Raw genomic sequence first — 57,671 nt, forward strand, 5'->3', positions numbered from 1 at the left:
ATCGGACTGGTGACGATCGTTTCGCGCTCCATCTCTTCGGCATCGGGGAGATAGAAGCGCCCCTGATCGACGTCGCGCAGGAAGTTCGGCTGATCCCAGATCGGATACCGGCTGTCGATCTCCGGAATCGTACGGATGCCCCATGCCTCCGGCGGCATCTTCGGCACCCATTCCAGCGTGCCCGCGTTCCACGGATTTCGTTCGGACATCGGATCGTTTTTCTTCGGCCGCACGACGTCCCAGACGATGATCGCGATCCCGATGCCGAGTATGAATGCGCCGATGGTCGAGACGAGGTTGAGCGTGTCCCACCCGAGATTCGACGGATACGTGAATACGCGGCGCGGCATCCCTCGCAGACCGGTGAAGTGCATCGGCAGGAAGGCGATGTTGAATCCGATGAACATGAACCAGAAGGCGATCTTGCCGAGCTTGTCTGAAAGCTTTTTGCCCTTGAGAAGCGGGAACCAGTAATAAAGCCCGGCGATGATCGGAAAGACGGCTCCGCCGATCAGCACGTAGTGCAGGTGCCCGACGACGAAAAACGTGTCGTGCGCCTGAAAGTCGAATGATGCCAGCGCGATCATTACGCCGGTCAAACCACCGAGAACGAAGATGGCCAGCGTACCGAACACGTAGAGTATCGGGACCGAACGTGCGACACGTCCCGCGGCCATTGTGGCGATGAAACAGAAGATCTGCACACCTGTCGGGATGGCAACGGCCTCCGACGCGGCGGAGAAGAGTCCCAGCGACACTCCGGGCAAACCGGTCGTGTACATGTGGTGGACCCACAGACCGAAGCTGATGAAACCCGTGCCGACCGCGGCGAGAACGATCCAGCTGTAGCCAACGATGGGACGGCGGGCAAACGTCGGAATGACCATCGCCAGGATGGCAATGGAAGGAAGAAAGATGATGTACACCTCCGGATGGCCGAACAGCCAGAAGAGGTGCTGCCACAGCACCGGATCGCCGCCTCCGGCGGGGTCGAAAAACGGCCACTTGAACGCCCGCTCGACTTCGAGCAGCATGCTGCCGGCGATCAGCGGCGGAAAGGCGAACAGCACCATCGCCGCCGCGACGAGCACGTACCAGCAGTAGAGCGGAATGAGATTGATGCGCATCCCGGGGGGACGGCACTTGAGCGTTCCCACGATCAGCTCGACGGCGGCGGCGATCGCGGCGATCTCGATGAACGAGAAGCCGAGAAGCCACATGTCGGCGCCGACCCCCGGCTGGTACTTCGATGTCAGCGGCGGATACATGAACCAGCCGCCGCGCGGAGCGGCGTCGAAGAGCAACGATCCGGAAAGGAATACGCCGCCGATCAGGAAGCACCAGAAGCCGAAAGCCGAAAGGCGGGGAAACGGCAGATCGCGAGCGCCCAGCATCTGCGGCATGAAGATGACGGCGATCGACTCGAAGACCGGGATCGCGAAGAGGAACATCATCACCGACCCGTGGACGGTGAAGATCTGGTTGTAGGTTTCGGCGGAGACCAGGTCGTTTCCCGGCCGGGCGAGCTGCAGCCGCATGATCAGCGCGAGCAGGCCGCCGTACAGAAAGAACAGAAACGCGGCTCCCGTGTACCACACCCCCACCTCGGTGTTGTTGACGGCCGACCAGTACTTCCATCCTTTCGGCGCCGCCCACACTTCGCGCAGCCGCTCTTCCTGTGCCCGCTGCAGCTCCTGCGGGGGCTCGTACGGAAGCGGTTCGGGATCAGCGGCTGGGGTTTTCGGCTTCATTCCAGAGATTCCAGATATGCCGCCACCGCGGCGAGCTCCTCGCGAGGGAGCATCCCGAACGAGGGCATGTGCACGCCCGGTTTGACGGCGTCGGTACGCTCGATCCAGCGCGCGAACTCTGACGAACGGTTCGGGATGATGCCGGCGCCGAGCGTCAGCCGGCTGCCGACGTGCGTCAGGTCAGGTCCGACCAGGCCATCAGCGCTCGTTCCCCGGATCGTGTGACACGCCGGGCAGCCGTTGGCAAAGAACAACTCCCGCCCCTTCGACGGATCGTCGCGGGCCGGCGCGCGCTGCTCTTCGAGCCAGCGCGCGAAGTCCTCCTTCTCCATGACCACGACAGGAAAAGCCATGAGCGCATGCGAGGTTCCGCAGTATTCAGCGCACTGGCCCCGATACGTTCCGGTGGCCGTCGGATGGAGGACGAGACGGGTGCGGCGGCCGGGAATCATGTCCATCTTTCCGCCGATGTTCGGAATCCAGAAGGAATGGATGACATCGGAGCTTTCGAGATGGAACTCGACCGGCTCATCCACCGGCAGGCGGATCTCGTTCGCCAGATCGACCGGAGCTCCACCGGCAGGAAAATAGCGGACGCGCCACCACCACTGCTCTCCCGTCACGAAAACGCGCAATGTGCCGTCAGGTGCGGATGCCAGAAGAGGCGGCATCATGCTGAGACCATAGAAGAGGAGAGCGGCGAGAACAACCGTCGGGAAAACCGCGCCGCCGCCGACGATCATCATGGCCGTGCGTCGTCCGCCCGTGTCGGGGTGGACTTTGTAGGCCCAGAACGCCAGCGCCAGCACTCCGGTCCAGATGACGACGGCGCCGGCAGTCATCCACCAGAACAGCGCCGCCAGATCGTCGGCGCCGCGCCCCCGCGGCATCAGCGCGGACTGCGGCCCGGAGCATCCGGCGAGCAGAAGGATGCCTGCGAGACCAATCGCCGATCGAACCATGACCGGGAGTGCGTTCATGTCGAATGCCATCCGGACTTGCGGCTAGACTGTGCGGCGTGCAGGAGACTCACTCGAGGATCGAAGACTACGCGCTCATCGGAGATCTGCAGACTTGTGCGCTCGTCAGCCGCAGCGGATCGATCGACTGGCTCTGCGTCCCCCGGTTCGATTCCCCCGCCTGCTTCGCCGCGCTGGTCGGGAGTTCCGAAAACGGCCTATGGGAGATTGCTCCGCGGGACGAAATCCGCAGCGTGAAGCGTCGATATCGCGGCGATACGCTGATTCTCGAGACCGAATTCGAGACTGCCACCGGTCGCGTGCGGGTGATCGACTTCATGCCGATCCGCACCAGCGAAGTTGATCTCCTGCGCATCGTCGAGGGACTGGAAGGGCGGGTTCCGATGCGCATGGAGATGAAGATCCGCTTCGACTACGGATCGATCGTGCCGTGGGTACAGGCGATCGACGGCGGCATCCGCGCCGTCGCTGGTCCGGACACCATCTACGTGCGGGGCGAAGCGCCGATGCGCGGCGAAGGTCTCACCACCATCGCCGAGTTCGAAGTGGCGAAGGGGGAAAGTGTTTCCTTCGACATGACGTGGATGAAGACGTACGACGGCGACCCGAAGTTGCCGCAGGCTCATGAACGGCTGCGCCGCACCGAGGAGTTCTGGCGCGAGTGGTCGGGTCGCTGCACGTACGACGGGCGATGGCGCGATTCCGTGATGCGCTCCCTCATCACGCTCAAAGCGCTGACGTACAAGCCGACGGGCGGCCTCGTCGCGGCCGCGACGACGTCGCTTCCCGAACACATCGGCGGTGTCCGTAACTGGGATTACCGCTACTGCTGGTTGCGCGACGCCACGTTTGCGCTGTACGCGCTGACGGTCGGCGGCTATACGGACGAAGCGCTGGCATGGCGCGAATGGCTCGTCCACGCCGTCGCCGGCCGGCCGGAGGAGTTGCAGATCATGTACGGGATCTCCGGCGAGCGGCGGCTGACCGAGCTCGAACTGGATTGGCTCGATGGTTACGAAGATTCACGGCCGGTCCGAATCGGCAACGCTGCCTATCAGCAGCATCAGCTCGACGTCTACGGCGAAGTCATGGATGTGCTGCACTTGACGCGGAAGCTCGACCTTCCGCAGGACGACAACACCTGGCGTGTGCAGTCTGGTCTGCTCGACTATCTCGAAAAAGGATGGAAAGATCCCGATGAGGGAATCTGGGAAGTACGCGGCCCGCGCCGCCACTTCACGCACTCCAAAGTGATGGCGTGGGTGGCGTTCGATCGCGCGATTGCCGACGTGGAACGATTCGAATTCGAAGGACCACTGGAGAAGTGGCGCGCGACCCGGGAGGAGATCCGCACCGAGGTGATGGAGCGCGGCTTCAATCGCGAGCTGAATGCTTTCGTGCAGTCGTACGGTTCGAGGGAAGCCGATGCCAGTCTGTTAATGCTCCCCTCACTCGGGTTCATCGACGCGAACGATCCGCGGATGATCGGAACCGTGGCGTTGATCCGGAAGCAGCTGCAGAAGGACGGCCTCATCAGCCGCTACCGCCCCAACCCGGAGATCGATGGCCTGCCTCCCGGTGAAGGGGCATTCCTTCTCTGCACATTCTGGCTGGCCGACGTTCTGGCGCTGCAGGGACATTATGACGAGGCGACGGAGATCTTCGAGCGGCTCGTCGCGCTGCAGAATGACGTCGGCCTCCTCTCCGAACAGTACTCTCCCTCGACCCGCCGCCACCTCGGCAACTTTCCGCAGTTGTATTCGCACGTGGGCCTGATCAACACCGCGCGCAATCTGCAGCGCCGCGGCGGACCGGCCGAAGATCGCCAGAAGCACTGAGACCTCGAACCGCCTGCGCCTCCGCGATGCGGAGTCGGCGGCTCACGAGCCGGGTTTTCCTGGTGACCAGGACCGAGACGATGACTGGGTCGTCGAAGTCAACCACGTATCATTGGAGGTCCTGTTCCGGGTTCTCCCTCGCATCGGCGAAAAGTGAGTCGCCGTAGATCTCGGCATAACGCTGGTAGCTGTTGAGGACCTTTCTCACGTAGTGTTTGGTCTCGTCGAAGTAGATCGTCGCGAGAAAGTAGTCGTCGCCGTCGCCGGGTGCCAGGCGAGACCAGAGCTTCGACTGTGCGGGACCGGCGTTGTACGCCGCTGCGGCCTTGTAGCGGTTGCCATCGAACTCTTTCATCAGGTCACCGACATAGCGTGCCCCGAGCCTGATGATCGTCTCGGGCTCGTAGAGATCTTCGGAGCGGAGACCTTCGAGTCCCAGCTTCTCTCCGATCTGGCGGGCGGTGAGGAAAATGAACTGGAGCAGTCCACGCGCGGCCGCGGGGGACTTCGCATTCGGGTCGAACCGCGATTCTTCCCGCATGATCGAGATCAGCAGCCTCGGATCGGCACCATGTTCCTGCGACTCCTGCCAGATCAGATCCGAGAAATAGTCGGGGTAGAGAAGCTTCCGGATCTCGATTGGCAACAGATGAGGAGAGAAATCGTCGGGTACGCGATTCATCAGGATCTCGGCGGCGCGAACCGAAGGGCGCGTCCGGCCGCCGAGCCGGTCGACGATCGCCCGCGTGAGCGCAGACTCCAGGGAGTTGAGTGGGTAGAGGTCGTCGACGTAGCTGGCGGCTTCGTCGTACAGACCCATGGCGATCAGCCGCTCCCCTTTCGATCCTCCCTCCAGTGGCAAGCTCGGCAGCTCCGCGGGTGTGGCGCGGAGAACCGCCGAGTATTGGGGAAAGAGCGCGTAGATCTGGCCCAGACGGAGAAGCTCGGGTACGGAATGGTCGGACAGAAGGACGATCTCTCGCTGGATGTCCCGCGCATCTCCCAACAGGCCGTCCTCGCGAGCCGTGGTGAGCGCGGTGCGGCGTCGCTCGATCGCAGCGTCCACCTGCTCGCGGATCTCCGGGACCTCGAAGCGTTCGTAGATGAAATGCTTGTAATGAGTGGCGACCGGCATTCTTAGAACGTCGAGATATTCGTCGAGTGCGCCGAGGGGATTTTCCGATTCGAGGGCGCGACCTCTCCAGTAGAGAATCTCGGCTCGCTCGTACGGATCGAGCCGTCTTCGATCGATTCTTCCGAGCACTTCGAGTGCCTCGGTATTGCGGCCCGCAGCCACGCAGGCGACACCGTATGCGAGCGAGGCGTCGATGATCGTCTCGCCACGCGGGAAGATCTTGCGGAGGTATTCGAGATCCGCGCGTGCGTCCGACCAGCGACCTCCCTTCGCGCGTGTCCGCATGCGCTGGGCGAGGGATGCGGCGGTCGAGTCGTAGCTCCCACGCACACGGATCGAGTCGGCCATCAGACTTTCGGCGACATCGTCGTTGCCCTGGAGCTGCGCGGCGCGGGAGGCGTGGTAGAAGAATCGCGACTGCCAGGCTCGCGAGCGCGCCACCCGGGCGGCGTACCGATAGGCTTCCTCGGCGCTTGCGAAGTCCTCGTTGAAGAAGTGCGCGCGGCCGAGCGCGAAGTTGATGTCGTCGAGCCTCCCCGGAATCGCCTGACGGAGGGGTCGCAGCAGCTCGATGGCGTGCCCGAAGTGGCGGTGGCTCGATGCGGTTCGAGCGATGAGGTACCGCTGCTCGGCGTTGAGCGAAGCGGCGACGTTCTCCCGCTCGAACAGCTCCAGAATGCGCTCCGCGGCATCGTCGGTATGGCGCCGGGCAAGAAGCGCGAGACCCGCACCGATTGCGGTGCTGCGATCCTCCTCGAAGAGTGCCACGATCGCCATGGCTTCGCTTTCCCGGCGGGTCGATTCCGGAATGGCCGAAGGGAGCGATCGCACCCAGGAGAGTGCTGCGGAAGGGTCGGCGTGCTCGACGAGATAGGCGAGCTCTTCCTGGACGGCAGGAATGGCGTAAATGGATCCGGCGTGTCCCTCGATGAGACGCCGCCGGTAGCGCGAGGCGTTCTCCTCGTCTCCGGTGCCATCGAGCGCTCGGGCGGCGTGGTAGAGGGCGAGCTGCGGATAGTCACCCTCCTCGATCTCCGGGTCGAGCAGATCGAGCGCTTCATCCCATTCCTCCGCCGCGGTCAGCGCCCGAGCGTGCAGGTAGCGCAGCTCGTGCTTCTCGTACGCCGTGGGATCGTTCGCGGCGAGCCATTCGAGCTCGTATGCGAGATCCGCCCAGGCGTCGCCCCGCGTCATCGCCGAGATCAGCTTCGTCCATTCTTCGGGTGGCGCCTCGAAAAGTCTCGGCTCCCGCTCGACCCCGACCGCATCGGCGATGCCGGTCAGCACATCCCCGCCGATGCGCCCCCGGCGGTAGGCGACGAACAGAGCAACGATCAGAATGATCGGGATGAGAATGCCTGCGGTTGTGAGAATCCAGGTTCTTCGGTTCAAGGCCGATCTTTCCGGTCCAGGGTGCCGGAAATCAACGCATGCGGCGTTCGGCGGAGGATTTCACGCCTCGCGATCGGATAGCCCATCACCGTATCCACCACCATTCTTCGCCCCTCCTGATCGACGAGGATCAGAATCTTTCGGCGAATCTCGTGGACTTCGACGACGTCGCGCCACGACAGCCACCCGTCCGGCCGGCCGAACAGAGAGAGAAATCTGTTTCGGTACAGGAGTCCGTGGGGGCTGACATAGATGCGATCGCCGTAGTGCACGAGGGCTGATGCAATCGTTCCGAGCACCAGCAGGGTGAACCCGAGAAAAGGCAGGAATCCGATGTTCCCCGGACCTCTCGAGAGATAGTCGAACAGCAGAGCCGCGGACGCGAATACTGCAGCGCAGGAGATGATCCTGGCCACGGGTGTCCTGTCGAACACCAGGGTCGTTTTCGCCATATCGAGCTCGGCCACGGGGTCGTTCAGTTCAAAATCAGTTCCCGCTTTCTTTTCCACGATTACTGCAACGACTGAGTGGCCGGACACATTCGCCAGAATGACTGGCAGTGCGGAAGGGTTAGAGAGCCAAACCTTCGTGGCGGGGGCCGCGTGACCCCCAACCGAGACCGGGAGATTCGATCAGATGCGCTGGACTCAGACATTCATCAACACGCTGCGGGAAGAGCCCTCGGACGCCGACGTCGTCAGCCAGAAACTGATGATGCGCGCCGGCATGATCCGGAAGGTGGCCGCCGGGATCTACTCCTACCTGCCGCTCGGACTCCGCTCGATCCACAAGCTCGAGCGGATCGTGCGCGAGGAGATGGATCGCGCAGGCTCGATCGAGCTCTCGATGCCCGCCATTCAGCCCGCCGAGCTGTGGCAGGAGTCCGGGCGATGGCAGCAGTACGGCCGGGAACTCCTGCGGCTCAAGGATCGCCACGATCGCGATTTCGTCTTCGGACCCACCCATGAAGAGGTCATCACCGACATCGTCCGGGACGCCGTCTCTTCATGGAGGCAGCTGCCGAAGAACCTCTATCAGATTCAGACCAAGTTTCGGGACGAGGTCAGGCCGCGGTTCGGACTGATGCGAGGCCGCGAGTTCATCATGAAAGACGCCTACTCCTTTCACTCGAGCTGGGAGTCTCTGAATGAAACGTACGAAAAGATGCATGAAGCGTACACCAGGATCTTTGAACGGTGCGGTTTGGATCATGTCGTGGTGGAAGCGGATACGGGAAACATCGGCGGCTCCGCCTCGCACGAGTTCATGGTTCTCGCGCAGAGCGGGGAGGACGCGGTGGTGCGCTGCCCTTCATGCGGATATGGGGCGAACATCGAGAAGGCGGAGGCTGCGCGCCGCGAGGTCGAGCAGAGCGAACCCGTCGACCTCGACAGACTGGAAGAAGTCGAGACGCCGGGGAAGAAGACCATCGAGGAGGTCGCCGGATTTCTCGATCTCCCGGCCGGCAGGATCGTGAAGAGTCTTCTGATCGAGACCGCCGACGAAGTCGTCATGATTCTCCTTCCCGGGGACAGATCGGCGAACGAGATCAAGATCCGGAACTTCCTCGACGTGAACTGGATTCAGATGGCGACACCTGAAACCATCGAGCGCGTCACCGGCGGTCCCGAGGGGTTCAGCGGACCTCTCGGTGTGGAGAACATTCGTGTGTACGCCGACGTCGCCCTCGAGGGGATGTCGAACTTCGTCGTCGGCGCGAACAAGGCCGACCACCATCTGACCGGTGTCAACATCGGTCGCGATTTCAGTCCCGCCGGGTTCGCCGATTTCACGGTAGTCACGGCGGGAGATCCGTGTCACCGCTGTGGAACGGCGCTCGAGATGTTCCGCGGAATCGAAGTGGGCCACATCTTCAAGCTCGGAACGAAGTACTCCTCGGCAATGCACTGCGAGTACCTCGACGAAGCTGGTGAACGACAGCCGATGGTCATGGGGTGTTACGGCCTCGGGATTGGCCGCACGGTCGCCGCCGCCATCGAACAGGGCAACGACGAGAACGGGATCATCTGGCCGGTCCCGCTCGCTCCCTATGAGGCCGTGGTGACCGCGATCGGTCGCGAGGAGGAGGTACGGGATGCCGCCGGGAAGGTTTACGAAGATCTTCGCGAAGCCGGCGTGGACGTAATTCTCGACGATCGGGACGAGCGCCCCGGTGTGAAGTTCAAGGACGCGGATCTGATCGGCTTTCCGCTTCGGGTGACTGTCGGAAAAAAGAGCCTCGCCGACGGCAACGTCGAGCTCTCGCTGCGCCGGGATGGAGAGCGTCAGAATGTCGCGCTCGACTCGATCGTGCAAACGGTTCTGGAGGCGAGGGAGTAGGGAGAGACGAGCGGCGAGCGACGAGTGGCGAGTGACGAGTGGTGAGTGGCGAGTGCGAGAGAGACCAGAGGCGAGGGAAGGATGGCTCACTCCTTCCGCCGTGGTTGAAGAGATCGCGAGCGAAGCGAGCGCACCATCCGTTCGTCCCTCGTCCCTCGTCGTACATTCCATTTACCACCCATCCGGTCGCTTTCTCCGTTCTTCTCTCTTCTCTCTCGCAATGGGACCGGTTAGCATTACCGGCCAGGAGGATCGGATGAAAAAGTACGGGGTGATTGTCTGCGCGGTTGCGCTGGTTTGTGGAGGGGCTTTTGCTCAGAACTCGGACATCGAGGCACTGTCGGGTGTGCAGTTCGACTTCGGGAATCCGGGTGCTCGAGCGATGGGAATGGGGGGAGCTTTTCTGGGGCTGGCTGACGACGCGTCTGCCGCGGAGGCCAATCCGGCCGGATTGACCATTCTGAGAACTCCGGAGATCTCGCTCGAAGTCAGGCATTTTCTGATGCAGCAGGATCTTCCCGTGACCGGCACAGTTCCGGACATCATGGACGCTCCCTTCAAGGAGTGGAGCCGAACCGCCGAGATTCAGTTTGCGAGCATCGTCCTTCCCCTCGGTAACTGGGCGATCGCGGGCTACTACCATCACCCCGTCAACTACACCAATCAGGGAGCGGTTCTGCCCGAGTTCGACGCGCTGGGTCAGGTGACCAGACCGCTTCCGAACTTCTTTTTCAGCAGCGGTGATCCGATCGGCAGCGTCGGCCCCATCTCGGAGGACGAATGCTTCCGGCGCCAGGACGAAATGGGTGAGATCTGCTTCGAAGGAACGGTCTTTCCGTTCGTCACGGCGGTCGAGATCGATCTGAAGACAATGGGTCTTTCGCTCGCGTGGGAGTCCGGACCACTTTCGCTCGGCGCTACGGCGCGATACCAGAGATTGCGCGAAGCAGCATTCACGACTCGGGCGGATCCGGTCTTTTTCGAGCCGACGTCAGTGCTCGTCCAGGCGACCTTCAACGAAGAGTTCGAACCGGACTGGGAGGACGACCTCACCTTTGCGGCCGGATTCAAATGGGTTCTGCGCGACGGGCTCAGTTTCGGCGGGGTCTACAAGCAGGGGCCGGAGTTCCCGGCGCCGGTATTTCTCGGAGTGGCTGGACAGGTGGATTTCGACGAGTTCGCGGATGTGATGTTCAACGTGCCCGATTCCTACGGTGTCGGTCTCTCCTGGCGCCCGACGCCGGTCCTGACCATCAACCTCGATGCGATCGAAGTTAAGTACTCCGATCTCTCCTCTGACCTGATCGCGACGACCGCGTACACGACGGCGAATGACTTCCGGGCGGAGGACGCGACCGAACTGCGAATCGGTGGCGAGTACTTTTTCACCACAAGAATCCCGGTTGCGATCCGGGCAGGATACTGGAAGGAGCCGGGACACACGCTCGAGTACGTTGGCCCCAACACCTGTACTGATGCGGCCGTCCCCGACAACGAGCGGATCAATTGCGTTGCGCAGCGGATCACCGCGGGGATCCTCTTCCCCGAGCCGGTAGACCAGGATCACAGATCCATCGGAATCGGGCTCGCATGGCCGAGCTTTCAGATCGACGCGGCGTACGACACGTCGGACAAATTCAAGGTCGGGTCGATCACCGCGGTTTATCGGTTCTGACGCCTGCAGAAACGACGATCGAAAGGCGGCCTGTTCGGGCCGCCTTTTTTCTTCCCCGTTAGAATGCGGCAATGCAGTTCGATATCTTCTTCTCCATCTCTCAAACCGAGGTCGACGGAATCATTCCGGGCGAGCGCGAGATGCTCACGAATTTCTTCGACCAGGTCCGGCTTGCGGACGAGCTCGGATTCGGCACGGCCTGGATTGCAGAGAGTCATCTCTCGACCGAAGTACAGAAGCGGAACCCGGGAGCCGTGATCCCCCACTTCCAGGGAGAGATCGGGCTCAACACCGACATTCTGCAGTTTGCACATCGAATCTTCGCCACGACGAAACGGATTCACGTGGGCTCCGCGATCCTCAACATCCTGGCCAACGGCGGACCGATCGCGGCGGCCGAGCGGATCAGGACTTTTCTCGCACTGCACGGGCTCGAAGCGGACGAGTCGAGACTTCTGAACATCGGGTTCGCATCGGGCCGCTTTCCATTCATCAACGTCCCCTATGGAGTGGTTCCCCGCTCGCCGGTCGAGCTCGCGGCCTGGCCCGTGATGAAAAACAAGATCTTCCGGCAGGCTGCGGAGATCTTTCTCCGGTTGCTGCGCGGCGATGTGCTGAGCTCGGACGAGATCGAACCGAGCGTCCTGGAACGGGTCGACTTCCGCTCCGATGAGGAGTGGCAGAGAACTCTGGACGCATGGGGTCACGCGACCGGCCGGATCGAGCTGCCGCCGTGGTGGCGCTTTCCGTGGCTCGAGATCGTTCCACGGGACGTCCGCCTCGATCTTCTGCGCCTTCTGATCGGTTCGCACGACCCTTCCGTTCAGGTTTTCGCCAACCGTTTTCTGCCCGTGGGCGTGTTCAATCTCTCGATCACTCCCGGAAAGGAGATCGAGGAGACAAACGAGCGGATGGCGACCGCCTATCACCCGAAGGGAGGTGGCTGGAAGCGGGGTTACATGCCGCGGACGGTTCTCGTCTTCATCAACGAGGAGAAGGGACTGTCGAAAGAGGAGAAGCTCGTTGCGGCGGCTGATGAAGCGAAATCGGCGCTGTCGAACTACTGGAAGGCTCTGCAGGGCACTCTCGATCCCGAACGTGTGGCAAAGGCGACGGACAATGCGCTCGTCGGAGATGCCGCGACGATCGTCGAGCAGGCGAGCGAGCGCTTCGATCCGGAGGACCGCCTCATGCTCTGGTTCGACTTCAACAACCACGACAACGAGCGGGTGAAACGCAACATGAAAGCTTTCATGGAGAAGGTGGCTCCGGAGATCTGACCCGCTGTGCCGTGATCATTCAGGATCGACGACGTTGGCGCGAAGCCACGTGACGAGCTCGCGGAGAAAGTCGGAGTTGATGCCTGTCCACACGGTCTCCGGATCATCATCGACGTTCAGCGGGCCCTCCAGCGTGTGACTCGCGTCGGGATACACCCTGAGCACGCTCGCGTCCGCGGCCGCTTCGCTCATCAGCCACTCGAACAGCGGACGGTTCATCGATGCGGGCGTGGTCCGGTCCTCTGATCCCCAGGCGAGAAACATCGGCGCGTCGATCCGCGAGATCAGCTCGAGCGGATCGAAGCCGAGCTGCGCGCGGAACCAGTCGAGATCCTCGGGAACTTCCGGGATTCGAACGCGCTCACCCCACGGGGAATCGGCAGCCTCTCTGCTCGCGGCTTCCAGCCGGGGCCAGTCGGCCGGATGTCTGGCGGCGTGAAAGTAGATGCGCATGTAGGCGAGGGCGGCCTGGATGTCCTCCTCGGGTTCCCCGGAGGCCCGCATTCTCGCCTCGAGCGCCTGCAGGTCCTGCTGCGCGACATCGACGGTGGCAGTGCCGATACCGACGATGAACGCGATTCTCGGATCTCGAGCTGCCGCCTCCAGCGCGATCCACCCTCCCCGCGATTTGGAGAGCACCCCGATGCGGTGGGCGTCGATCCGGTCATCGAGAACGAGTTGATCGACCGCCGCAAGTACGTCGGCCGCGTGGTCGGGAATCGTGAAGAGGGTCCCATGCGCGGTGAGCTCGTCGTCGGCTCTGCGATCGTAGGCGAGCGAAGCGATGCCGATGCGGGCGAGATGATCCGACCAGGAGGTGTAGGAGAGATTGTCGCGCGTCGGGTTGGTCGAGCCCGCCAGCAGAATGGCAACCGGGAACGGACCTTCGCCGGGTGGCAGCGTTAGGGTTCCACCGATCGGAGGACTGAACGCGCCGAGCTCGATCTCCCGGGTCACGACGCGAAACGGAAGAGCCGGGTGGAGAGCGATGGTGATCTCGGCACCGGAGCTCGTGGTGCGGGTTGCCCCCATCTTCCCATCGTTCAACCGGAGCTTGTAGGTTCCGAGTCCGAGCGGCATCTCGACCTTCAGCGCGTCTCCTTCGACTTCGGCCGCCGCGGGCTGGTTGGCGAAGACGAACTGCGGATAATCGACCGTCACGACCGGGTCGGCGCCGGGATCGATCGTCATCCGTACGTCGAGCGGCTCGTCCGCATAGTGAAGCTGCCCCTCCCAGCTTCCGGCGAAGTCGGCGAGCTCCTCCCCCTGTGCACCGAAGGAAAGCAGGACGAGTAGAAGCAGCAGAGGTCGCATTGGAATCTCCTTCATTCCAGTTACGCATCAGAGCTCGAAACGTTGCGATCGATCCGAATTCTCTCCGACATTCATCGTTGTAAGCTTATGGCCGGAATGACCGGGCGGCCCTTTCTCGAGATGACGTCGAAGATGATCAGCGGCGAGATTCCTCCGCCTCCGGTCGCTTCGCTGATCGGATTCGGGATGGAATCGGTCGGCGACGGTAAGGCGGTCGCCGTCCTCGATGCCAGCGAACGTCACGCGAACCCGATGGGGACTCTTCACGGGGGGATTCTGTGCGACCTCGCCGATGCGGCGATGGGGATGGCATGGGCGAGCGAGCTCGAAGAGGGGGAGTCGTTCACCACCCTGGAGGTGAGAGAAGAAGAGTGAAGGGTGAAGAGTGAAGAGTGAAGAGAGAAGAGAGAGAAGAGTGAAGAGCGAAGGGTGAGACTGTCGAGGTCTTTTCCTTCACTCTTCACTCGTCAACAACGCGCCGGGCTCAGAATGACGAGTTTTGCCTTTGTGTGGAAGCGACGATCATGGACGAATGTTTAACTCTCGCGAAACGAACCCCTCGTCATCCTGAGCCGCCGAAGGACGGCGAAGGATCTGGGGGCAGGCTCGTGACTGAAGGTGAGAGTATCGAGAGGTTACCTTCACGGTGTCTCTTTTTCACTCTTCACTCTTCACTCTTCACTCTTCACTCTTCACTCTTCACTACGGATGCTGGTAGCCGCGGACCGTGGCGGTCAGCCGACCTTTTCGCGGATCGTTCCGAAAGCCGACCGTTCCGTGACGCACCGAATGATAGGGGATGTAGGCCACGGTCATCTCCGCGATCTCCGGCTCTTCCCCCGCCATCTCGAGCTTGATCTCGACGTGAACCCGTTCGGCCGTCCTGTCGCCGCGATTGAAAACCGCGAGCACGACGTCGTAGCCGGCCCCATTTTCTCTGATCTCACGGACTTCCGCGGAGAGTGATGCATCACGGTCCGGGTTGGTCAGCGCAAGCCACGAGAGGTACCCGAACGTCGATACGACGATGATCGTGCTGATCGCGAGGGTGACCCACTCCAGCCAGTTCTTGTCTTTCATCGTGCCTGCAGAAGCAGTCTCGCCGCCGAGGCGCCGAGAACCGTCGGGAATCCCAGAACGACCGTCTGGGCCATGATCAGCGAGGTCGGAGCGCCATCGAAACGGCCGACGAACCAGAGAATGGTAGCTGATGTGACGAGCGATACGGCGTAGGTTGCCGCAGCTCCTCCTGCGACGTGCCAGGGCGTCTCCGCGTTCGCGAGCTTATGCGAGCCCTTGAATTCGCTGTAGTGAAGAATGACTGCGGCGACCGCGAATGAGAACACCGCGAGCAACAGGACCTTCGGAAAGGAAATCTCGGATGCGATCAGAACGATCTCTTCGGTCGGGGCGACGTTGGCGGCAAAGGCCACACCGCCGAACAGGCCGATCACGACCTCGTCGAAGGCGGCGCTGGAGTGTCGCCGTTTGTCGGAATCGCCCGATTTGCCGGAATCACGGCCTTCCTTCGCGGAGCCGTCGTCGGAGCTCTCCGAGCCGAGTTGCGCCGTGCCGATCGAGATGCCGACCGCAACCACTCCCGCCTCGATCGCGATCTTTCCAATTACAATCTCGAGAGGCATGCCGGTCGTGATGCGGCCGAGGATCGCCAGGACTGCCGCGGCAGTGAGGAGGCCGATCCCGAGCGAGTCGATCGAGTCCGTGAGGACCTCGAGCCAGCTGGCATCCTCGCGAAATCCCGAAAACCGGTTGTATCCGAGCAGCAGCAGAAGCGTAACGGCCAGAAAACCGAGCAGCCTGGCAGGGGAAGAGAGGAACCCGAGCCACCAGACCTCCATTGTGTAGAGGAGCGGAACGCTGAAAAGAAGACCGCCCGATATACCGCGGCCGTACTCTTTGAGCGAGTCGGAAACGGACTTACTCGACGCCTCCGCGGTTCCCATTATTCGCAGGTGGAGCAAATTTCTCACCACTACGTCCAGCGGGGACCCTCACAGTCACCTGATCGCTGCTTCCGAGCGCGTCGGTGACCGTGAGCGTGACGAAGTATCTGCCGGGACTCGCGTAGGTGTGTGTCGGGTTCCTCTCGTTCGACTGAGCGCCGTCTCGAAGTCCCACAGAAAGCGCAGTTCGTCGCCTTCCGGATCGCGCGAGCTCTCACCGAGGCATTGCGAGGGATTGGCGGTTCTCGCCGGTGACAGTGACCCGCACCACTGGGTTTTCTCGGACAGGCAGCTAGCCCCCCGCCCTCCGCCGCTCGACCTCGCGCAACATCGCCCGCGCGGCGTCCAGATCCCTCGCATAACGTTCGGGCGGTGCGGTACGTATGAACCGCGTCAGCGACTCCCGCGCAATCTCCCACTCCCCGATTCTTCCCGCCGTCACCGACAAATTGAACAGCGCGTCGTACTGCTGCGGATTCACCGCGACCGCCTTCGACCATGCCTCGATCGCCCGGCGCGCGTCACCCTGCTGCGCATAGAGGACTCCAAGGGCATTGAGCGTCAGCGGGAGGCGATCGTTCAGGTGGAGCGCCTCGAGCAGGTATTTCCGTGCACGCTCGTGCTCCTGAGCTCGCAGCGCCACGATTCCCAGATTCTGGTAGGCCGTGGCGTTGGTAGCATCCCTCTCCAGCGCCCGCTCGAACTGCCGCACCGCTTCCGCGACGTTTCCGAGATCCGCGAGCGCGATACCGTAGGCGTTGAGCAGTTCCGGATCATCGTCACGGCTGACGTTGCGCAGCACTTCGACGGCCTCGGCGGCGTGCCCGTTCTCGCTCAGAAGCAGTCCGAGTCGTCGGCGGACTCCATCGGAGCCGGGATTGATCCGGAGTGCTTCACGCAGCGAGTCGATCGCCAGAGCCGGCTTTTCGACCTGCTGCAGTACGAAGGCGTGCAGCTCCCGCGCATACTCCATGTCCGGCCTTTCGGCGAGAACCCTCTCCGCCAGTACAATCGCCTCGTCGAGGGCCCCCTCGTGGTACAGCGCGATCGCCTCCTGCATCTGGCGATCGAGGTGAATCAGGTTCTTCGGATCGTCCTCGGCCGTGTAACTCTTCTTCGCGGCAGTTCCCGTGATGTAGCCCAGACTGAGCAGTTGCGCAGTCTCGTCCGCCGAGACATTCCTCTCGGCAGCTCGCTCGGGTGCCGCCTCGCGAAGAGATTCACGAAGCGCCGCCGTCACGCGGCGTTCCCCGGCAACCAGATTGTTCTCCTCGCGGGGATCGTTTTCCAGGTCGTACAGCTCAGGCAGGGGAAGATCGATGTACTTGTGGCTGCCGGAGATCATCCCGATCAGTGGTGCCCAGCCGCGATTGAATGATGCCGTGAGCGCTTCAAAGTAGCTCTTTTCGCTCCCCTCCGGCTGCAGCAGAGACCGTCCGGGAAGTCCGTCCGGCAGAGGGAGCCCGACACGATCCAGGATGGTCGGCACGAGATCGATGTGCCTCGCCAGTCGTGCGTCCCGCCGCCCCCGCAATCTGTCGCCGTCACGGATCAGGAGCGGCACCTTCAGCGTCGGCTCGTACGCGAACAGGCCGTGGGTGAGCTCTCCGTGCTCACCCAGCGCCTCCCCGTGATCGGAGGTGAAGATCAGCAGCAGATTCTTCTGCTGTTCCAGAATCGGGCCGAGGTAGCCCTGCAGGTAATGGTCCACGGCCGCAACTTCACCGAGATACGGGTTGGATGCGTACTGCTCGGCGAACGGACTGGGTGGCTGGTAGGGCGCGTGCGGTTCGTAGAGATGGATCCAGAGAAAACGCGGCTGCCCCTTCTTCGCCTCGAACCACGATATCGCCGGTCGGAGCACTTCTTCCGCACTCCGCTGCGCCATCACGAACTGGTGCGCGAAAGAGCCTTCTCGGTACTGGTCGTCGTAGGTCTCGAACCCCTGATTCAATCCGTAACGGGCGTCGAGTGGGAATGCGGCGACGAAGGCCCCGGAGACATAGCCCTTCTCGAGGAGCATGGCCGCGATCGTCTCGTGCCCCGGATCGAGCCTGAATCCAGCGTTGTCGCGGACGCCGTGCTGATACGGATACAGCCCCGTGAGCATATTCGCATGCGAAGGAAGGGTCACCACGTTGTGGGCGTAAGCGTTTTCGAAAACCGTTCCCTCCCCGGCGAGACGGTCGATGAATGGGGTCTGCACCTCGGAATTCCCTGCATACCCGAGTGCGTCCGCGCGCAGCGTGTCGACCGTGATCAGAATCACGTCCGGCGGCTGGTCCCCCGTCCTGGACCGCATCACCAGCCCGGCGCCGACGACCAGGACCATCAGGAGCGCGACCAGCGACAATCGGATCGCGGTACGGACCCGGCGCGGCGAGTCCGGCTGCGCTCGGGACTCCTTCCCCCTTCTCCTGGTCGGCTTTCGTCCGGCCATGTCAGGGTCTGATGTGCAGATCGATCGACACTTCCTGCGGCCGCATACCCTCCCCCGGCGGCACCCGCACATCCATCCGGTAATCCCCCGGTGCGAGATCCGAGGGGTCGAGTCGGAGCAGTAGTTTGATGAGGCCATCGCCCGTAGCTTCGGTACGTCCGACCAGCGTCAGCCCCGCATTCGTCGGCTGTCCATCGGGTCCGTTGAGGCTGGCCACCAGTCGCAGGCGCTCCGGGTCGAAGTTGTAGGTGAAGAGTGCAAACTCCTGTGCCTCCTCCCCGGAGATCACGGGACGGGCGGCCGGAATGAAACTTTCCTGACCGAGAGTGAACGGATAGTCGATGTCGCCACCCGCCTTGGAAACGCCCCGCAGCAGGATCCACCTCCCCGGGTCCTCGAACATCAGGGGAGGCAGAATCGCCTGTTCGCCGTACTCGGGAACGTGGATGCGCGCCCGGGTGAATCCCTTCAGCCCCGATTCCGCGACACGGACCAGAGTCTTCACCGTGTAATCGCCGGGGGGAAGGCTCAGAATCCCGTAATATTTGAGACCACTGTCCTTCAGGACGTGGCCGACCCTCGACAGATCGAGAGAGAATATCTGGAACAGGTGGTCCCGGACCGTACCGGAGTCGTCGAATGCATAGATGAACAGCTCTCCATTCGCCACGTCGCCGGGAACCATACTGGTCAGACCATCCCCCGAGATCTCCACCACGACCGGGACTTCCGCGTCTCGATCCTTTTGCGGAAGCGGCGTCACCAGAATGCTCGTCGGGATCTCTTCGAACGGGATGTCGTTCATCAGGATGTCGGTCGCGCTGAGGATCTGCTCGACCGCCATCATCTGCTGTCGCGGCTCGTAATAGCCCGCGCGGTGGGAGACATGAAGACCCGAGTACCCCACGACCCGAACCTTGACCTTCAGATCGCGAAACTTTCCGGGATTCCCTGATGGCTGCGTCTGAAATCCCAGAACGTAGACGACCTCCTGCTGCTTGAGCATCCGTGCAAACGCATCGGCGAAGTCATTGCTGTTCTTGAAGACCTCCCCGCCCGTTGGACTGCTCAGCAGAAAGAGGGACTCGTTCGAGGAGAGATGAGATCCGGCACGCGCGTCGGTAGGACTGCGGATGCCGGCGATGTCGATGGTGTGTAGCACCACGTCCGATCTCCGGAAAAGGTGTGCCATCGCATTGAGCTCCGACTGAGTCGCGACGCTGCCGAACTCCTCATCCATGTCGAAGCGCCAGATCTCGCCCCGGAGCCGCGCAAGATTCCGATCCTCCCGTTCGTAAATATTCTCCGTTTCCCGCCCGTGAATCGCCCGGCCGTCAAAGCCTTCGGTCAGAAGAATGACCTGTTTGCGTCCCCGGACTGCATCGAGAGAGCGCGCGACGATCCCGAAGGTTCGAAGCTGCTTCTCGATCCGTACCTTCTCGTAGCGGTGACGGTCGCCCTCCATACGGCTGGCGATCAGACCGGTGATCTCCTGGAGCTCCCGGTCGAGCTCACTGTCACCCGGGGCGATGCTGCTCCTGACCATGCCGGGGTCGACGCTGCCCGCGAGAAGCAGCGGATCCCGCGTCTGAAGAAACTTCTGATCCTCGAGCATTCTAATGGCGCTTTGCACCAGTTCCCGGTCGGTCGTGAACGCCGTGAGAATGCGGAATCCTTCCTCCACCGAGTACACCGCGACCGACACCAGATCCCTCTCTCCCAGTGCATTCCGAACGAAATCCTCTGCAGCGGCTCGCGCGCGAATCAACCCTTTCGGCGACGAGTTCGACAGATCGAACGCGATCAGGAAGTTTCGGCGCGCCGCGGGGGCCAAACGCTCCGGTGCATCGGTCGAGAGGTTCGCGAGATCAATCTCCTGGAAGTGCGTGATTTTCCTCCGCTTCCCCTCATCGTAAACTTCGAAGTTCTCCGGCTTCAGCCCTCGGATCGGGTTTCCGGCGCTGTCGAACACGTTGACCGGAATCTCGACCAGGTTCACCTGGAGTGTCTCGTCGACCCGGGCGTCGTCCTGCGCCGAGACGAAAGTTGAAAAAAACGTGAGAGAAAAGATCAGTGCCGCTGCGATTCTGGTTTTCATCGTCTCTCCGGACGGACACGAGCGCTCGCGGGAGGGGCAGCCTCTCGTCGGCCCGGTCCGTCTCTTCTTCAGCGAACAACCTGCCGCTCCGGAAAATGTTTCCACCTGGAGGGCCTACTGCAGGACAAACGGCGCGCGCACTTTCTGCTCTGCCACTCCCCGGGGACGGACGCTGAACTCCAGCGTGTGCGAACCACTCGGAAGCTTCGACGGGTCGAAGTCGAAGACGAGCTTCATTCCCCCCTGCTCGTCAAGGGGTGTGCGGCCTCTGAGTGCGACGGCGGCAGGAAGCGTCGCGCCTTCGGACGTCTTCACCGCAGCGGACAGAGCGAGATCCTCTGGTTCGACGTTGTAGAAAAACAGAGCCACCTGTTGTGACTCGTCCCTCTCCAGGCGGGGATTCACACCTGGAACGAAACCCTCCGACCCGATCGCGAAGGGATACATGCTACCCGCCTCGCCGCGGACCATGATCCAGTCATCAGCGTCGCCGACGAACAAAGGCGGCAACACCATCGGTTCACCGAGCTCCGGAATGCTCATGCGCGCCGTGGCCACGCCCGCCCGGTCGGAACCTTCCACCCTCAGTAGCACGCGGATGTCATAGGTCCCCGGCTCCAGCTCGAGCGTTCCGTAGTACCGGATACCCGTCGCTTCGAGCGTTTGACGCGTTCTCTCGAGATCGAGCGACAGCCTCTGATGAGAAAAATCCACCACACGCAGGTTCTCGTCGAAAGCGTAGACGAACAGATCGGTCTCCACCGCGGATCCTCCCGCGGCAGCGAGAATCTCCGGGCCGCTGATTCTCATCACGACCGGAACCTCGACCTTATTGCCTACGGGAAATGGGACGGCGAGAAGATCGATGCCGATGCTCAACCGGGGCCGCCCACTCAAAAGAAGATCCATCGACTCGAGCGTCCTCTCGAGATCATTGCTCGCCGGTTGAGGCTCCTGGTATCCCGCCCGGTGAGAGACCCTTCCGCCGGGGACGTCTTTCAGCTTTACCTGCAGCCGGTGGACCTTACCCGGTTCTCCCGCTCTGGTCGGAGTGAACCCGAGGACGTAGACGATTTCCTGCTGCTCGAGAAGCTTGCGGAAGTTTCCCTGCAGTTCATTCCTGTTTCTGAAGACACTGCCCCCCGTCGGGTTCGCCATCAGGAACAGCCCGTCGCTCGAGCTGCCACGCCGTCCTTCCCGCGCCCCGGTTTCTCCGCGCAGGCCGCGGATGTCGATCGCGTGCAGCACCGTGTCGTTCCGCTTGAAGATCTCGCCCATCTGCTCGAGAGCGTTCAAATGCGTGGCGCTGCCGAAATCCTGCTCACTGTCGACCTTCCACACCTCACCGCGCAGCCGGGCAAGCCTCTGCTCTTCACTCTCCGCGTCGTCTCCGAAGCGTCCCTGCACGAGACGGGGATCGAAACCTTCGGAAAGGAGAATCACCTGCTTCCGGCCGCGGATGCTGTCGAGTACCTCTGCGATCGAGCCGAAATTCGCCACGGTTCGCTGGATGCGGGCTCGCTGAAAATCGTCGCGACCTCGATCGGCCCCGCGCGCGAGGTCCTGCTGGTGCTCGAGTGCCGCATGCGCGATCCCGGCAAGGTCCGACTGGCCGGTATCGCCTTCGAAAGGCGCCTGGGCAACTGCCAGACCCGAAGCCGTCTGCAGCGAAAACATCAGCGGGTCCTCCACGCGAAAGAACCGTGGCACACCCAGAGTGCGTATCGCACTCTCGAGGGTCTCCGGGTTCGACGTGAATGCGCTCAGGAGCCGGAATCCGCGCTCGACCGAAAACGTGCCGACGGCGGCGAGATCGAGCGGGCCGATGGAATCGCGGACGAAATCGAGTGCCGCCTCCTGCGCGCGGACGATCGTCAGCGGCGAGGAGTAACTCAAGTCGAACAGCAGGAGGAAATTCCGGCGCACCACGGGAGAGACCTCGGCCGCGGTTTCGCCCGTGATCGTGCTCATGTCGACCGCTTCGAAATGACGGACGACCTGCCGCGCACCATCGTCGAGGATCTCGAAGTTCTCCGCGGTGAGACCACGAATCGGGTTTCCTGCCCGGTCGGTCACCGTGACGGGAACCTCCACGAGCGTGACTTCGATGCGATCGCTCACGCCGACCCGCTCCTGCGCGACGGAGATCCCCGCCAGCATCGACATCATGGTGAATGCAATGATTCTCCAGAACTTCATGAACGCCCCCGGTCTCGATTCAAGGCTGCGATGTTTCGGATCTCTTCGTCTTCGGGAAACCTCCGGCGGGCTTCAGCGGTCCAGAATCGTACTCCCTCTTCGTCACCCACCGCCCGGAGAACGTCGATCGCTGCGAGATAGCCGGCGGCGGTCGGGACCTCATCGATCAACCTCCGAAGTACCCGCGTCGCTTCCTCGTTCCGCCCCTCGGACAGATGGAGGAGAATCAGATTCCGATACGGTTCCGGCCGCCGGAAAAGCCGGATCTCCTCCTCGAACGCGGCGACGGCCTCCGCCGTGCGCCCGAGGCGCGCGAGGGCATCACCGCGGTAGAAATGAAGGCTCTGAACCGGGGGCTTCCCCGCTTCGTCGAGCAGATCGCGCGCACGGTCGAAATATACCAGCGCCTGCTCCGGTCTCTGCTGGTGCAGCTCCAGCGCCCCGAGCGCAATCGCCGCCATCGGATGACTCTCTGCCGCCTGCAACGCTTCGCGGAAGCGAGCAGTCGCTTCTTCGAAATTCCCGCGTCTGAGTGCGACGTTGCCCAGAATCTCGTTCGCTTTCAGCGGATCGTACTGCAAGAGGATCTCCGCGTGACTCGCCGCTTCGTCGAGTCTCCCGAGCCGGAGCGCGATCTCCGCCACGAGCTGCACGATCTGCATTGCCCCCGGTGCCAGCCGGAGTGCCCGCTTCGCCGATTCGATCGCGTCGTCCGGTCTTTCGAGCGCGTCGAGGGACCGAGCCCGCAGGCCCCAGGCGTCCGCCATCCTCGGGTTCCCCGCCACGAGCTCGTCGGTCAGGCGGAGCGCTGCGGCGTGTCGTCCCGCCATGAAGTGCTCGAAGGCCTTTCTCAGGTCGCGAAAGCTTCCGATCTCGTCCTTCGGATCCGGGAGCTCACCGCCGGGATCGACGCTCACTGCCGTTCCGAGATAGCCGAGTGCAGCGAGCTTTCGCGCCTGCTCGGGATCCACCGTCGCCGGGGCAGGGGCTTGCCGGATGTGAGGTTCGAGCCTCTCGCGCATCGCCGCCGCGACACGCCTCTGTTCCTCCCGGAGATCATGCCTCTGGGCCGGGTCGGACCCGAGATCGTACAGCTCCGGGCGGGGAGCGTGAATATATTGGTACCGGCCGTCCGTCAGAGAGTGGATCTCGCTCCACCCGAAATGGAGCCTCCCGTAGTAGCTCTCGCTCAGGACATCGCGGGTGTCGCCGTCGCGGAGGTCGAGGAGTGACCGGCCCGCAGGCTCCGATTCGAGATGCAGACCTGCCAGTCGCGCAACTGTCGGAAGTACGTCGACGAGCTGTGCAGGAGCGGACACGGTCGTTCCCCGGCGCTCCGAGTGTGGCAGCTTCACGATGAGCGGAACCTGGATCGCCCAGCGGTATACGAAGATGCCATGCTCGTCCTCCCCATGCTCGCCGAGACCCTCTCCATGGTCCGACAACAGAATGATCGTCGCTCGATCGTATAACCCCTCCTGCCTCAGGAACGAAAAGAAATCCCCCAGCACGTGATCGACCCAGGCAATCTCGCCATCATACGGCTCGTGGCGGTAGCGAGTCGCGAAGGGTTCCGGAGGAGCGTAGGGAGTGTGAGGATCGTAAAGATGGAGCATGTAGAACGAACGTCCCTCGCGATGCGTGCGCAACCAGTCGCTGGCAATGCGCACCGCCTCCGCTCCATCCCTCTGGAGACTCGACATCGCGATCATCTCGGAGCTGTCGCCGGTTTCGAAATGGTCTTCGTAATCGTCGAAACCCCGTGCGATACCGGAGTCCTTTCTCATCACGTAGGAGGAGACGACCGCACCGGTGGCATAGCCCTCCTTTTTTAATAGCTCCGGCAGTGTCGGAATGCCGCTGCCGAGCGTATAGCCGATGTTGTCACGGACGCCGGTGTCGGCGGGAAGTCGCCCCGTCAGAATGTTCGCGTGTGAGGGGAGCGTCAGGGGAGCGTGCGCGAACGCGCGCTCGAAGAGGATTGCATCCTTCCGAAAGAGATCGATGCTTGGCGTCTCCACGCCGCGATATCCATACGCGGGAAGGCGGTCCGACCGGAGGGTATCGATGGAGATCAGGATGATCGGCCCGTCAGCGACTCCGGAAGTGCGGCTACAGGTGGAGAACAATCCGGTCAGCGCCGTTGCTGCGACGAGCAGTGCGAGCGTGCCGGCCGGCCCGCGCCAGCCGCCTCGAGAAGTCGGGGTGGAATGAGAAGCCGCGGCAGCGCCGCCCTCGGAGCCGGCACCCCGTAATCCGCGTTGGGCGGCTGCCCTGTTCGTTTCTGAAGTCATCGGCGGTGATTGCGGCTCGTCGGGGAAGACCTCACGAGCTGCCGCGCCTCTCGGCGGCGAGTTTTGGGTTGTTTCCAAGGTTTGCCGAATCCAAAAAAAGACCCGCTGAGGGCTTATTCCCCAGCGGGTCTCTTGCTGCACGCTTCCGCGTTAAGCTCAGAAGTTGATACGGGCTCCGAAGCGGATCACCCGCGGGCTCTGCAGCTCATTGACGCGATTGCCGGCTGCTCGAGGACCGGTATCGGTCGCGATCAGTCCCTGCCGCTGCATCACCGGACGCTCGTTGGTGACGTTGAAAGCATCCGCCGAGATTGTCAGACCCACCGTGTCCGCGATCCGGAACTCCTTCGCGAGCCGGAGATCCAGATTGACGATGTCATCCAGGCGCCGCGCATCCGGCTCCGGCGACACCATGATCGTCTTGGTTCCCTCGGTACGCGTAGCGACTACATCGTGCCGGTACGGGACCGCATATCCTTCACGCATGGTGAGTGAGGCTCCGAAGTTGATCCCGAAGGGGAACTGATAGAGCCCCGAGATGCTCGAGGACCAGCCGGCATTCATCCAGACTTCGCCCTTGTCGCCGCTGCCCGCCGAGCGCTGCACGACCTGCGCATCGTCACAGGTGGTGCATCCGGTGGAATTCGAGAGTTGACGGGTCGGATCCCCGGCGGGGAAGCCCCCGGGACCGACATTCTGCCTGTGGTCGTTCCAGGCGACGTTGCCGCGCAGCATCCAGCGGTTCGACAGACGCTTCGTGGCGACGAGCTCGACTCCGTCGAAGGTCTGGTCGTAGTCGGGGCGATTCGTCAGCACTCCCCACAGCGGCCGGTCATTGCCTTCCCTGAGACCGAAGACCGGGACACTGTAGCTGGTGCCGTCCGGGAGCTGTCCAGTGGCCGTATCGACCTGCTCGTAATCCGCGGTCGAGTAGAAATCCCCCGCACCACGAGTCTTCTCGAACTGGGTCCAGACGAAGTCGTCCATGCGGCGATGGGTGTAGTTGAGGCCGAGAGTGAATTCCGGCATCAGCTCGTGCTCCACGCCGATGATGTACTCGGTGGTCTGCGGAGGATCCATATCGAAGTCGATGCGGGTAGTGGTTCCCGTTGCCCCGGTGGGATCCTCGGGATTGATGTAGTACGGCGCCAGCCACTGATTGGGGAACCCGAGGGTCGTCAGGTCCAGGGTTTCACCCGGGTCGAGACGCTTGTTCTGATCCCTGTCCTCGAACATCATCAGATACCCGGAGATCCAGGGGAATGGGTTCGCCGCCGTGATGGTGGCGGCGCTGAGCTGATCGACGTACTGATTGTACGCCGCCCGGATCAGCGTCCGCCGCGTCGTCCCCAGCGCGTAGGTAGCACCGATTCTCGGCGAGATACTCGTCCACTCGAGACTCCGCTGGTCGCCCGGATAGGTCGCCTGCGGCAGAAGCTCGGGGAGAACCGGGTTCCCCGCCACGGTCGTGGCCAGGTTCTTTGATTCCTGAATATCGTAGCGTGCGCCCACCTGCAGGGTCAGGTTACCCACAAGAATGGTGTCGCCGACGTAGAAATCGGTGTAGTTGCTCTCGTAGTTCTGGTCGACGTTACGGCCCACAATCGCAAGGCCGCAATTTGCCGGATCGGCTCCAAGCGGAGCACAGAGGCTTCCGACAGTTCCGAAGAGAAGGACGTTGCCCCCACCCGGCCACAGTCCGATCGTATTCACCGGCGTATCACGATAACCGAAGCCGAACTTCAGCTCGTGGTTCAATGCGGCAGTGTCGAAAAACGTCGAGCCGTCGAGGCGGTACTGATCCTGCGGGCGGGTCGTCTCGTAATGCAGGAAGCTGCCGCGCCAGATGCGATCGTGATCCCGCCATACCGGGGTATCGAGCCCTCCCTCCGGCGTGAGCTGGAATCCGCCACCGACGTCCGAGATCATCCCGGTAAGGTAGAAGTTCGGTGAGAAGATGTGCGTGTCCTCGAGTTTCCAGATCGGAGTCGGACCCGACTGATTCCAGCCGGTTTCCTGCGGACGGAGGGGACCGACGCTACGGCCCGTCTTGATCTTGTCGCCGTAGTGGTAGAAACCGGTCGCGCTGTTGTTGCTCAGAATCTGCGCGTTGAGCTTCCCGGCATAATTCTCCAGGAGCGTGAAGTCCGACGCCTGCCGGGCACCGGCAGCGACGAGCAGGTCGATCTCGTTGCGGCCGTACGAGCCCCAGAACCAGAGTCGGTCACGCACGACCGGTCCTCCGAACTCAGCGCCGTAGTCCTGGATGTTGTCGATCTGGTTGACGAACTGGAGGTAGCCACGAGCTTCCTCCGGAACCGTTGCATCCGCCTGGAACTCGGAATCGGTCCAGAGGAAACGCCCGGAACCGTCGAACTGGTTCGAGCCGCGCTTGGTGACCATATTGAGCTGCACCCCTGGCGTCTGGATCGCCGGATCGCTGCCGCCGGTGGTCGCCTGCATCTCTTCGAAAGCGTCGAAGTCATAGTAGGTTGGCGAGGCACCCGTCGCGGCCATGTCCGTGATCGCGACGCCGTCGACATTCCATGTCGCCTGGCTGCGCGAGGAACCCTTGCCGATGAAGTTCGACTGCTGGCCACTCTCGTTGCCTCCGACGTTGATCCGATCGACCTGCACGCCCGGAACCTGCTGGAGAATGACCCACGGATCACGTGCGGTCGGAATCTCCTCGAGGTCCACACGCGTCATGGTGGCTCCCGTGCCCGTTTTGCGGACATCGAGCAGAGGCGTCTCGGCCGTGACCGTGATCGTCTGCTCGAGCGCCGGCGTGAGCCTCAGGTCGATGTTCGTGTTCCGTCCGAGGTTGACATCGACTCCCGTCCGAACCACGCTCCCGAATCCTGCCAGCTCCGCCGTCAGGGTGTAGCGTCCCGGCGAGAGACTGAGGAATCGAAATCTCCCTTCGGAATCGGTGATGAACACCTGCGTGGCGCCAATATCGCTCAGCGTCACGGTCACTCCGGGAAGCGCTCCGCCATCGGCGTCGAGGACTCGCCCGAAAAGATTCCCCGTCTGTGCCTGGGCCAACGCGCTCGTCGCAACCACGAACACGAGCATCGCCAATCCCAGGATGCGCGCCATACGCCATTGCTGCCTACTGCTATTCATAACAGCTCCTCTCTTCAATGGTTAAATCTTCAACGGTTAAAGTTTCCAATATTTACCTCTTCCTGAAAAAACGGGAACTCAAGATGGAACTCAATAGTTCAGATGCCGTACCTGTTTCAATCGTGTTACTAACTTCATCATGAGCAGGCACTTATTTGAAAAATAAGCCCGACCGCACATCGTCCGGGCTCCAAACAAATGAAGTCTCGGTTCAAAAACTTGATCCCCATGACGCGGGCGATCTTACATTTCCGCGGCTGCTGTCGCACCCTTATTCCAGATTCCACGGCTGGAGTCAAGTTACTGTCAACACTGTATCACGCGACTGTGTCGGCGCATCCGATCCGCTCCGGTGTCCGGCGAGGAGAGGGATCTCGGTTCCGCTTCGCAGGTTCTCAAAAATGAGACCGTTGGTGCGATGTCTGCTCGGAATGCACGAGGTCGCTTGGACTTGCGGGGTCGGGTCTGAACTTGGAACTTAACGCGCTGCGGTTCCGCGAGCTCCGCCGATATATGAGTTAAGTTCCAAGTTCAGACCCGACCCCGTATGTCCGACACCGTCTCTCAGCGACGCCCGACCGCCCGACGCCGTGACGCCTCCTCCGCCGAGACCCTCACAGTCACCTGATCGCTGCTTCCGAGCGCGTCGGTGACCGTGAGCGTGACGAAGTATCTGCCGGGACTCGCGTAGGTGTGTGTCGGGTTCATCGCATTCGACTGAGTGCCGTCTCCGAAGTCCCACAGAAAGCGCAGCTCGTCGCCCTCCGGATCGCGCGAGCTCTCACCCAGGCACACGAGGGATTGCCGGTTCTCGCCGGTGATCGTGACCTGCACCACCGCTTCCGGCGGCCGATTCTCGTAGTACGCGATCAGCGATTGCAGTGTCCCGTCGATGACGACGCTCCTCGACCGGTTTCCGCCATCGGACCAGCGGACGAAGCTGCGATGATTCTGGACCGCCGGCGCCGAGATCACCCGGGACCCTCCGACCGGAGGTTCGACGAAGAACGGCGTCGTGAGGCTCTCGCTGCCGTAAACGAGCTGAAGACCGCTCGGGTTCGTATCGAGGACCAGCGATCCTGTGCGCGGATGAATCGCCACCCGGTCGAACCCGGAAGCTCCTCCCTCGTCGGTCGCGGTCAGCGTCAGCTCGATCCAGGTATCGTCTCCGTGGTCGTCCAGTTCCATCGATGTGCTCCCGCCCTTTCCGCTGAAGTGGTCGGGATGAACGTGCGATGCGTGATGGAGCACGGCGTTCCATTCGAGCCGCTCTTCTCCGAGCTCTCCTTCTTCCGGATCGTTCGCGCGGCCTCGCAGCTCGATCTCGTCTCCGATCGAGAACGTGGTTCCGCGTTCGGGCGAGATGATTTCGGCCGTCGGCGACGAGGCGCCCGCTCCGATCTCGATCTCGCTGCTTGCGGTCCCGCCGGACGGGTCCGAGACCGTCAACCGCACCCGATAGAAACGTGGCTCCACATAGGTGTGGACGGGATGGGGTTCGTGCGACGTCGTGCCGTCTCCGAGGTCCCAGAAAAATTCGAGCGGCTCTCCGTCGGGGTCGTCTGTTCCGTGCGAGGAAAAATGAACCTCCAGCGGCGGAGCACCGCTTCGCGGCGTCGCGTCGAGCACGATTTGGGGTGGACGGTTCGATCCGTTATACACGAGTCTCTGAATCGCGCCGGGATAGATCGTCACGACGTAGAAGTTTTTGTCCGGCCCGGAGAGGATCTGGACCACCGCACCGAGATTGAAGGCGAATGGCCTCGCGCTCCAGGTGCCGTCGTCGTTCGCGACGAGCAGACGAATCCATTGGTCGTTGAAATCGGCGAAGAAGAGGGCATCGCGAAACTCCTTCGGCCAGGAGTCACCGGTGTAGAAATCTCCGAGAATGAGCGCGCCACCGCTCGGCGAACGCCGGTAATGATGAATCGGAGGCGTCGCGACATCCGATTCGTACAGTTCGGCGCAGGCCTCTGCCGTCTCGGTGTGATTCTGAAACGCCGGCTGCGGAAGCGGCCCTTCGAAGCACGGCCAGCCGAAGTTCTTGCCTCGGCCGGCGTCGATCTCCTCCCAGGAGTTCCACCCGACGTCGCCCGCGAAGAGCTCTCCGGTCTTCGGATGGAACGCAAGCCGGAACGGATTGCGAACACCGTAATTCCAGACCTTCGAGATGTTGTGAGTCGGATTGCCGTCGAAGAACGGATTGTCCGGGAGGCCGTCGCCGGTCATCGGATCGACCCTCAAGATCTTTCCGGAGAGGCTGTCGAGATTCTGGGCACGGAGAGCTCGTTTGTCGAACGTGAGGGCGTTGGAGCCGTCACCGTGAGAGAACCAGAGAGCGCCGTCGGGACCGAAGGAGATCGAGTTAATTCCGTGCGAGTGACTCTCCGATGGTGCGCAGTCGTCGATCGGACGACCGTTTCGCTCGCAGAGCGGCTGCAGGTCGTCCGGCCCGGCATCCCCGATCACCTCGAGTGTGCCGGCAGCGCCGAAGATCACCTCGAGGCTTCCCTCGACCATGGTCTCGTAATCGGTCGACGCGTTCGCGGTGACGCGGACGAGACGGCTGACGCGGCGCCCCTTGCCGTCGGGTCCGTCGGCCTCCCCCTCAGCGCCCGGCAGGTCGGGCGGGTCCCAGGAGAAAGAGAGATAGACGAACGGCTCGACGGGAAACTCCGGGTGTACCGCAACTCCCGCAAGTCCTCTGTCGCCGAACTGATTGACCTCGCTCGATAGATCGACAAACGGCCGGGCGCGCAACTGGCCGTCGCGGATGACACGAACCTTTCCACCTTTCTCGGCGATGTAGAGAAGATCGCCGCCGCCTTGAGCGAACGCAATGGAGGTGGGGAGGTCGAGACTGGACGTGATCACATCCTCGAGGGCGAACCCGTCGGAAAGGATGGCTTCGCCCGACGCGATCGGCGCACTGCCAGCCAGAGCAGAAAGAAGAATCGTCAGCCCCGCTACGGGCCATCGTCCGAGCTGCGCCGGATGCATGCTCGGGAGCCGTTCATGAACCGTTCCCGGATACGACCTTTCGAAGACGGACCTTCACTGTGCTGAAGCCGATGGTCCGCTAATCCGGGGACTCGCCCGACGAACTCTTCAGGGCCTCGAGCCGCCGAAGGTCGGGTAGATCCTTCTCCGGACGCCCGGCGGCCTTCTTCATTCGAATGAGCTCTTCCACGCCAGCGAAAGAGGTGGGAACGCCGAGAAACTCACCCTGCGACCGTCCCTCCCATACTTCGATCCAGTCTGCGCCCGGAACCCGACTGTGAACCTCGACGCGGAGGAGACCTCCGAACGAGAGAATGTCGCCCGCGATGAAGTCTTCAGCCTGATATTCCGGCTCGAAGTGTCCCCACCGGGCAACGGCTCGCCGGACTTTCGCGGCGTTTTCCAGAGAGGGTTCGATCAGGACGTCAAGGTCTCTGGTCGTCCGGTACGGGATGTGGGACAGCACCGCGATTCCCCCGATGACGACATAGACCGCGCCTTCGCTGTTGAGTGATTCCAGGAAATCGGCAAAGTCCTTCGTCATCAGTGAGTCTCCTGGTGGACCAAAGCTCATAGACGCCGTCGAGCAGTGCAATGGCAGCTGCCATCCGTTCGGCCGGGGAGGCGTTTCGAGCATCCTCGACCTCCTGTTTCATGATCGATTCTTCAGACGAGTCGAGAGATATCCTGGTCGCCTGTCCTCTGAGTGTGATCCGCACCATCGCGCTCTTGAAAGATTATCTCATGCCGGAGCGATGGAGTGCCGCTTTGCAATCTTCAGAATGGTACGGAACCGGCGAGGCGACATCCCGCTCAGTGACCCCCGGGATTGCTTCTCGAGCCGTCAGCCGAAGCCAGTTTCTCTCCGCGATCTTCGCTCGAGGCGTCGGGACTCGCTCCGGTGGCGTCCGATTGCGCGACGATCTTTTCCCGGCGGATCAGGTAGAGGCCGCTCGCGATGATGACTGCCGAGCCGACGAAAGTGATTGCCGTCGGAATCCTCCCCCAGATCATCAGGTCGATCCCGACGCCCCAGGCGATGGCGGTGTACTCGAACGGTGCGACGAAGGACGACTCCCCACGGCTGAACGCTTCGGTAATCGCCCACTGCCCGAGCGACCCGCTCACTGCGATCCCTCCGATCGCCGCGAGATCGGTTGCGCGAATCGGGGTCCATGCGGGAGCGGCGATCACGGCCGCGCCTGTCCCCATCAGCAGCATCAGCCAGAAGACCATGCTGACCGTGGAGTCGGTGCGCCCGAGGACTCGCACGGTGATGGCGGAGATCGCGTAGCCGGTCGCCGAGGCCAGGACTGCGAGTCCGGCGACGATATTGACGGAGGTCGCCCCCGGCCGGAGGACGATGAGGACGCCGCACAGACCGACGACGATCGCCGTCCAGCGGCGCCAGCCGACTTTCTCTCCGAGAATCGGGACGGCGAAGGCCGTGATCAGAAGCGGCGCGACGAAAAAGATCGAATAAGCGGCCGACAGCGGGAGTGTTCTCAGCGAGAAGGCGAACGCGGCGAGCATCATGATTCCGAGCGCGCCTCTGAGAAGGTGGAGCGAGAAGCGGACTCGGAGCAGTTGCGCGAAGCCTCCGCTGAACGCCACCCAGAACAGTACGATGGGAAGCGAGGAGAGTCCGCGAATCGACGCGATCTGCACCGGTGCATAGTGGTTGCTGATCGCCTTGATGCACGCGTCCATCACCGAAAAAGACCCGACCGCGACGAGCATGTAGATCGCGGCGCGGACGTTTTGCGGCGCCTCCTCCGTGGCCGGCATGGCTTTCGGCGAGATGCCGGCGAGATCGTCGGAGACGCAGGTGCCTGGGAGTGCCGGCTCGGTCATGAGAGGCCGGAACAGCGGGGCATCCGGAAAATGCCGAGCGGGCGATTTCGGTGTCATCTCTTACCGAGCGTTCAGGCGAAAGGACTCGATGTGCGAGAAACTGCCTAACCCGGGAGCTTCGCGATCCGTTCCAGCAGCGGTTCCGCGTCCATCTCCTTCGCGACCTTTGCAAAGGTTTTCTCCGGCCCCTTCCATTCGAGCTCGTCGGCCTTCTTGAAGAGCGGCGCATCCGTCCGCAGCGTCGCGAGATCCTTGAAGAGCAGCGCGTGCTCGATGTCCCGAATGGTCCCCTCGGGGAACTCTTCGATCGGGCCGTACTTCTCGATCAGCCGCGCCGCGGTTTTCGGCCCGCACCCCCGGATGCCCGGATATCCGTCCGCGGCGTCGCCGACGAGCGCGAGATAGTCGGGGATGTACTTCGGCGGCACGCCGAACTTTTCGAGGACGCCCGCCTCGTCGCGGATCTTTCCGCTCCGGCGGTCGGCCTGAACGACACGCGTTCCCCTGACGCACTGCGCGAGATCCTTGTCGGGTGTCCAGATGCTGACTTTCTCGACCCGCTCGTCCTTCTTCGCGAGATGCGCCGCCGAAGCGAGCGCATCGTCGGCCTCGAGCTCCACCATCGGCCACGTGGCAACGCCCATCGAGATGAGCGCGGCCTCGAGCGGATGGAACTGCGCGAGGAGAGCCCGGTCGATTCCGGCGCCCGTCTTGTAGCCGGGCCACAGCTCGTTCCGGAACGATTCGATGACGTGATCGGTCGCGACGCCGAGGTGCGTCGCCCCCTGCTCGATCATCTGGATGACCGATCCGAGAACGCCCACGGCGGCGCCGTAAGGCTTCTCGCGGACCTTTTTCGGAGCCCTCTGCAGGCCGTAAAAATGGCGGAACAGCTCGTAGGTACCGTCGATCAGGTGAACGATCACGCGGCGACTATAGACGATGGGGTGCTGTCAGCCTCGGTAGTTCTCGCTCGCCCCGAAACGAGCCGGTCGGAACCGTTCACCTTTTCGTAATGAAATACGGTCGGCGAGGTCATAGATTGAAAGGGCGATGGCGATGACTCGCAGACGGATCGCGGTGGTCCTTCTCGCGGCGCTGGCCGCGACGGTGCTGCTGCACCTGCACGTCGCTGCCGAGCCCGGGGCGGTTCACTGCAACGTCTGCATACAGCAGACACACGTCGTCGTCGCCGACGCGGTTGCCATCGACGAAGACGTCGATAGTCTCCCCGCGGAGCCACTCCGGACGTTTGTCCTTTTCGAGCCCGCGGTAAGCGATCGCGCCGCCCCCAGAGCTCCGCCTGCCTGACTCGATTCACCGGTTCGGAATCCGCAGTCTCGTGATTCGACAGGAGAATTGACTCATGAAACGTATTTCCATCCGGGCGATCGTCGCCCTCTTCATTTTCGTGGTTCCGGTCCTTGCTCAGCAGGATCGGGGCTCCATTCGCGGCCGCCTCGAGACGGCCACCGGCCAGCCGATCACCCGAGCTGAGGTGAGCATCGTTGAGACGAGTGTCTCCACCCGCACTGATTCTGCCGGCACCTTCGCACTCATCAATCTCGCGCCGGGCACCTACACGCTACTGATCGAATCGAACCGTTTTGGCTCGCACGCGCGTTCGGTGGATGTCGTGGCGGGAGAGGAGACCGAGACCGTCATCACGATCGACGTCGGGGTCCACACCGAGGAGATCGTGGTCTCGGCCAGTCCCGACGCCAGGACGAGCTCCGAGGTGTATCAACCGATTGCGGTACTGAACGATCAGGATCTGCTGGAGAGATCGGAGGCCTCGCTCGGAGAGACGCTGAACAGCGAGCCGGGCGTGAGCTCGACCTATTTCGGCCCCGGTTCGAGCCGGCCGGTCATCCGCGGGCTCGGGGGCGACCGGATCCGGATTCTGGAGGACGGAATCGGAGGAGGAGATGCCTCGAACATCAGCCCCGATCACGCGGTCACCAGCGATCCTCTATCGGCGGAACGGATCGAGATCGTACGAGGTCCGGCGACGCTGCTCTATGGCAGCGCAGCCGTTGGTGGCATCGTGAACGTCTTCGACGGATCGATTCCCGACACCCTGCCGGGCGAGAAAGTCACCGGAACGGTCGATCTGATCGCCGGCACGGTGGCAGACGAGACGACCGGATCGATCCGGCTGGAAGGGGGAGCGGGTGCGATCGCATGGCACGTCGACTACCTGAACCGACAGACCGGTGACTATGAAATCCCCGGACCGGCGGAGGCGGAGCACGAAGAAGAAGAGCACGAAGGAGAGGAGCACGAAGAAGAGGAGCACGAGGGATTTCTCGAGAACAGCTCTCTCGACACCGAGACCGGGACCGTCGGGGCGTCGTGGATATTCAATAGAGGCTTTGCGGGAGTGGCGGTCAGCCGGTTCGAGACCAACTATGGAATCCCCGGCCACGCACACGGGCATGAAGACGAAGAGGGCGAAGATGGCGACCACGAGGAGGAAGAGGGCGTGCGCGTCGACATGAACCAGACGAAGATCGACTTCCGCAGCAGAATCGACGTCGGTGGTTTCATTCGAAACGTGAAGGTCCGCGCCGGGACGACCGATTACGAGCACGACGAGCTCGAAGGGGAAGAGATTGGAACCCATTTCGAGAACGACGGATGGGAAGCTCGTGTCGAGGCCGCGCACCGCGACATCGGCCCGTTCCGCGGAGCCTTCGGCGCCCAGGTGAGCCGCCGCGACTTCGTTGCCGTTGGCGAGGAAGCATTCGTCCCCCCGAACGAGACCGACATGAATGCGCTCTTCGTCTTCGAGGAGATGGAGCGGGGAGACTGGAACTTCCAGGCCGGAGCGAGATGGGAGCAGCAGGACGTCTCGACTCCGGGGGCGGAACTTCCGGACAGGTCATTCGATGGGGTCTCGGCATCGGTCGGTGCTTTGTGGAACGCGGCGGATACACCATGGTCGGTCGCCCTCTCCGTCGCCAGAACCGAGCGTCTCCCTACGGCAGAGGAGCTTTACTCGAACGGTCCCCACGTGGCGACGAGCAGCTTCGAGATCGGAGACCCGCTGCTGAACAAAGAAACAGCCCTCAGCGGTGATCTGACCTTCCGGGCGAGAGCGGACCGCTTCGAGGGGGAGATCACGATTTTCCGAACGGAGTTCAGCGACTTCATCTATCTGCAGCCGACGGGGCTGGAAGAGGACGAGCTCCCGGTGTTCACATACCTTCAGGACGACGCGGACTTCCACGGTGTCGAGCTCATCGGCCACTACGATTTTCTTCACTGGGATCCGCACCACGTCGAGCTCGAGGTGGGAGGAGACTGGGTGGAAGGGTCGCTCGAGGACGGGCGGAACCTTCCGCGCATCGCACCGATGCGAGTCTTCACGGCTCTGCTCTACGAAGCGGAAAGGCTCTTCGGCAGGTTCGAGGTCCGGCACGTGTTCGATCAGGACGATGTGGCCGAGCTCGAGGAGAGCACCGACGGATACACGTTCCTGAACGCGAACCTCGGATACCGGTTCATCGTCGCCGAGACCTCTCACATGATCATGTTGCGAGGACGGAATCTGACCGATGAGCTGGCGAGATCCCACGTCTCGCCACTCAAGGATGTGGCTCCGCTTCCCGGGCGTGATGTGAGTCTGGCATATCGCATCATTTTCTGAGCCAGAGGGGGCAGCGCAGAGAATTTCATATTGCGAGGCCGTGGACGAGGTGCCCCGGAGGTGTCTAATGGACGCCTTCGGGGTCCCTCGTGAAGCGCCTCGTCACGCGGCGTAGCGTACGATCTCGACCTCGGCGCGGCGCGCGGCTGCATCCTCGGCTTGGCGAAGCAGTCGGCCGGCTACTTCTTCCTCGAGCCAATACTCGCCGCAGTTGCGGCAGATATCCGCGGGGACTCCTTTGACGATGACGGTAGTCTGCTCGCGCTCGAGAATGACCGATATTTCACCCGAGCCTGCTTCTGAAAGGCTGGTCGTGAGGATACTCTTCGATGACTTCTCCTGTTCGGATGGCCTCGCGCACGTCTTCCGGGGAGATTTCGCGTTCGAACATCCTTTCGACGGCGTGACGACTGAATCGCAGATCGAGGCAGTTCCAGACTTGGTCGATCATCGGTCTCTCAGGGATTTTACCGCGCTCCTCCGCCCCTCACACCGGCTCAGTATCGCCTGCAAGGAGTCGCATCCATCGGCCGTTCGAGAGGAAGCAGGACGAGGAGAGACGTGGGCGATGAAAGTGATCCCTCGAACGTCCGCGGTCGTCAGTTCATCTGGTCCAGCAGTGCTTTCGCGTCGCTTGCCTCCGGGCTCTCCGGCGCGAGCTGGACCACCTTTTCGAAATCGGCGCGCGCTTCGTTCATTTTCTCCATCTGGAGTGACGCGATCCCTCTGTAGTAATAGGGCTCGCCCTTGGTGGGATCGATCGACACGGCACGATCGGCGTAGCGGTGTGCCTCGTTCGCATTCCCCTGGTTCAGGAACAGAATCGCGACGTTGAGAAAAGCGGTCGGCTCGTGCAGCGCGCCGGCGGGGAGGGCATCGACCACTTCCCGCGCCCGCTCCAGATTGCCCTGCTCGGCGAGAAGATTCACCATGAGCATGGCGATCCCGACGTTCGAGGGCTCGACCTCGAGGACATCTTCCAGAAGAGCGACGGCCGCGTCGAGCTCACCCACCGCATAGTGAGAGCGCGCGAGCGCCTTCATGATCTCGACATGGTCGGGGATCAGCTCGTGGGCTTTCCGGAACTCGACGACTGCTGCCCGGTGAAGCTCGGCCAGCTCTTCGGGAGTCGGCGGACCGGCATCCGGGGTGAGACCGAGCGCTTCGAGGTCTTCCGGAGTCGCGGTTCCGGCGGCGCGTCGAAGCAGCCTCTCTCCGGCCTGAACCGCTGCGACTGCCTCTGGTGAAACCGAAGGCTCGGGAGTAGGCGGCTCTTCCGCGGGTGCGGGTGCAGCCTGGGGACGCGGCTCCATCGTGCTGTTCAGCGGAGGCATCCGGCCGGCTTCACTGACGTTGACGCTTCCGCGGAAAGTGAGGAAGCCCTCCTTCGAAATGTCGATGTTCCACGGGCCGCCCACCGGGAGGAGCGCCGCCCACCGGCCACGTTTGTCAGTCCGCATCGGCTGCATCTCCGGGACGCGTTCGGAGGTCAGCTTCACCTCGGCGCCCGTCACCGGCTTCCCATCGGGATCGGTGACCTGTCCCGTCAGGCGGACCTGAGCGAAAAGGGGGGTCGTCAGAAGCAGAAAGGCAATAGTCGTCAGGATCGTTTTCAATTCTGTTTTCCTCTTGTCGAATCGAATGGAATCGGGCCGTCTGGCCCGGGCTCGCAACTCCACAAAAAAGGAAGCCTGCGGGGATAATTCCCCTGTGAAGAGGGGCACCGGGGAGTGTTCGTGCCGGACGGATGCTACAATCGCCCTCCCACTTCGGCGGAGAAAAGTTAGTGTGCGGAAAGTTCTGCCGTTTCACCGCTGCACAGACCGAGAGAAACCAGATGAGCCGACTTGACATCCCGATCACGAGTTTCCTGATTCTTTTCGGACTCGCATGTTCCTCCGGAGCTCCCGACTCCCCCCCCTCCGAGATGAGCGAGCCGGAGATTCGCGTCCGTCAGCCCGAGGGGCAGTTCGAGGTGATGGAGGTCGGCGATATCGACATCAATCTTCAGATCGATGTCTTCAACGGGTCGTCCGAAGAGATCACTCTGAAGCGCGTCGGGCTCCGGTCGATCCCGACCTCGGACATTCAGTTCGCTTCGTCGGGCAGGAATCTGGACGAGGCGATTCCTCCCGGCAGCGTCAGGACCGTCGACGTCTGGGTGCGGGCGACGAACAGCAGCTCATCGCTCAGTCCTTCGATGACCGTTCGAGGCACGGCCGTCTTCGTCTACTCCGGAGGAACGTTCAGGACGATATTCACCGAATCTGTGGTCGAGTCCAATATGCAGTTCCGGCCGCGATGATGTGGGTTTGAGGTTGGAGGTTGGAGGGGGCGGCTCGTGAGTGAAGGGTACGAGTACTGAGAAGGTACCTTCGCGGCGCCTTCTGTCACTCTTCACTCTGTCACTCTTCACTCTTCACTCTTCACTCTTCTTTTCACTCTTCACTCTTCACTCTTCACTCTTCACTCTTCACTCTTCACTCTTCACTCTTCACTCTTCACTCTTCACTCTTCTCGCGACGTCCCAGGCTCGTTCGATCAGCGCCGGGAGTCCGATTCCGCGAAGGTAATTCCCGGCGAGGAACGTCCCGGGCGGCATTTCGATCCCCTTGCGCAGCATCCGCTCGAGGCGGAGGTCGTAATGCGGAAGGGCGTGTGGCCAGCGCTGCAGATAGACCGCCGTAGGTTCGACCGCGCGCCCGTACACCGTCCGCCGATCGCGTGCGACGAGATCGATGAGCGCATCGTCATCGAGCGCCATCACGTCGCGGTCGATCGCGCCGCCATAAATCCAGCTTTCCCCATGGCCATCGCCGCGACCTGGGAAAATGTTGGTGTTGAAGAGAACGCCGAGTGCCCTGACACCCTGCTCGCGCGGAAAGAGGATGCCGAATCCTCCGATCGTATGCTCGCTCGCTGGATAAAACGCGGTGACGCGAACCAGTGGCAGCATCTCGATCCGCTCGAGCTGTGCAGCGGACTCTGATGATCGCTGTCGAAGAAGCGGGACGGCGTCACTGGCCGACGTGGCGACGACGACAGGACCCTCGCGATCGATGGAGGCCGATTCGACTCCAGTCTCGATCTCGACTCCGAGCGAGAGCAGCTTCTGCTCGAGCGCATCGATGAGCTGGCTCATCCCGACTGGTGGCGCGACGAGCTCTCTCTTCGTCCCTCTTTCAGTCTTCTCCTTCTTTCCGAAGATCAGACTCGCGCTGAGCTCGCGCGGATCGCCGGCGTAGATCCCCTGCAACGCTGCTCCGACGAGGTATCGCGTCGCGCTCTCCCCGAGAACGCGGCCCGACCATTCGTGAACGGTCTCCCGCTCCCGGGGGGGGAACCGTCGTGCGAGGAGGTTTTTGGTCAGCTTTCCAGCGAGCCCGAGACTCTCGATCGGTCCGAGAGGCCAGCGCCGCGGGCCGTCGCGGTAGATATAGCGGGCGCGGCTTTCCTTCTTCGGCCCGATCAGCGGGAGATCGAGCTCGGCGCAGAGGGTTTCGAGCTTAGCCGAGCTTCGGATGCTGTTCGCCGCGAGCTCCACCGGGCCATGCGGCGTTGCGAGGGTTCCGATCAGACCTCCGAGGCGGTTGTCCTTCTCGATGAGCCTGACCGGCAGACCGAGCTTCGCGAGGTAGAAGGAGGTGACGAGTCCGGAGACCCCACCACCGACCACCGTGACCCGGTTCATATCGAGCTCGAGAAGATCGGCTGATCGGGAGCGGCGGCTCTCAGTCGCTGGTCGAAGAAGACCGTCGCGTTGCGGAGGAACGGTTTCCCTGATTCCGTGAGGACGAGCTCGTTGCCGTCAAAGTGAACGATCCCATCGTCGAACAGAGGCGACAGGTACGTGCGGGCGTCGTCGATCTGGGCGGGCTCGAGCGTCACGCGAAGCTTCGTCATGAACTCGAGGATCTGCTGGCGAAGCTTCTGGTCCTCTTTGGTCAGAAGGTGGCCGCGAAGCGTCGGAATCTCTCCCGCCTGTACGCGCCGCTCGTAAACGGGCATCACCTTTTCGTTCTGGTGGAAGCAGGTGGGCGTTTCCGAGATGGCGCTGACGCCGAGTCCGAGCAGGATGTCGGTTCTGAACTCGGTGTATCCCATGAAGTTCCGGTGGAGCTCGCCGTTCTCGCGCGCGGTGTTGAGCGAATCCTCCGGGAGTGCGAAGTGGTCCATTCCGATCTCGATGTAGCCGGCATCGATGAAGATGTCGTGCGCGATCTCGTAGAGCTGGCGCTTGTCCTGACCTTCCGGCAGATCTTCGTCCCGGAAGAGTCGCTGAGCCGGCTTGATCCAGGGGACTTTGGCGAAGCTGTAGAGCGCGATGCGGTCGGGTCTCAGACCTGCGGTCAGCTCTGCCGTTTTCCGCATCGATTGCGGGCTCTGTTTCGGCAGCCCGTAAATCAGGTCGTAGTTCACCGAGGTGTAGCCCATCGCCCGTGCGTCTTCGGTCAGTTTCTGCGTGACGTCGTACGGCTGGATGCGGTTGACGAGGTGCTGGACCACCGGATCGAAGTCCTGGACGCCCATCGAGACGCGCGTGAAGCCGGCGTCGTAGAGCGTGTTCAGATGTTCGGCGTTGGTCACGCGCGGATTGACCTCGACGGAAGCGTCGAAGGCATCCGCTCTGTAGCTCACCCGTTCGAGCAGAGGGGCGAGGAGCAGCTCGAGGCTCGCCGGTGAGAGAAACGTCGGGGTTCCTCCGCCGAGATGGAGCTGCCGCAGCGGTCGCTTCCCGAGATCGGGAACCGAGTCGAGATAGCGCGACCATTCGTCGTGAATCAGCCGGACGTACGGCTCTTCGCGTTGATGATTGCGCGTGATCACGGTGTTGCAGCCGCAGAACGTACAGAGGGTCTCGCAGAATGGGATGTGGAGGTAGACCGCCCAGGTGGCGTCCGGTTTCGCCGCTGCTTTCCGGAGCTCGTCGAGCCACTGTTCGGTCGTCGGACTGTCGGTCCAGTAGGGAACCGTCGGATAGCTCGTGTACCGCGGCACCGCCACGTCGTACTTGTCGAGGATCCGTGAGGATGGTCTGGTCGTGCTCTTACGAGTCATCAAAAACCTCTCGTACCGTTCGCACGAAGGTGCGGACATTCTCTTCTGGTGTGCGCGGCAGTACGCCGTGGCCGAGGCCACAGATCCAGCCGCGCCGCGCTTCCGGGCTGAGATCGGTCAATGGTTGCAGGTAGACCCGGAGCTGCTTCTGAAACTCTTTCGTTTCCAGGAACAGAAGGCTCTGGTCAAAGTTTCCCTGAACGAATCCGATCTCGCGGCCGAGGGTGAAAGCTTCACGGATGTCCCACCTCCAGTCGACGCCGATTCCCGCGAGCGATCCGGATCCGAATCGCGGATCGCGAAGATGCGCGGGCTGAGTTCCTCGGGCGTAATAGCCGATTTTTCCGGGGAACGCCTCGAACAGACGTGCGAGATCACCGACGACGAACCGGTGATACCAGTCGGGAGCGAGCTCGCCGGCGGCAGTGTCGAAGATCATGACGGTTTCGGCCCCACCGTCGAGTTGCAGCCGGATGTTCTCGGTCAGCAGAGGGACGAGGCGATCGGAAAACGCTCTGAACAGATCGGTGTCGGTTTTGACGTCGATCAGGTTTCCCTTGTGGCTCCCCTCGACGGCATAGACGAAGAGCGTCCACGGTCCACCGACGAATCCGATGACGCTTTTGTTCTGCGGGATTCGCTCGCGGGTCAGTTTCATCGCTTCGCGCTGGAACTCGAGATGAGGCAGTGCATCTTCGAGAGATCGAAGCTTTCGGAGTTGCGATCGATCGAGCTTCGGTTCGAGTGCCGGTCCGGAATCCCGGTACTCCAGCCCGAGCCCGAGCGCCTGCAGCGGGAAGAGAAGATCGCTGAAGAGAATGGCGACATCGAAGTCGAAGTCGTCGACCGGACCGAATGCCACTTCGGAGGCCAGCTCCGGAATCCTGCAGAGCTCCATGAAGGAATGCCTCGCGCGGAGCGCCTGGTAATGTGCGTGGTAGCGTCCCGCCTGCCGCATGAACCAGACCGGCGGTACTGGTTGTGCGATCCGCTGCAGAGCGTTCTGGAATCTTTCAGACGCCATCGTCGGTCCCTTCGACTCCGGCCCACTGATATCCGATGCCACGCACGGAGCGGATTGCGCTCGCGCCCGTTTCCCCGAGCGCCTGGCGGAGGCGGAGAATTGCGTTGTCGACCGTGCGCTGCGACGGGAACCGGTCCTCTCTCCAGACCCGGTCGAGAATCTCGTCGCGGCTGACGACGTTCGGTGCCGCCTCGATGAGCAGCCGAAGCACCTGAAAGTCACGGGACTGCGGATACTCCCTCGTTCCGTGTTCGTCGATGATCGCCATCGCCTGCAGATCGATCGTTCTGTTGCCGACCGAGACCCGCTCACGCGAAGCGTGGGTCTCGAGCACATGTCGGATTCTGATGAAGAGCTCCTTGAGGTGAAATGGTTTCGGAATGAACTCGTCCGCGCCGATCTCGAACCCTTCGAGCCGGTTCTCCGCCGAGCTCATCGCCGTCATGAACATGATCGGCGTCGACGAGACCGACTTGATTCTGCGGGCGAGGTCGAACCCGGAGCCGTCAGGAAGCCCGACGTCGAGGATGACGACGTCCCACTTTTCCCGCTCGAATGCTCTCGTTGCATCGGCGAGGCTGGTCGTCCACGTCGTATCGAAGCCCTCCTTGCGAAGGCGCTCGGTCAGAGTCGTCCCGAGCGATACGTCGTCTTCGAGGACGAGAACCCTGCTCATGCGCGCGCCTCCGGAATCTCGAGAGTTGCGACGAGGCCGCGACTCCCGCGGGAGAGAACGAGCGCCCCCTTCATCCGAATCAGCAGCTGCCGCGAGATGTAGAGCCCCACCCCGGTGCCGCTTCGCGAGGTCGGCCGGAAGAAAAGGCGTCCGAGCTCCGACGGGTCGGTCGCGGGACCGCTGCCGTTGTCCTCAACGATGATCCTGACGTTGGAGCCGGTTCCCTTCTCGACTCTGATGGTGACGGCATCGGCTCCGCCGTGCACCAGGGCGTTCTGGAAGAGGTTCCGGAGGACGCTCTCCAGCGCTCGTGCATCCGCGAGAATCATCGCGTCGTCCTCGATACGGACGTCGAGCTCGCTGAACTCCGACGCGATCGAATCGACCGTTCGTTTCAGCGAAAGGGGCTCGATGTAGAGACGTCCCTTGTGGCGGTTCGCGTAGAAAAGTGAGTTGTCGAGCTGCAGCTGCAGACGGACCGAGTCCTTCAAGAGCCGCTCGAGAAGCGGATTCCGTTCGCCTTTTTCCGCGAAGTCTTCCTGGAGACTCTCCACCTGCAGTCTGAGGCTCGCCAGCGAGGTGCGGAGATCGTGGGTGAACGCGGCGAGAAACTCCTCGACGGCTCGGTGACGGCGGCGCTCGCGGTGAGTCGCGTAGAGCAGAGCGGTTCCTCCCGCGACGAGCGAGGCGATCAGCACACTGCCTTCCCACAGAAGCATCCGGTGCGCAGCCGCAATCTCTACTGTGCGCGTCTGATCGACCGACCTGAGCATTTCGGTTTGGCGCAGACCGAAGATCAGCCACCAGCTCGCCAGCGAGACGGTGAAAACGAGCCATAGGATTGCGAGAGCGATCTCGATCCGGTGTCTCTGCTCAGTTTCCATCAATCATCTTCGCGGCTTTCTCGAGACCATCCGCCGCGATCTCGAGCGTTTCCTGATCGTGTGCAGCAGAAAGAAATCCTACCTCGTACGCGCTCGGGGCGAGATAGACGCCGTTGGCCAGAGCCGCATGGAAAAGGCTGGCGAAGCGATCGGCGTGAGTCTGCGAGATCCGGTCGACTCGCCGGATCGGTTCCCCGGATGCCGAATGAATCCAGATGAGCGAGCCGTATTGCGTGACGTCGAATGGTGAGCCCGCTGCACGGAAGCGCGTTCGGAGCTCGGCCGCGAAGTCCTTCCCCCTCTCCTCCAGCATCTTCCAGACCCCGATCTCCTCCGCCTTTCGCAGCGTTGCGAGCCCGGCACGGACCCCGATGGGGTTCGCGCTCAGCGTACCCGCCTGATAGACGGGACCGGCCGGTGCAACGAGATCCATCAGATCCCTCCGCCCCGCGTAGCAGCCGATCGGAAAGCCACCACCGATGACTTTTCCGTACGTGACGAGGTCGGGTTGAATTCCGAGAACTTCGGCCATCCCGCCGGCGGCGACGCGGAAACCGGAGATCACTTCGTCGAAGATCACGAGGGCGCCGTGGTTGCGGGCCGTCTTCACGACGTGGTCGAGGAACTCGCGACGCTGAATCAGTAGCCCATTGTTGGCGGGGAGCGGTTCGAGGATCACGGCCGCGATCTCACCATCGTATTGCTCGAAAGCGGCGGTCACCTCGTCCTCCGAGTCGAGAGAGGCGACGACGGTCTCGGCCGCGACCTCTTTCGAGACTCCAGCGCTCGAGCTCGTCACCGGTCCCGCGAGCCCGCTTCCCGCTTTCACCAGAAGCGAGTCGCTGTGGCCGTGATAGCAGCCGTCGAACTTCAGAATCCGGCGTCGTCCGGTGGCCGCGCGGGCAATCCGGGTCGCGCTCATCACCGCCTCGGTTCCGGATGAGACGAATCGGAGTTTCTCAGCCCACGGAATTCGTGCGTTGATCCATTCGGCGAGCTCGAGCGAGTAGGGCTCGCAGGTCCCGAAGGTCCAGGCGAGATCGAGAGTCTCCCGAACGACCGCATCGACATCCGGATCGCGATGTCCGAGGATCAGCGGTCCGAAGCTCTGGCAGAAATCGATGAAGGTCTCTCCGTCGACCGACGTGAGGCGCGCGCCGTCTCCGCTCCTGAAGAAAACGGGAGATCCTCCGACGCTTCGGAAGGACCGGACCGGGCTGTGGACGCCGCCGGGGGTCACCTCGAGCGCGCGTTCGAACAGCGGCGCGGAAGCGGGAGATTGGTAGTGTGTCGTCATTGGTTGTTCTCGGACTCTTCGGGCCTGCAGGGCGTCGGTCAGTTTTGCACTTTCAGTCCGATCGCGGCTGCCCGTCGGGCGCCGTAGGTGATGATGTACTGCGCGCCGGCGCGCCGGAAGACATGCCACGTTTCGAGAAGCGCACGATCGAGGTCGGTCAATCCCTTTTCCGCCAGCAGAGCCAGGCCGGCGTACTCGCCACTGACCTGATAGGCGCCGACGGGCCGGTCGGTCAGTTCCCGGATCGGCAGGATGAGATCGATCGAGGTCATGCCCGGCTTCACCATCAGCAGATCGGCTCCTTCCTCCGCGCATCGGACGCTCGCCCGGATGGCGTCGGAGCGGTTTCGCGGGTCGATCTGGTAAGCCTTTCGATCGCCGAACTGCGGCGCGGAATCGGCAGCCTCGCGAAACGGCCCGTAGAAGCTGCTGGCGAACTTCGTCGAGTAGCTCATGATCGGAATCATCTCGTGTCCGGCCTCGTCGAGAGCCTGCCGGATCGCTCCTGTGCGTCCATCCATCATGTCGCTCGGACTGACACCGTCTGCGCCGGCATCGGCGAACGCGAGGGCAGATCGGCTGAGCTCCTCCAGCGTCGCGTCGAGATCGATCTCGTCGTCGTCCCCGAAGACGCAGCAGTGTCCATGCTCGGTCGAGGAACAGAGGCACGTATCGACCCAGAGAGTGAATGCCCTGCCGTGCGCCTTCCGAAGAGAGGAGATGACACCGGAGGTGAAGTCGTGATCGAAGTTCTTCGTCCCTTTGCCCGGGGGAACGGGAAAGAGGATGAAGTGGCGGACGCCGTTCTCGATGTCGGAACCGACCTGGCGGACCGCCGACTCAATGTCCATCCGGTTGTTTCCGGTCAGGCCGGTGATCGGCTGCTCTCCCTTCACACCGTCGACGACGAAGAGCGGCTGGATCAGATGACTCGTCGTCAGCTCCACCTCGTCGCAGAGGTCGCGAAGCTGCTGCGTTTTCCGCAGCCGCATCAGGCGTTCGATCTCGCTCATTCCGTTACATCCTTGAGCCATTCATCGTGGCTCAGCCAGATGTCGATTCTCGCGTCGCTCCCCAGCCTGTCGCGAACGATTCCGTACGTGTTTCCCGGTCCGCAGCCGTGCCATCGATCCGCGATCTCCGGCTGGCGCTCGACGGCGTCGAGAAAGCGACTGCCGCTGGTCCAGAAGAAATGGGTGTACTGACTGAGATCGGGTTGTTCGTCGCCGGAGGAAATCAGCCGGTAGGTCGCCAGCCGCTCGAGCCGCCGCTCCGCCTCGGCGCGATCGTGTGTGAGCTTGATCCAGCGAATCGATCGACTGGCGATGATCTCGGTGCCCGGATTTTCGTCCTCACCGAGGCCTTCGGCGGAGCCGTTGACCCAGACTCCGCGCCGGGCGAGACTCCGCCAGGTTTGGAGTCCCGCGGTCCAGACCGGGCGGGACGACGAGACTCTCCAGGACTTCGGGAGCGCGTCCGCGCGTGCGACCCAGTAGCCGGCGTCGTCGTCGGGCTGCGCGACGTCGAGGGGCTCACGCAGCATCCGGTTCGCGCCACGCTCGACGGGCCAGATCCGGTTGCGGCTCGTTCGGGGTGTCCGCCGCTCCCGCTCCAGCTCGAACCGGTCGAGTGTTTCGCCGGCGTCGGTCCGGCCGCGCAGACTGATGATCGTACCGTATGGCCTCGTGAGTACCGTGACACCGATCTTCTGGTGACAACCGCCGCCGTAGGAGCGGAGGATCTGTCGTTCGCGCTCGGCGTTACTGAACGTCGTTCGGTCGTTGAGTGATCCGACGAGCCGCGCGAGCTCCGGATTCTCTTGCGGAGCGATCTCCATCGCCAGCGCGCCCTGCGCAGCGCCCGTGGGGTTGTCGCTGATTGGAAGCACCATCCAGTGACAGAGCTCGAGATTGCGGCGAACTTCCTCGCGCGTCGCCGCGAATTCGCCGGCGGTCGATCCGAGGAGGCGATCGAGCGCCGCCTTCGCAACGACGAGCCCGTCCTGCTCCCCTTCGACGAGCTTGCGAACTCGGGTTGGAACATTGCCGCGAATCGGAACGAACTCGATCTTCAGCCCGGTGACGGGGAGCGCCCACGCCAGGAACGATTCGAGATTGTGAGCCCGCCGCGGTGAAGAGCTCAGAAGCGTGATTCGTGCTCCCGGCTCTGCTCTCTCCCATCGATCCCGCCGCATCAGAAGAACGTCACGCGTGTCGGCGCGCGGCAGCGTTCCGGCGACTTCGGTTCCTTCGCGCGGCTCGGTCGGAAGATCCTTCCACGAGTGAACCACGAGGTCAGTCTTCCCCGATCGCAGGTCCTCGACGAAGTCCTCGGTGAACACCCCTTTCTCCGGCATCGCCCAGAGGGGATCCTGCTGATTTTTGTCGCCGAGAGATTCGCGAAAGTGCGGGATGATCTCGATGTCCGGAACGGCTGAACGGAAGGCGGCGGCGACCTGGTGAATTTGGATTCTGGATAAGTCGCTCGAGCGCCCGGAGACTCTCAGGCGCACAGATCCTCCCAGCCGAAGGGACGGACCTCGTAGCGCTGCCAGAAATCGGCGGCGCGGGCTCGGATCTCCGCACGAGCCTTTTCGACCTGCTCGTCCGCCGATCTCCGGTTCGCCTCGAGGCTCTCGAGGATCTCGGAGAAGTGGACGATCCTGGGGCCGGCAACGGTCAGCGTGTCGGTGCGTCCCTCACCGCGGAGATCGACGATCGTGTGGAAACGATGGCCGGTCCGCTCGATCCACTTGCGGATCTCGCCCGCGGTCATGGGCGCGGCGATGATGAGGCCGACGGGAGCGGAGAGATCGTCATCGAATGTGTCATCGATGCTGTGAACCGCGGCTTCCGGGTGGCGCTCGACGAGCTCGACCGCGGCTTCGGGCCGGCGGCAGAAGATCTCGACGCGGTGACCGACGAGAGAGGGGATCGTCTCCTGAACGAGATATCCCGCTCCGAGAATGACGATCGTGGGGCAGCCGGCGAGGTGACGCTGAGCGAGCTGGCCGTAGGAGCGCCCTCCGAGCCCAGTCAGATGGTTGGTGCGAACTTTCTTGGCGTCCGCGATCAGGCGCTGCATCCAGGGCGCCGTGCAGCGGGCGGCGGGTCCGTTCGCCGCATGAACCGCGAAGTTCCTGAACTGTCCCATCACCTCGGTCTCGCCGACCAGCGGCGAGTGAAGACCGCAGATGACTTCGAGGAGAAACTGGTAGCCGTCCTGACGAACGTAAACGGCGTCATCCGGCCGGAGGTCCTCGCGGTTCAGCTTGTGCGAGTCGAGTATGGCGATCTCGCGGAGGCAGGTTTTCCAGACGAGCGCGTGCTCGAGCTGCGCATCGAAGTTGCGTCCGGGCTGACCGTTTACGACCGCGAGTGATTCCGCCACGCGACGAATATAAGAAGGATCGGCGGGTGGTTTGTCACGGTTTTGTCCGGCGGGTGGATTTTTTTCGGTTTTCGAGGGATTTGGGCGCGTGATGCCGGAACGGATCGGTATTCTCGTCGCGCAGCTCGGTACTCCCGACGCCCCGACCGCATCCGCGGTTCGCCGCTACCTCCGCCAGTTTCTCAGCGACCGGCGCGTCGTCGACACCAATCCGGTCCTGTGGTGGCCGATCCTGAACGGCGTCGTCCTGATGACGCGACCGAGACAGTCGGCGGCGCTCTACCGGAACGTTTGGACCGAGAAGGGGTCTCCGCTGCTGCTGATCACCGAAGCTCAGTCGAAGGGGCTCGAGGAGACGCTTCGATCGTCGGTCGGCGGAGTCGAGATCCGTACGGAGGTGGCGATGCGCTATGGAAACCCGTCGACGGGTTCCGCGATTGACCGGCTGATCGAGTGGGGCGCTCAAAAGATTCTCCTCTTTCCGATGTACCCGCAGTATTCGGCTGCCTCGACCGGGTCGGCCTACGACGAGGTCTTTGCCGAGCTTGGCAAGAAGCGATTCGTTCCGACGCTGCGAGTCGTCCCTCCGTATTACGTCGATCCTCTTTACATCGGAGCGCTGGCGGAATCGCTGAGGGAGAAGCTCGACGCGATGGCCACGCCGCCGGAGAAGATCATGGTCTCGTTTCACAGCATTCCGCAGCGTTACGCGGATCTGGGAGATCCATACGCGGAGCATTGTCGCGCGACGGCTGAGGCTCTTGCGCGGGAAATGGGGTGGGGAAGCGGCGACTATCTGCTGACCTTCCAGTCGCGCTTTGGCCGCGAGCCGTGGCTGCAGCCCTACACGGACCAGATGCTGATGAAGCTCGGAGGGGACGGCGTCGAAAGCGTCCTGGTGATCTGCCCCGGATTCACCGCCGACTGTCTCGAGACGATCGACGAGATCGGAAACCTTGGTCGCGAGCAGTTCGAAGGGTCCGGTGGAGGAGAGCTTCACCTCGTGGCCTGCCTCAACGATCGACCGCGCTGGATCGACGCCATGGCCGCAATCGCAAGGCGCGAGCTCGCCGGCTGGCTGCAGCACTGATCGCTTTCTGCCCGCGGCTTCTCCTCTCTCGCGCGGAAATTGCTTTGCATCCGGGGAGGAGGACACCATGAAGCAAATATTGATGGTCCTGGCGAGCGCGATTGCGCTGATCGCTGCCGGCTGCGGATCGCTCTTCGACGACGACAGCGACGCAACGGCAAGACAGGAACAGTGCTGGGTGGAGATCTACGAGGACGCGCAGTTCGTTCGCGAGACGCCATGGACCCGCATCCAGGGTCCCACCGAGATGAGCAACGTCGACAATCTCGCCGGTCGGAACTGGAACGACAAGATCTCGAGCATTCGAGTCGGCCCTGACGCGGTGGTTCAGGTGTACGAGCATGCCGGATTCCGTGGCGAGGTTCGCGAGTACGATTACGGTCGTTACATCGACAACCTCGACAGCGATCGCCTGAATGATCGGATCAGCTCGCTCAAGATCCGCTGCAGGTAGCGTTTTCCGGACCTGGATTCCCGGGCCCGGGCGTCCGGTTATCGAATGACGAGATGGAACCAGTGCACGTCTACTACGACGGAGGATGCGGGTTGTGCAACCGCTCGGTGAATTGGCTGAAGCGGAAGGAGGATCGCGGACTGTTCGATCTTGCCACTCTCGAGAGTGAGAAGTTCGAAGAGCTCGCCGGCCGGACGAACCGGACGTTTCCCGACAGCATCGTCGTCGAGACGGGCGACGGGACGATTCTGACCCGGTCGGCTGCCGTGATTCATCTGCTGAAACGTCTGGGAGGCGTCTGGAAGATGGTCGGATGGCTGATGTGGATCGTTCCGCGGCCGTTGCGGGATGCGGTCTACGATCTGATCGCGCGGTTCCGCCATCGCCTTTTCCCTGGTCCCGACTCCTGCCCGATCGGTGCTCCTCGAGGCTGAGGGCTGCGTCACTTCCTGAAAATCAGTTGACGTTGCAACGGGTGACGCGACAGACTTGCGCTTCGCGAAACTCGAGGATCGATTTGCCCCTTCCCATTTTCCAGAGTGATCTCAAGGACGTCCTGAAACGGCTTTCGGCGAAGGACTATCAGACCATCGAGGAGCGGGACGAGCTGCTGCAGAGGCTTGCCGCGCTGGACGGAATCAAGCCGCGCGACATCGTCTGGATGCTCTTCCGGCCAGACCGCGCGCTGCGCGATGCCGCGGTCGCCGTCCTCGCGCGCCTCAAGGCTCCCGAGACCGTCGACGTCATCGTCGCCGAGAGCAGCGGGAAGCCTGAAGCCGCTTTCAAGGCGGCCGTTTCCGTCCTCTTCCAGCTGGGGATTCCGGGTGCGGAGGCGCGGCTGATCCAGCTGATGAGCTCCGAGGACGAGCAGAAGGCGGCGACGGCAACGAAGATCCTCTTCGAGGCGCCGGTCACGCCCCAGATCGAGCAGCTCCTCTGGCAGATCGCGACCTCGGGAAGAGCCGAGCAGAAGGCTCCGGCGGTCGCGCGTCTCGCCTCGACGATGGTAAGCGACAAGTCTCTGCCGAGATGGCAGAAGCTGGCGGCCGACGCTGACCGCACCATTCGAAACAAGGCGCTGGAGGTGCTCGCACGCGACGTTCCGGCCGAATCAGTCGACGTCCTCGTGAACCAACTGCCTACGGCCGAGTACACGACCCAGCAGGTGCTCGTCGAGGCGCTGACCCGCGCCTCGCAGGGAAAGGGCCCCGAGTTCGCCGACCGGATCATTCCGCTCATCGCCTCGGGTGATCCGGCAACCCGATCCGCGGTCCTCAAGATCCTGCTCGGAATGAGCCACCGGAAGGAGCTCATCCGGCGCTACATCATGTTCGCGAAGACCCTCGCTGGCTGGGCGCGGGATCGCGCGCTCGACTCGATGAAAGCGTTCGAGGGCGACCTGCTCGAGCCCGCCATCGAGCTTCTGTCCGACGAGGATTCGGAGATCCGATCCGCGGCGCTCGCGCTTGCGGGAAGTTTCGACGATCCGCGGATCGTACCGGCTGCGATCGGGCTTCTCTCCGACGAGGACTGGTGGATTCGGATCTCCGCGGTCGAAACGCTCGGCCGTCAACGCGATCCGCGCGCAGTCGAGCCGATTCTCGCGATCATCAACGATCCGGACGTTCGCTGGAGCGCGGTCGAGGCGCTCGGATCGATCGCGGACAACCGCGCGCTGCCGGCTCTCGGAAAGCTGCTTGGTGATCCGAGTCCCGACGTCCGGATAGAAGTGCTGCAGGCGCTGAGACACTTCAATCATCCGAAGCTCCTTGACGCGATCCGGAACTCGGCCAGGAACGACGAGAACCGCTCGGTGCGGATGCGTGCGGTGGACATCGCGGAGGAGATCGCTGCGCGCGACGCGAAGCCGATGGCAGATGCGAGCGAGCTGCGTGCGGCTGCGCTGACGGCGTCGATCGGGGCCAGCGAGCCGAAGCTCCACCAGATGCTCGTCGCGACGCGAAACCAGGGCGGGTCGGACTTCCACCTTTCGGTCGAACAGCCGCCGATGGTCCGGATCGCCTCGGAGCTCCTGCGCGCCCAGGGAGCCCCGTTCACCGCGCCGCAGACCGAGGCAATGCTGAAGGAGATCCTTCGCGAGGATCAGTGGCAGAGGCTCGAGGCGACCAAGCAGCTCGACTTCTGCTACTGGATCCCGCAGGCGGGACGGTATCGGGCGAACGTCTTTCTCGACCAGAAGGGCTACAACGCAGTCTTTCGCGTGATCCCGGAAAAGCCGCCGACGATCGCGGAGATAGGGCTTCCGCCGCGCCTCGCGGAGATCGCGGGTTACCATCAGGGCCTGGTGCTGATCTGCGGGCCGACAGGGTCGGGCAAGTCGACCACGCTCGCGGCGCTCGTCAATCTCTTCAACGAGACCCGCAATGATCACGTGCTGACGCTCGAGGACCCGGTCGAGTTCGTCCATCCCTTCAGGAACTGTCTCGTCAACCAGCGTGAGGTCGGGACGCACACGACGTCGTTCGCGCGAGCACTCCGGGCGGCCCTTCGCGAGGATCCCGACGTCATCGTGATCGGCGAGATGCGCGACAACGAGACGATCGAGCTGGCGCTGACGGCCGCCGAGACAGGACACATCGTTCTCGGGACGATCAATTCGACGAGCGCCCCGAAGGCGATCGACCGGATCATTTCGAGCTTCCCGGTCGACGAGCAGGCCCAGATCCGGACCTCGCTGTCGGAGTCGCTCAAGTACGTGACGGCTCAGCGGCTGCTTCCGTCGAAGCAGAAGCACCGTCAGGTCGCCTGCTTCGAGATCCTCAAGGCCGACGGCTCGATCGCCAATCTCATCCGCGACGAAAAGACGTATCAGATCTATTCGGCGATGCAGATCGGCCGCTCTCGCGGGATGCAGACCTTCGACGACGGGCTGAAGGATCTCCTCAAGCGGGGAGAGATCATGCCGGAGACGGCGTATCTCGCGGCCGAGAAGAAGGAAGACTTCGAGCCGCTCGTCTCCGCCGACTTCCTCGAATCGTTGACGATGGTGTGAGATGAGCCAGCCGACGCAGAAGATCGACCGATTCCTCAAGCTGATGACTGACCGCGGCGCATCCGACTTTCATCTGACGGTCGGCCGCCCGCCGATGCTGCGAGTGTCGGGCTCGATGGAGCCGATCCGGTACCGGACCCTCACCGAGGGGGACTTCGTCGACATGGTCCGCCCGGTGACCCCCGACCGGCTCTGGAAGGAGTTCGAGGAGAGCGGCGATCTCGACTATTCGTACGAACTGCCGGGGGTCGCGCGCTACCGCGTGAACGTCTTCCGCCAGCAGCGCGGCAGCGGAGCGGTGTTCCGGATCATCCCGTCGAAGATCATGACGATCGATCAACTCGGCCTGCCGGCGCAGGTGAGGAGAATCGCGAAGCTGCGGAGCGGGCTCGTTCTCGTGACGGGGCCTACGGGCTCGGGCAAGTCGACCACGCTCGCGGCGATCATCGACCTCATCAACTCGACCCGGACGCTTCACATCATCACGATCGAGGACCCGATCGAGTTCGTCCATCCGGCGAAGAACTGTCTCATTCACCAGCGCGAGATCGGGACGCACGCGACGAGCTTCGCAGAGGCGCTGAGGGCTGCGGCGCGGGAAGATCCGGATCTGATCCTGGTCGGCGAGATGCGCGATCTCGAGACGATCTCGATGGCGCTCTCGGCCGCGGAGAAGGGGACGCTCGTCTTCGGGACCCTTCACACGAACAACGCGGCAAAGACGATGGACCGAATCATCAGCGTCTTTCCCTCGGGCGAGCAGGAGGGAATCCGCAACGTCCTCGGCGAGACGATCCGGGCGGTCGTGGCGCAGCAGCTGCTGCCGAAGGTGGGCGGCGGGCGGGTGGCCTCGCTCGAGATCCTCTTCGGCTCCCCGGCGCTGGGGAACATCATTCGCGAAGGGAAGACCTCGCAGATCACCTCGCTGATTCAGATGGGGACGAAGGAGGGGATGATCGACATGGACGGCTCGATCATGAAGCACCTCGAGGAGGGTCGCGTGTCGGCGCGCGCCGCCTACGACAAGGCGATCGACAAGGAACAGTTCAAGGACTACCTCGAGAAGGAAAAGGAATCGGCCGCGGGGGCGTGAGCCCTGATCTGAAAGCCTTCGAGAGTAGGTACGACGGGCGATCGAGGAGCACGAGGATGAAATCCGCACAGCCTGGAACCGCCACTTCTCGAGCAGAAGTGACTAACATCTCGCCAAACGGAATCTGGCTTCTGCTCGACGAGCGAGAGCTTTTTCTTTCATTTACGGAGTTCCCGTGGTTCAGGGATGCTCCCGTCAGCAGGATTCTGGAAGTGGAAACGCCGAGCAGTGGGCATCTTTACTGGCCTGGCCTGGATATCGACCTCTCTGTCGAGTCCATCGACCATCCGGAGCGGTTTCCGCTGGTGGCACGTCCCTGACGACGACATCAGCAGCCAGACGCCTTCGCTCTGTCGGTTTTTTTGAGTGTCTTCCCGGACATCTGTGAAGAGAGCGATTTTCGTCGTGGTGAGGGCTTGACAGGGATTTCAGATGTGGGATAGGTTGGCTCAATGTAAACGTTTTCAGTAACCGCTTACAGAAACCGGTTACAACCGATGAGCCAGACCAAGCAAGAGCGCTCCCCTCAGTCGAACGTGCGCAACGCGACCATCCGAGACGTCGCGGAGCGGGCCGGCGTCTCGGTCGCAACCGTCTCCCGGGTTCTCAACTCCACCTCACAGGTACGTGGTGAAACAGCCCAGCGTGTGCTCGAAGCCACCGAAGCGCTCGATTACGTCCCGCACGTCGGTGCGCGGAGTCTCTCGACTCGCCGGACCAGTACGGTCGGCGTGCTCCTCCCCGACCTCCACGGCGAGTTCTTCTCCGAGGTGATTCGAGGAATCGATTCGGCGGCGAGGCGAACCGGCTATCACCTCCTCGTGTCTGGTTCCCACAGCGACTGGACCGAGATGTCAGCCGTGCTGGGAGCGACGAGAGGTCGAGTCGACGGCATCATCGTGATGGCCCCCGACCGCGATGCGGAGGCGGTGCGGATTCATCTCCCGCGGGGAGTTCCGGCGGTTCTTCTGAATTGCCACGCCGACTCGATTCCGTCGATCAGCGTCGACAACAAGGGAGGAAGTCGTGCGATGGTGAGGCATCTCGTCTCGCTGGGACACAAACGGATTGCGTTCATTCGCGGTCCGGAGGCGAACGCCGATGCGTGGGAGCGTCTGCAGGGTTACCGCACGGAGATGCGGCGGACGGGTGATCGGGACGAGGATCTCGAGCTCGCCGGGGATTTCACCGAAGAGGGGGGATTCGCGGCAGCAGGCGTCGCGCTCGCGCTCGACCCGAGGCCGACGGCGATCTTCGCGGCCAATGACGCGATGGCGGTCGGAGCGCTCGGTGCTCTGCGCGAGCAGGGAATCGACGTTCCAGGCGCGATGGCGGTCGCGGGATTCGACGACATCCCGATCGCACGATTCATGGCCCCTCCTCTGACGACCGTCGGGGTCGAGATCTCGGAGTTCGGCCGGCGTGCCTTCAATCTTCTCCAGGACGTTCTCTCGGGCGACGAGAGAGCTCTTCGCAGCGAAACGGTCTCGACAAGACTCGTGATCAGGGAATCGTGCGGGGGTGCTGTCGATCCCCGCCTGAAAGTCAACCAGAAACGAAAACCAGTAACGAAGAGGAGAGCAGAATGAGTGAGATACGAAAAAGGCCAGGGATCTTTGCGTGGTCGCTGACGTTGTTCCTCATCGCGATGTTCGCGGTGCCGGCGATGGGACAAACCACGACCTCGAGGATTCGGGGCTCGGTGGTCGATATGCAGGGCAACGCCGTCGGGTCGGCGGAGGTGAACGCCGTCAATGTCAACACCGGATTCGTCCAGACGGTCAGGACCCGCGGCGACGGGACCTTTACGGTGCCGGGTCTGATCCCCGGCGATTACACAGTGCTGGTCGCGTCGCCGGCGTTCCAGACGTACCAGAGGGAACTGACGCTGCTGGTAGGCCAGACGCTGACTCTCGATCTGGTTCTCACACCATCGACTGTTCTGGCCGAGGAGATCACGGTCGTCGCGGGCATTCCGGTCGATATGGACGCGACCGAGGTCACGACGAATGTCACGCGTGAGCAGATCGAATCGCTTCCGCAGAACGATCGCAATTTCCTGAACTTTGCGGTCCTCGCGCCGGGTGTGACCCTCAGCTCCGATCCGCAGAACAAACAGGTTCGTGGTGGCGCACAGACGGCGGCGGCGACCAATGTCTACATCGACGGAGTCAGTCTCAAAAACGACGTCATCCAGGGCGGCGTGATCGGACAGGACTCGAGCCGCGGGAATCCGTTCCCTCAGAATGCCGTGCAGGAGTTCCGCGTCATCACCCAGAACTACAGCGCGGAGTACCAGAAGGCTTCGAGCGCGATCATTACGGCAGTCACGAAGTCGGGCTCGAACCAGCTCAGGGGCAATGTGTTCGCCTATTACCAGGACAAGGATCTCGTCGACGACGACCCGTTCTCCGAAGCGCGGAATCAGCCGAAGCCGGAGTATGAGCGCATGCAATGGGGGATGAGTCTGGGGGGACCGATCGTACAGGACAAGATGCACTTCTTCATCTCCTACGAAGCAAACGATCAGGACCGACAGGAGCGAGTGACCTTCGGACCGAATCGCACCCGTCCGTTCGCACAGGAGTTCCTCCACCTGGAGGGAACGTTCACGCAGCCGTTCAGGGAAGACCTCGCGTTCGGGAAACTGAGTTTTCAGCCGAGCTCGAGCCAGATCTTCGACTGGAGTGCGATGTACCGTGACGAGTCGGACATCCGAAGCTTCGGAGGAGACCGGGCGTTCACGGCGGGAGAGAACGTGCTTCAGGAGGTCTGGGGCACGACGCTTCGTCACCAGTTGACCGCCGAGACCTGGCTGAACGAAGCGTCGCTCAGCTACAACGACTACGCCTGGAGTCCGACCCCGGTGACCGAGGAGCCGTCCCGTCTTTACTTCGGCTTCGGCTGGGTCGGAGGGCGCGGTGGCGAACAGGATATCGGCCAGCAGCGCCTTTCCTTCCGCGACGACCTCAGCTTCACGGGATTCGAGATGGCGGGCTGGCATATGTTCAAAGTCGGCGCGATCGCCGAGCTTCTCGAGTACAACGTCCGAAAGGACTTTTTCGGAAATCCGATCTTCATCTTCAATCCCGACGTCAGCACCGAGTTTCCGATCGAGGCGGAGTACGGCCTCGGCGATCCCGACCTTTCGGCGGACAACGAGCAGTTCGGCGTTTACGTCCAGGACGAGTGGGCAGTCAACGACCGGCTGATGGTGAACCTCGGGATTCGATGGGACTACGAGACGAACATGCTCGATCCCGATTACGTGACGCCGGCCAACATCCGAGAGACGTTCGAGGACATTCTCCCCGCCCGGTACTTCACGGACGGCACCCAGCGCGAGACGCCGAATGA

Annotated in this window: 45 protein-coding genes and 1 pseudogene (2 of these 46 only partly in view); 17 read left to right on the forward strand and 29 right to left on the reverse strand. The window is 62.6% G+C overall.

Annotated elements, in window-relative coordinates; genetic code table 11:
• Both ctaD and coxB read right to left on the reverse strand, forming a co-directional pair.
• Positions 1-1,751, reverse strand: partial view of a cytochrome c oxidase subunit I gene (ctaD, locus tag KY459_01015; protein ID MBW3563290.1) — the 5' portion only. 796 nt of this gene lie to the left of the window's left edge; the window shows 1,751 of its 2,547 coding nt (coding positions 1-1,751); it begins with the start codon at positions 1,749-1,751; the stop codon falls past the left edge of the window.
• A complete protein-coding gene (coxB, locus tag KY459_01020; GenBank protein MBW3563291.1) occupies positions 1,748-2,713 on the reverse strand; it encodes a cytochrome c oxidase subunit II in 966 nt (321 codons plus the stop codon). The genes ctaD and coxB overlap by 4 nt, the downstream gene beginning before the upstream one ends.
• Positions 2,714-2,736: 23 nt before the next feature.
• Here coxB and KY459_01025 point away from each other — a divergent pair, with 23 nt between their 5' ends.
• Positions 2,737-4,569 (forward strand): glycoside hydrolase family 15 protein, encoded by a 1,833-nt coding sequence (locus KY459_01025; GenBank protein ID MBW3563292.1) that lies wholly within the window; start codon positions 2,737-2,739, stop codon positions 4,567-4,569.
• Positions 4,570-4,678: 109 nt separating this feature from the next.
• Here the strand turns inward: KY459_01025 and KY459_01030 are convergent, their stop codons facing one another.
• Together KY459_01030 and KY459_01035 are read right to left on the reverse strand one after the other, a co-directional pair.
• Positions 4,679-7,096: a transglycosylase SLT domain-containing protein gene (locus KY459_01030; GenBank protein MBW3563293.1), complete on the reverse strand. Its 2,418-nt coding sequence runs from the start codon at positions 7,094-7,096 to the stop codon at positions 4,679-4,681.
• Positions 7,093-7,563 (reverse strand): hypothetical protein, encoded by a 471-nt coding sequence (locus KY459_01035; GenBank protein ID MBW3563294.1) that lies wholly within the window; start codon positions 7,561-7,563, stop codon positions 7,093-7,095. Before KY459_01035 ends, KY459_01030 begins: the two co-directional genes overlap by 4 nt.
• A 169-nt stretch (positions 7,564-7,732) precedes the next feature.
• On the opposite strand from KY459_01035, the gene KY459_01040 reads away from it, so the two are divergent.
• The 3 genes from KY459_01040 to KY459_01050 all read left to right on the forward strand — a co-directional run bounded on the left by KY459_01040 (position 7,733) and on the right by KY459_01050 (position 12,391).
• Positions 7,733-9,436 carry a proline--tRNA ligase gene (locus KY459_01040; protein ID MBW3563295.1) on the forward strand — a complete coding sequence of 568 codons (1,704 nt, stop codon included), beginning with the start codon at positions 7,733-7,735 and terminating at the stop codon, positions 9,434-9,436.
• 256 nt (positions 9,437-9,692) lie between these two features.
• A complete protein-coding gene (locus KY459_01045; protein MBW3563296.1) occupies positions 9,693-11,111 on the forward strand; it encodes an outer membrane protein transport protein in 1,419 nt (472 codons plus the stop codon).
• Between the two features lie 71 nt (positions 11,112-11,182).
• On the forward strand, positions 11,183-12,391 hold the full coding sequence (locus KY459_01050) for an LLM class flavin-dependent oxidoreductase (GenBank protein MBW3563297.1): 1,209 nt from the start codon (positions 11,183-11,185) through the stop codon (positions 12,389-12,391).
• Between the two features lie 15 nt (positions 12,392-12,406).
• On the opposite strand, the gene KY459_01055 is transcribed toward KY459_01050, so the two are convergent.
• Positions 12,407-13,705, reverse strand: a complete 1,299-nt coding sequence (locus KY459_01055; protein MBW3563298.1) for an alpha/beta fold hydrolase — start codon at positions 13,703-13,705, stop codon at positions 12,407-12,409.
• Between the two features lie 87 nt (positions 13,706-13,792).
• On the opposite strand from KY459_01055, the gene KY459_01060 reads away from it, so the two are divergent.
• Positions 13,793-14,080, forward strand: a complete 288-nt coding sequence (locus KY459_01060) for a PaaI family thioesterase (GenBank protein MBW3563299.1) — start codon at positions 13,793-13,795, stop codon at positions 14,078-14,080.
• A gap of 327 nt (positions 14,081-14,407) precedes the next feature.
• Here the strand turns inward: KY459_01060 and KY459_01065 are convergent, their stop codons facing one another.
• From KY459_01065 to KY459_01120, 12 genes and pseudogenes are all read right to left on the reverse strand, one after another.
• Positions 14,408-14,785, reverse strand: coding sequence for a hypothetical protein (locus KY459_01065; protein ID MBW3563300.1), 378 nt, complete (start codon positions 14,783-14,785; stop codon positions 14,408-14,410).
• Positions 14,782-15,669, reverse strand: a complete 888-nt coding sequence (locus KY459_01070) for a TIGR02587 family membrane protein (GenBank protein ID MBW3563301.1) — start codon at positions 15,667-15,669, stop codon at positions 14,782-14,784. Before KY459_01070 ends, KY459_01065 begins: the two co-directional genes overlap by 4 nt.
• Positions 15,644-16,029: pseudogene (locus tag KY459_01075) on the reverse strand (PKD domain-containing protein). The gene KY459_01070 and the pseudogene KY459_01075 overlap by 26 nt, the downstream one beginning before the upstream one ends.
• Complete coding sequence (locus tag KY459_01080) at positions 15,962-18,109, reverse strand: sulfatase-like hydrolase/transferase (GenBank protein MBW3563302.1); 2,148 nt, start codon at positions 18,107-18,109, stop codon at positions 15,962-15,964. The pseudogene KY459_01075 and the gene KY459_01080 overlap by 68 nt, the downstream one beginning before the upstream one ends.
• Before the next feature lies 1 nt (position 18,110).
• Positions 18,111-20,207 carry a VWA domain-containing protein gene (locus tag KY459_01085; protein ID MBW3563303.1) on the reverse strand — a complete coding sequence of 699 codons (2,097 nt, stop codon included), beginning with the start codon at positions 20,205-20,207 and terminating at the stop codon, positions 18,111-18,113.
• A gap of 114 nt (positions 20,208-20,321) precedes the next feature.
• On the reverse strand, positions 20,322-22,406 hold the full coding sequence (locus KY459_01090; protein ID MBW3563304.1) for a VWA domain-containing protein: 2,085 nt from the start codon (positions 22,404-22,406) through the stop codon (positions 20,322-20,324).
• Positions 22,403-24,700, reverse strand: a complete 2,298-nt coding sequence (locus KY459_01095) for a sulfatase-like hydrolase/transferase (protein ID MBW3563305.1) — start codon at positions 24,698-24,700, stop codon at positions 22,403-22,405. The genes KY459_01090 and KY459_01095 overlap by 4 nt, the downstream gene beginning before the upstream one ends.
• Positions 24,701-24,856: 156 nt before the next feature.
• A complete protein-coding gene (locus KY459_01100; protein ID MBW3563306.1) occupies positions 24,857-27,829 on the reverse strand; it encodes a carboxypeptidase regulatory-like domain-containing protein in 2,973 nt (990 codons plus the stop codon).
• 564 nt (positions 27,830-28,393) lie between these two features.
• Positions 28,394-30,829 (reverse strand): PQQ-dependent sugar dehydrogenase, encoded by a 2,436-nt coding sequence (locus tag KY459_01105; protein ID MBW3563307.1) that lies wholly within the window; start codon positions 30,827-30,829, stop codon positions 28,394-28,396.
• A gap of 79 nt (positions 30,830-30,908) precedes the next feature.
• Positions 30,909-31,373, reverse strand: a complete 465-nt coding sequence (locus KY459_01110; GenBank protein MBW3563308.1) for a hypothetical protein — start codon at positions 31,371-31,373, stop codon at positions 30,909-30,911.
• 269 nt (positions 31,374-31,642) lie between these two features.
• Complete coding sequence (locus tag KY459_01115; protein MBW3563309.1) at positions 31,643-32,617, reverse strand: DMT family transporter; 975 nt, start codon at positions 32,615-32,617, stop codon at positions 31,643-31,645.
• Positions 32,618-32,787: 170 nt separating this feature from the next.
• A complete protein-coding gene (locus KY459_01120) occupies positions 32,788-33,609 on the reverse strand; it encodes a flap endonuclease (GenBank protein ID MBW3563310.1) in 822 nt (273 codons plus the stop codon).
• Between the two features lie 133 nt (positions 33,610-33,742).
• Here KY459_01120 and KY459_01125 point away from each other — a divergent pair, with 133 nt between their 5' ends.
• Together KY459_01125 and KY459_01130 are read left to right on the forward strand one after the other, a co-directional pair.
• Positions 33,743-33,994 carry a hypothetical protein gene (locus KY459_01125; protein ID MBW3563311.1) on the forward strand — a complete coding sequence of 84 codons (252 nt, stop codon included), beginning with the start codon at positions 33,743-33,745 and terminating at the stop codon, positions 33,992-33,994.
• 55 nt (positions 33,995-34,049) lie between these two features.
• Positions 34,050-36,335, forward strand: a complete 2,286-nt coding sequence (locus KY459_01130; protein MBW3563312.1) for a TonB-dependent receptor — start codon at positions 34,050-34,052, stop codon at positions 36,333-36,335.
• Between the two features lie 102 nt (positions 36,336-36,437).
• Here KY459_01130 and KY459_01135 read toward each other — a convergent pair whose 3' ends face one another.
• From KY459_01135 to KY459_01145, 3 genes are all read right to left on the reverse strand, one after another.
• Positions 36,438-36,617 (reverse strand): type II toxin-antitoxin system MqsA family antitoxin, encoded by a 180-nt coding sequence (locus KY459_01135; protein MBW3563313.1) that lies wholly within the window; start codon positions 36,615-36,617, stop codon positions 36,438-36,440.
• Position 36,618: 1 nt separating this feature from the next.
• Positions 36,619-36,786 (reverse strand): DUF4258 domain-containing protein, encoded by a 168-nt coding sequence (locus tag KY459_01140; GenBank protein MBW3563314.1) that lies wholly within the window; start codon positions 36,784-36,786, stop codon positions 36,619-36,621.
• Positions 36,787-36,934: 148 nt separating this feature from the next.
• A complete protein-coding gene (locus KY459_01145; protein MBW3563315.1) occupies positions 36,935-37,951 on the reverse strand; it encodes a tetratricopeptide repeat protein in 1,017 nt (338 codons plus the stop codon).
• Between the two features lie 221 nt (positions 37,952-38,172).
• On the opposite strand from KY459_01145, the gene KY459_01150 reads away from it, so the two are divergent.
• Positions 38,173-38,640, forward strand: coding sequence for a hypothetical protein (locus KY459_01150; GenBank protein MBW3563316.1), 468 nt, complete (start codon positions 38,173-38,175; stop codon positions 38,638-38,640).
• Between the two features lie 40 nt (positions 38,641-38,680).
• Entirely contained in the window at positions 38,681-38,908 is a 228-nt protein-coding gene (locus KY459_01155) for a hypothetical protein (protein ID MBW3563317.1), read from the forward strand.
• Here the strand turns inward: KY459_01155 and KY459_01160 are convergent.
• The 9 genes from KY459_01160 to KY459_01200 are packed head-to-tail and all read right to left on the reverse strand — an operon-like array spanning position 38,830 to position 48,664.
• A complete protein-coding gene (locus KY459_01160; protein MBW3563318.1) occupies positions 38,830-40,026 on the reverse strand; it encodes an FAD-dependent oxidoreductase in 1,197 nt (398 codons plus the stop codon). The two genes, KY459_01155 and KY459_01160, sit on opposite strands and share 79 nt — an antisense overlap.
• The gene (hemN, locus tag KY459_01165) at positions 40,023-41,393 is read right to left on the reverse strand and encodes an oxygen-independent coproporphyrinogen III oxidase (protein MBW3563319.1); all 1,371 of its coding nucleotides are present in this window, start codon (positions 41,391-41,393) and stop codon (positions 40,023-40,025) included. Before hemN ends, KY459_01160 begins: the two co-directional genes overlap by 4 nt.
• Entirely contained in the window at positions 41,383-42,417 is a 1,035-nt protein-coding gene (locus KY459_01170) for a uroporphyrinogen decarboxylase (protein ID MBW3563320.1), read from the reverse strand. Before KY459_01170 ends, hemN begins: the two co-directional genes overlap by 11 nt.
• The gene (locus KY459_01175; protein ID MBW3563321.1) at positions 42,407-43,093 is read right to left on the reverse strand and encodes a response regulator transcription factor; all 687 of its coding nucleotides are present in this window, start codon (positions 43,091-43,093) and stop codon (positions 42,407-42,409) included. Before KY459_01175 ends, KY459_01170 begins: the two co-directional genes overlap by 11 nt.
• Positions 43,090-43,977, reverse strand: coding sequence for a HAMP domain-containing histidine kinase (locus KY459_01180; protein MBW3563322.1), 888 nt, complete (start codon positions 43,975-43,977; stop codon positions 43,090-43,092). The genes KY459_01175 and KY459_01180 overlap by 4 nt, the downstream gene beginning before the upstream one ends.
• Complete coding sequence (locus KY459_01185; protein ID MBW3563323.1) at positions 43,967-45,274, reverse strand: glutamate-1-semialdehyde 2,1-aminomutase; 1,308 nt, start codon at positions 45,272-45,274, stop codon at positions 43,967-43,969. Before KY459_01185 ends, KY459_01180 begins: the two co-directional genes overlap by 11 nt.
• A 38-nt stretch (positions 45,275-45,312) precedes the next feature.
• Positions 45,313-46,287, reverse strand: coding sequence for a porphobilinogen synthase (hemB, locus tag KY459_01190; GenBank protein MBW3563324.1), 975 nt, complete (start codon positions 46,285-46,287; stop codon positions 45,313-45,315).
• Entirely contained in the window at positions 46,284-47,786 is a 1,503-nt protein-coding gene (locus KY459_01195; GenBank protein MBW3563325.1) for a hydroxymethylbilane synthase, read from the reverse strand. Before KY459_01195 ends, hemB begins: the two co-directional genes overlap by 4 nt.
• Positions 47,777-48,664 (reverse strand): hypothetical protein, encoded by an 888-nt coding sequence (locus tag KY459_01200; GenBank protein ID MBW3563326.1) that lies wholly within the window; start codon positions 48,662-48,664, stop codon positions 47,777-47,779. Before KY459_01200 ends, KY459_01195 begins: the two co-directional genes overlap by 10 nt.
• 91 nt (positions 48,665-48,755) lie before the next feature.
• Here KY459_01200 and hemH point away from each other — a divergent pair, with 91 nt between their 5' ends.
• The 8 genes from hemH to KY459_01240 all read left to right on the forward strand — a co-directional run.
• Positions 48,756-49,754, forward strand: a complete 999-nt coding sequence (gene hemH / locus KY459_01205) for a ferrochelatase (protein MBW3563327.1) — start codon at positions 48,756-48,758, stop codon at positions 49,752-49,754.
• A gap of 67 nt (positions 49,755-49,821) precedes the next feature.
• Positions 49,822-50,208 carry a hypothetical protein gene (locus tag KY459_01210; protein ID MBW3563328.1) on the forward strand — a complete coding sequence of 129 codons (387 nt, stop codon included), beginning with the start codon at positions 49,822-49,824 and terminating at the stop codon, positions 50,206-50,208.
• 53 nt (positions 50,209-50,261) lie between these two features.
• Positions 50,262-50,642, forward strand: coding sequence for a DUF393 domain-containing protein (locus KY459_01215; GenBank protein ID MBW3563329.1), 381 nt, complete (start codon positions 50,262-50,264; stop codon positions 50,640-50,642).
• 83 nt (positions 50,643-50,725) lie between these two features.
• The gene (locus KY459_01220; GenBank protein ID MBW3563330.1) at positions 50,726-53,221 is read left to right on the forward strand and encodes a PilT/PilU family type 4a pilus ATPase; all 2,496 of its coding nucleotides are present in this window, start codon (positions 50,726-50,728) and stop codon (positions 53,219-53,221) included.
• A 1-nt stretch (position 53,222) separates the two neighbouring features.
• Entirely contained in the window at positions 53,223-54,314 is a 1,092-nt protein-coding gene (locus tag KY459_01225) for a type IV pilus twitching motility protein PilT (GenBank protein MBW3563331.1), read from the forward strand.
• Positions 54,315-54,370: 56 nt separating this feature from the next.
• Positions 54,371-54,634, forward strand: coding sequence for a DUF2442 domain-containing protein (locus tag KY459_01230; protein ID MBW3563332.1), 264 nt, complete (start codon positions 54,371-54,373; stop codon positions 54,632-54,634).
• A gap of 216 nt (positions 54,635-54,850) precedes the next feature.
• Positions 54,851-55,903, forward strand: a complete 1,053-nt coding sequence (locus tag KY459_01235) for a LacI family transcriptional regulator (GenBank protein MBW3563333.1) — start codon at positions 54,851-54,853, stop codon at positions 55,901-55,903.
• Positions 55,900-57,671, forward strand: the 5' portion of a protein-coding gene (locus KY459_01240) for a TonB-dependent receptor (GenBank protein MBW3563334.1). Its footprint extends 1,054 nt past the window's final position; the window shows 1,772 of its 2,826 coding nt (coding positions 1-1,772); its start codon is at positions 55,900-55,902; the stop codon falls past the right edge of the window. Before KY459_01235 ends, KY459_01240 begins: the two co-directional genes overlap by 4 nt.

The sequence above is a fragment of the Acidobacteriota bacterium genome, assembly GCA_019347945.1.
Lineage (GTDB): Bacteria > Acidobacteriota > Thermoanaerobaculia > Gp7-AA8 > JAHWKK01 > JAHWKK01.

What these genes read in the sequence shown, in the direction of transcription:
- KY459_01050 (MBW3563297.1), top strand. Translation starts at nt 11,183, where the DNA reads ATGCAGTTCGATATCTTCTTCTCCATCTCTCAAACCGAGGTCGACGGA.
- KY459_01210 (MBW3563328.1), top strand. Translation starts at nt 49,822, where the DNA reads ATGAAGCAAATATTGATGGTCCTGGCGAGCGCGATTGCGCTGATCGCT.
- KY459_01125 (MBW3563311.1), top strand. Translation starts at nt 33,743, where the DNA reads ATGACTCGCAGACGGATCGCGGTGGTCCTTCTCGCGGCGCTGGCCGCG.
- KY459_01080 (MBW3563302.1), bottom strand. Translation starts at nt 18,109, where the DNA reads ATGGCCGGACGAAAGCCGACCAGGAGAAGGGGGAAGGAGTCCCGAGCG.
- KY459_01170 (MBW3563320.1), bottom strand. Translation starts at nt 42,417, where the DNA reads ATGGCGTCTGAAAGATTCCAGAACGCTCTGCAGCGGATCGCACAACCA.
- KY459_01185 (MBW3563323.1), bottom strand. Translation starts at nt 45,274, where the DNA reads ATGACGACACACTACCAATCTCCCGCTTCCGCGCCGCTGTTCGAACGC.
- KY459_01090 (MBW3563304.1), bottom strand. Translation starts at nt 22,406, where the DNA reads ATGAAGTTCTGGAGAATCATTGCATTCACCATGATGTCGATGCTGGCG.
- hemN (MBW3563319.1), bottom strand. Translation starts at nt 41,393, where the DNA reads ATGACTCGTAAGAGCACGACCAGACCATCCTCACGGATCCTCGACAAG.
- KY459_01055 (MBW3563298.1), bottom strand. Translation starts at nt 13,705, where the DNA reads ATGCGACCTCTGCTGCTTCTACTCGTCCTGCTTTCCTTCGGTGCACAG.
- hemB (MBW3563324.1), bottom strand. Translation starts at nt 46,287, where the DNA reads ATGAGCGAGATCGAACGCCTGATGCGGCTGCGGAAAACGCAGCAGCTT.
- KY459_01060 (MBW3563299.1), top strand. Translation starts at nt 13,793, where the DNA reads ATGGCCGGAATGACCGGGCGGCCCTTTCTCGAGATGACGTCGAAGATG.
- KY459_01065 (MBW3563300.1), bottom strand. Translation starts at nt 14,785, where the DNA reads ATGAAAGACAAGAACTGGCTGGAGTGGGTCACCCTCGCGATCAGCACG.
- KY459_01040 (MBW3563295.1), top strand. Translation starts at nt 7,733, where the DNA reads ATGCGCTGGACTCAGACATTCATCAACACGCTGCGGGAAGAGCCCTCG.
- KY459_01095 (MBW3563305.1), bottom strand. Translation starts at nt 24,700, where the DNA reads ATGACTTCAGAAACGAACAGGGCAGCCGCCCAACGCGGATTACGGGGT.
- KY459_01085 (MBW3563303.1), bottom strand. Translation starts at nt 20,207, where the DNA reads ATGAAAACCAGAATCGCAGCGGCACTGATCTTTTCTCTCACGTTTTTT.
- KY459_01215 (MBW3563329.1), top strand. Translation starts at nt 50,262, where the DNA reads ATGGAACCAGTGCACGTCTACTACGACGGAGGATGCGGGTTGTGCAAC.
- KY459_01180 (MBW3563322.1), bottom strand. Translation starts at nt 43,977, where the DNA reads ATGGAAACTGAGCAGAGACACCGGATCGAGATCGCTCTCGCAATCCTA.
- KY459_01225 (MBW3563331.1), top strand. Translation starts at nt 53,223, where the DNA reads ATGAGCCAGCCGACGCAGAAGATCGACCGATTCCTCAAGCTGATGACT.
- KY459_01100 (MBW3563306.1), bottom strand. Translation starts at nt 27,829, where the DNA reads ATGAATAGCAGTAGGCAGCAATGGCGTATGGCGCGCATCCTGGGATTG.
- KY459_01105 (MBW3563307.1), bottom strand. Translation starts at nt 30,829, where the DNA reads ATGCATCCGGCGCAGCTCGGACGATGGCCCGTAGCGGGGCTGACGATT.
- KY459_01025 (MBW3563292.1), top strand. Translation starts at nt 2,737, where the DNA reads ATGCCATCCGGACTTGCGGCTAGACTGTGCGGCGTGCAGGAGACTCAC.
- KY459_01230 (MBW3563332.1), top strand. Translation starts at nt 54,371, where the DNA reads ATGAAATCCGCACAGCCTGGAACCGCCACTTCTCGAGCAGAAGTGACT.
- KY459_01140 (MBW3563314.1), bottom strand. Translation starts at nt 36,786, where the DNA reads ATGATCGACCAAGTCTGGAACTGCCTCGATCTGCGATTCAGTCGTCAC.
- KY459_01110 (MBW3563308.1), bottom strand. Translation starts at nt 31,373, where the DNA reads ATGACGAAGGACTTTGCCGATTTCCTGGAATCACTCAACAGCGAAGGC.
- KY459_01175 (MBW3563321.1), bottom strand. Translation starts at nt 43,093, where the DNA reads ATGAGCAGGGTTCTCGTCCTCGAAGACGACGTATCGCTCGGGACGACT.
- coxB (MBW3563291.1), bottom strand. Translation starts at nt 2,713, where the DNA reads ATGGTTCGATCGGCGATTGGTCTCGCAGGCATCCTTCTGCTCGCCGGA.
- KY459_01130 (MBW3563312.1), top strand. Translation starts at nt 34,050, where the DNA reads ATGAAACGTATTTCCATCCGGGCGATCGTCGCCCTCTTCATTTTCGTG.
- KY459_01160 (MBW3563318.1), bottom strand. Translation starts at nt 40,026, where the DNA reads ATGAACCGGGTCACGGTGGTCGGTGGTGGGGTCTCCGGACTCGTCACC.
- KY459_01070 (MBW3563301.1), bottom strand. Translation starts at nt 15,669, where the DNA reads ATGGGAACCGCGGAGGCGTCGAGTAAGTCCGTTTCCGACTCGCTCAAA.
- KY459_01115 (MBW3563309.1), bottom strand. Translation starts at nt 32,617, where the DNA reads ATGCCGGCCACGGAGGAGGCGCCGCAAAACGTCCGCGCCGCGATCTAC.
- KY459_01150 (MBW3563316.1), top strand. Translation starts at nt 38,173, where the DNA reads ATGAGCCGACTTGACATCCCGATCACGAGTTTCCTGATTCTTTTCGGA.
- hemH (MBW3563327.1), top strand. Translation starts at nt 48,756, where the DNA reads ATGCCGGAACGGATCGGTATTCTCGTCGCGCAGCTCGGTACTCCCGAC.
- KY459_01045 (MBW3563296.1), top strand. Translation starts at nt 9,693, where the DNA reads ATGAAAAAGTACGGGGTGATTGTCTGCGCGGTTGCGCTGGTTTGTGGA.